Genomic DNA, 57,671 nt, shown 5'->3' on the forward strand with positions numbered 1-57,671 from the left:
TTGGAATAGGCTTACCAGGCTTTGCACGCGTGGTGCCGGCGCGGGTGCGCTCGGCCTTGCCCTCATGGCCGGCCTGCAGGTTGCACCCGCCCATGCCGAGGGCTATTGGTCGGAAGTGCAGAAGCGCGGAACCCTGCGCTGCGCCTCCGCCATCTCGCCGCCCTACGTGATGAAAGACCTCAAGACCGGCGAGTATGGCGGCGCTTATCTCGACTTGTGCAAGCAGTTCGCCGAAGTCTTGAAGGTGAAGATCGAGTTCGTCGATACCACCTGGGACAACATCGTCGCCGGCCTGCAGGCGGGCAAATGGGACATGTCCCCGGCGCTGAACCGCACCCCCGCCCGCGCCCTGGTCATCAACTACAGTGGCATCGCCGGCTATGACGAGATGAACTTCGCCTATCTGTTGGCCAACGAGAAGACCAAGAACCCGGCGGCCGACCTCTCCACCTTCGATGTTGCCGGCATGCGCATCGGCGTGATGTCCGGTTCCGCGCAGGACCACAAGGTGACGGAACGCTTCAAGAAGGCGCAGATCGTCCGTCTACCCGACGCTAACGGCCTCAACCTCGCGCTTCTCTCCGGCCGCGTCGACGTGGCGGGCGCCGATTCCACGACCAATCTGCTGCTGCAGACCGCCAATGCGGACAAGGTCGGCCTTCTCGAAGCGCATCCGGCGCTTATGAAGCAGGGCATCTCCTTCGGTCTGCCGCCGCAGTTGACCTATCATGACATCCAGGTGCTCAACATCTTCCTTGAAGAGAAGGTGTCGCTCGGTGCGGTGGACGCCTCGCTCAAGCACTGGAGCGAAGTCTATCTCGCCGGCGCCAAGTGAACGGCAGCACATAGTCGCCGCCGGTTGAGCTGAGGGCATTTGGAGCGGACGGCGCCACGGCAGTGCCGTCCGCCTCCCCAAAAGAGAAAGAGGGGTCGGCATGTCGTCCAGCTTCCTGAGCGTGCAGGGCCTGCGCAAGTCGTTCGGCGGGCATCTTGTCGTTCTCGATGACATCAACTTCCAGATGCAAGCCGGTGAGCGCGTCGTGATCATCGGGCCGAGCGGCAGCGGCAAGAGCACGCTGTTGCGTTGCGTGATGGGCCTGGAGAAGATCGACAGGGGACGCATCGAGCTTGAAGGCGTGCGCTACATCGAAGCCAGCCCCAACCCCAGGAAAGACAACTACGTCGATATCGCCGTCCGCAACAAGGTCGGGATGGTTTTCCAGCACTACACGCTGTTCCCGCACCTCACCGTGCTGGGCAATCTCATCCTCGCGCCAATGCGGGCCCGCGGCGAGAGCCGTTCGAGCGCGACGGAGCGCGCCATGCTGCTTCTCGGGCGGCTCGGCCTGGAGAGCAAGGCCGGCGCCTTCCCCGGCATGCTGTCCGGCGGCCAGAAGCAACGTGTCGCCATTGCCCGCGCCCTGCTGCTCGACCCCAAGATCATGCTCTTCGACGAGGTGACCTCCGCCCTCGACCCCGAACTCGTCACCGAGGTTGAAGGGCTGATGCTCGAACTCGCCGAGCAGAAGATGTCGATGATGATCGTCACCCACGACATGTGGTTCGCCAAGCGCATCGCCACGCGGGTGATCTTCTCCGCTGACGGGCGGATCGTGGAGGACGCGCCGCCCGCCAAGATATTCGCCTGCCCCTCCGAGCCGCGGACGGCCGACTTCCTGAAGAAGGTCCTTCACGTCGAGACCATATCCTGAGGAGGGAGTCGATGGGCCGTTACACCTGGGATTTCTCGGTCATCACGATGAACTGGGACCCGCTGATGGCGGGGCTCTCGGTCACGCTCAAGCTGACCGCCATCTGCGCCGTCATCGGCCTCGTCGGCGGGTTCGTGGTCTGCCAGATGGTCATGAGCCGCCTCGCCCCGCTGCGCTGGCTGGCCGTCGGCTTCATCGAGCTGTTCCGCTGCACGCCGGCACTCGTCCAGATCATCTGGATCTTCTATTGCGTGCCGTATTTCTTCGGCGTCTTCTACGATCCCTTCTCGATGGCCGTCTTGGCGCTTGGCCTCAACATCACGGCCTTCAACGCCGAGGCCTACCGCGCCGCCATCCAGTCCATTCCCGCCTCGCATTACGATGCTTGTACGGCGCTCGGTCTGTCTCCGCTGAAGAAGACGATCTACGTGATCCTGCCGCAGGCGGTGCTGATGGCGATTCCCGTGCTGCTCACCAACACGATCGGCCTGCTTCAGCAGACCTCGCTGGTCGCGATCGTCGCCATTGCTGACCTCATGTATGAGGGCAAGACGCTGGCAACCCAGACCTACCGTCCGATCGAGATCTACACCACGGTCGCCTTCATCTATTTCGCGCTTTCGGTTCCTCTTTCGCAGGTGGTGGGCTTGTGCGAGCGGCGCCTGCGCTCGCGCTTGGCCTGAGGGGACGGACGAGATGAACATCACCGCCGCCCTCGGCTTCCTCTGGGATTATCGTCTGGCACTGTCCATCGGGTTCGGGAACACGCTGTATTTCACCGCGCTCGGCCTCGCCTTCGGCCTCACGCTCGGCTTCCTCGTGAGCGTGGTGCGCCAGGCCGGCCATCCGGTGCTTCAGGTGATCGCCGCGACCTATGTCGAGATTTTCCGCGGCACGCCGGTGCTGATCCAGCTGTTCTGGTTCTTCTTCTGCCTGCCGGCCATCCTGGGGATGGAACTCGGCAATGTGTTCTCCACCGTCCTCACCCTGTCGCTCTACATGGGGGCGATCTCCAGCGAGAGCTTCCGCGCGGCGCTCAAATCCATCGGCGCCGAGCAGCGCGATGCCTGCGTCGCGCTGGGCCTGCCGACGCGGGTGAGCGTGCCTTATGTGATCCTGCCCCAGACGGTGCTGCGCGCCGTCCCGACGCTGCTCTCCAACTGCGTGACCCTGTTCAAGGAAAGCGCGCTGGTCTCCGCCGTCGGCATGGCGGACCTGATGTACCAGGGCCAGATGATCGCCGATTCCACCGCAAGGCCGATCGAGATTCTCACCGCCACGGCGTTGATCTATTTCATCATTGCCTTCTCGGTGACGCGGATCGTTTCCTTCTATGAGCGGGGCTATCTCGCCCGCATGCGGCTGTAGATGCTCCAGCCAGCAGTCCCCTGTGACGCGATAACTTTGGAGTAGTGATTGGCGCTCGGCCGCCGCGCTTAGGGTCTCAATTCAACGAATGATGTATGATTCTGAACCGCCCCGGGTTTGTCGGAGGCCCCAACTCCTGAGAGGATGGGGCTATGACGAGCAAGACGAAGAACAAGCTCTCGCCTGAGGTGCGTGCCCGCGCGGTGCGGATGGTGCTGGATCACGAGGCCAAGCATCCGTCGCGTTGGGCGGCGATCATGTCGATCGCCGGCAAGATCGGCTGCACGGCGCAGGCGCTGAACGCGTGAGTGAAGAAAGCTGAGGTCGACAGCGGCCGCAAGCCTGGGCTGACGACGGACATGGCGACCAAGCTCAAGGCTCTGGAACGCGAGAACCGGGAGCTTCGGCAGGCGAACGAGATACTGCGGTGTCGATCACCCAGGAGATGGGCGACGACCCGATGCACGTCATGATGCGGCAAATCATGGCGCTGTTCGACGAGTACCAGTCGAAGGAGAACGCCAAGCACGTCCTCCGAGCGCAGAAAGAGAATGCCCGGCAGGGCTTCTGGAACGTTGCCCGCCGCCGATCGGCTACCGCGTGGTCGAGGCCGAGCAGCGCGGCGCGAAGGCAAAGAAAAAGCTGGAGATCGATCCGCTCCACGCCGACACGGTGCGACTGATCTTCGATTTGGCCCTGAATGGTGATGGCCGTTCCGGTCCGATGGGCGTGAAGGCCATCGTCAGCCATCTCAACCGCAATCGGATCTACACCCGCGAGGGCGGCCGCTGGGGCATTGGTCAGCTTCACCGGGTGCTGACCCGCCGCACCTATGTCGGCGAGCACCCGTTCAACAGCCGGTCCAAGAGCAAGCAGAAGAAGCCCGAGAGCGAGGTGGTGGTCGCCGTGCCGCCGCTCATCGACACCAAGGTCTTCAATGCGGTGCAGGAGCAGCTTCAGGCGCGCAATCCGAAGATCGTGCCGCCGCGCGTGGTGAGCGGCCCGACGCTGCTCACCGGCATCTGCTATTGCGCCCCGCTCGGCGTGCCCAGTTTGGGACTGAAATGGCGGAGAGGGTGGGATTCGAACCCACGGTACGCTTGCACGCACAACGGTTTTCGAGACCGTCCCGATCGACCACTCCGGCACCTCTCCATCCGTGGGCGCGGGGTCAGTCGCGCCGAGGAGTGGGCTCCATAGCCGAGCCACGTGCTCCGCACAAGTACCCATCCCCTCCGACGGCCGATTCACCGCTTTCATCGCCAATATCGAGAAAACCGCTCCCGAGGAGCATGGACAAGGTTCGGTGCGCCGGCGGAATTCCGGCGGAAGCGCTGGCACTCCACCGGTGGGACTAACCGGGGGCGGGTAGGTATGATTGAGCCGTCACAGCAGGTGCCGACCCGCATGGACCTTGGCCATCCCGCGCCTAGGCGACCCAGATTTCCGGCCGCACGGCAATGCGGTCACGCGTGACGCCGGCACGAAGCGCGCCACGCCGCCAACCGAGCGAAAGCGCCGCGGCCGATCCGGTTGCCCTATCCGTTTGGTCCCCGAAGAAAACGTCGAAAGCACCAAGCTGGTTTATTCTGTGACCCCGGAAATGAGCGACCCGTGGAGCCTTGACCCTGCCCAGGGTGGAGAATGCGCCGAAGCGCTGCACCCGCCGTGCGCGGCTTCGCCGATAAGGGTTTATGGCGCGCTTATGGCGCCATCGGCCGCGCCGGGCGCAGTGCAGGGCTGCGCTTGCCAGTGCGGCGTCGCGCGCGTTATCTCCTCTTATCTTGAGGCATGACAGGCTCGTGGGCTGGCCTCTTTTTGTGCGCCTTATGGGATACTAGAGATGATGAGCGACAGTCGCACAGCCGGTGATGGGGTCTCGGGTGCCCGTACCCAGTCGGGCGGGATCAGCCGCCGCGGCTTCCTCGCCGGCTCGGCCCTCAGCCTCGGTGCGCTGGGTCTGGCGGGCTGCGCCAACCCGGACGGCATGAGCCTCGCCGAGGCGGCCAAGGTCTATGGCCCGGTGCCGGAGGAGAAATTCCCCATTCCGGCGGTGGATGTCAGCAAGGTCAACCCGAAATATTTCCGCCGTACCGTGCGCTACGAGACCGACGAGGCGCCGGGCACCATCATCGTCGACCCCAAGAATTACTATGTGTACCGCATCGAGGGAGAGGGCATGGCGACCCGCTATGGTGCCAATGTCGGCCGCGAGGGCTTCCTGTGGAGCGGCGACGCCTATGTCGGGCGCAAGAGCGAATGGGCGACTTGGACACCGCCCAAGGAAATGATCAAGCGCCAGCCGGAGGCGGCCAAATATGCCCGCGGCATGCCGGGTGGCCTCGACAATCCGCTGGGCGCGCGCACGCTGCATCTCTACCAGAACGGCGTCTACACGCTGTACACGATCTACGCGACGAGCGATCCGGAATCGATTGGCTCGGGCGTCACCAGCGGCTGCGTCGGGCTTCTGAGCCAGGACATGATCCAGCTCTATAACGAGACGCCGGTGAAGACCAAGGTAGTGGTGCTGCCCGCTTAGAGCAATTCCCGCAAAAGTGCATAGCGGTTTTGCGATAGGAATTGCGTCTAATCAGAGAGTTAGAGCGGCTCCGGTGAATGTGAATTCACCAGAGCTGCTCTAGACCCGCAAAACGCGCGTGCGCAGGGGCGCCAGCGACGGTTTGAAGACCATTGCCGCCACCCGTATCATCCCGCGCCGCCCGCCTGACATCTGTCGTTTCAAGGTGCGTTGGACCTGCGAAGGTTCCAGCCAATACGTGCCAAGGTTAGCCCCCTCTTTGGCCACCACTGTCTTTTTTCAGTGGAAGCGGGAACCGTCAGCAAACTGTCAGCGCTTCTGCCCGAAATTTGCCGTGAGAGCGGTATGGTGATGGCGTCCGCCAGGGGCGCCGTCACGGTCCGCCCGGCCAAGCGGGTGAACGAATGGACGGCAGCGCGGAGCGTCCGATGGCGGACGACGGAGCATCCTGGACGGGTGCGGGGAACGCCCCTCTCGCGTCGTCAGCCGTCCCGCGGACCGGGTCCCTCCGGCGCCTGCTGGACGAGGTGGCGCGCCTCATTCCTCTACACGGTGTGCAGCCTTTCATGGCGGCCGGCCTGGTGGGCATGGGAATCGATCTCCTTGCCTTCCTGGCCTTGCTCGGCCTCGGCCTGGGGGTGATGGGCGCGCAGCTTGTCAGTTTCGGCCTCTCCACATTCTGCCTGTTCGGGCTGAGCCTTCGCTGGGTACTGCCGCGCCTCGGCGTAACGCTCCTTCCGCCCAAGGCTGAGCTTTCCGGCCGGATCGCCCTGGTTGTCCTGCTGGCACTTGCGCTACGGGGCGGGATACTGGCGAGTGCCGGTGCACTTGTCGGCCTGCCCGCGCCCCTCGCCATCCTTCCCGCGATCGCCGCGACCGCGATGGTGAACGCACTCGGCGCGGGGTTCTTCATCTGGCCGGGGGCGCTGGCGCCACTCTCGCGGACGGCGCGCTGGCGGCTCGCCGCTGTCGGGGTGGTGGTCTACAGCGTCGCGCTGCGGTTGATGTATCTCGGCGTAACCGAACTCATCCCGCAGGAAGCCTATTACTGGAACTACGCCCAGCATCTCGATATCGGCTATCTCGATCATCCGCCGATGGTGGCGTGGCTGATCTGGCTCGGCACGGGGCTGTTCGGCAATAACGAGTTTGGCGTCCGCATTGCCGCCTGGCTGTGCTGGGGCGCGACCGCTTTCTTCAGTTACGGCCTTGCCGCGCGCCTGTTCGGACGATCGGCCGCTTTCGTCACCGTTCTCCTGGTCGCTGTGCTGCCGTTCTATTTCGGCACCGGCCTTGTGATGACGCCTGATGCGCCGCTCACCGCCTTCTGGGCCGGGACGCTGTATTTCCTGGAGCGGGCGCTGCGCGGTGGCCAGGCGAAGGCCTGGTGGGGCGCCGGCCTGTGCCTCGGCCTCGGCCTGCTGTCGAAGTATACGATCGGCCTCCTGGTGCCGGCGGCGTTTCTGTTCATGCTGATCGACGTGCGGGCGCGCGCGTGGTTCCGGCGGCCGGAGCCCTATCTCGCGGGCCTCATTGCCGTGCTGGTCTTCTCGCCCGTCATCATCTGGAACCTTGAAAACGACCTCGCTTCTTTCGCCTTCCAGAGCACGCGCCGGGTCGGCGGCAGTTTCCGCTTCTCGTTGCCCGAACTGCTGCTGGGCATTGCCGGTCTTTTGACGCCCATCGGGCTGATGGCCGCCATCGGCGTGCTGTGGCTGCGCGAGCGGGGAGTGCGGCGCGGAGCGGTCGCCGTTGAAGTTCAGGAGGTCGACCGGCGCCGCTGGCGTTTCGTCGGTGTGTTCACCCTAGTCCCGCTTTCGGTTTTCGTCATCTTCAGCCTGTTTCACATGTCGCGGCTGAACTGGACGGGGCCGCTCTGGCTGGCGGTCCTGCCGGCGGTGGCGGCCAGCCTCCTTGCAGCATCGAGCCACATCGGTGGGGGGCAGCGGTGGCTTCAGCGCGCCTTCGTGCCCACCATCGCCATCACGCTCGTGGTATGTGGTCTTGGGTTGGGGTACCTTGTCGCCGGTCTCCCGGGGCTGCAGCGGTTTTCACCGTTTCCCGCTGTGCCGGTCGCCTGGCATGATTTCGGCGCCCAGGCGTCAAGCCTCGCCGAGGAGGTGAGGGCCTCCACGGGGGAGGAGCCGGTACTGATCGGCCTCGACCTCTACAATGTTGCGAGCCAGCTTGCCTTCTACGCCGCGGGACCGAATGCCACGCACGGCATGTCCGTCGGGCGTGGCGTTCTCGGCCAACCTGCCCTCATGTACAGCTATTGGTACCGGCCGGAAACGGTTGGGGGCCGGCCGGCCGTGCTGTTTTCCTTCTCGCAGCGGCAGATCGAGAACCCCCTCCTGCCCCGATCTTTCGATCTTCTCGGCGAGGTGAAGCGGCGCGACGTGACGCGCGATGGCCGCGTGGAGGGCCATTTCTTCTACCGGGTCGGGCGCTTGAAGGCGCAGCCGGCCGTGGACAGCTCGATTTTCGCGCTTCCATTCACAGCCGACTGATCCAGTCGCGCGGATCTCCGCCGCGTCTTAGCGGCGAAGGCGGGCGGCGTGCCAGGCGATGTGGTCCGCCATGAAGGTCGAGATGAAGAAATAGGAATGGTCGTAGCCCTCGCGCAGATGGAGCGTGAGGGGAATGCCCGCCTGGCGGCAGGCATCCGCCAGAAGCTGCGGCCGCAGGCCGGTGTCCAGGAAAGGATCGGCGCCGCCCTGATCGACCAGGAACTCGGGGAAACGCTTCCCGTCCTCGATCAGCGCCACCGCGTCATAGGCCCGCCAGGCGCTCTCATCCGTGCCGAGATATTTCTCCAACGCAGGCCGCGACCAGTCCGCCGTGCTTGGCTGCACGATCGGCGCGAAGGCGGAGCAACTCTTGAAACGGTCGGGGTGCTTCAGCGCCAGAGTAAGGGCGCCGTGCCCGCCCATGGAATGGCCGAAGATGCCCTGCCGGCTCATATCCGCCGGAAACTGCGCCGCGACGAGAGCGGTGAGTTCGTCGACGAGGTAGGAATACATCCGGTAATGCGTGGCGTAGGGCGCCTGGGTGGCGTCGAGATAGAAGCCGGCGCCGGAGCCGAACTGCCAATTCTCAGGCTCGTCCGGCACCTCGCCGCCGCGCGGGCTGGTGTCCGGCGCGACGATGATGACGCCATGGGCGGCCGCGGCGGCGCGGTACTCGCCCTTTTCCATCACATTGGCATGGGTGCAGGTGAGGCCCGAAAGATACCACAGCACCTGAACGGGTCCCTGCGCCGCCTGCGGCGGCACGAAGACGGCGAAGGTCATCGGGGTGCCGGTGACGCGCGAGTCATGACGGTACACGCCCTGCACGCCGCCATGCGACTTTGCCTTGGAGACGGTTTCCATCGTCGCGCCCATCAGTAGATCACCACGGAGCGGATCGACTTGCCCTCATGCATCAGGTCGAAGGCGGTGTTGATCTCGTCGAGCGGCATGGTGTGGGTGATGAGATCGTCGATGTTGATCTTGCCCTCCATGTACCAGTCCACGATCTTCGGCACGTCGGTGCGCCCGCGCGCGCCGCCGAAGGCGGAGCCGCGCCAGTTCCGGCCGGTGACAAGCTGGAACGGGCGGGTGGCGATTTCCGCCCCGGCCGGCGCCACGCCGATGACGATGGAGGTGCCCCAGCCGCGATGGCAGGCTTCGAGCGCCTGGCGCATGACGTTCACATTGCCGGTGCAGTCGAAGGTGAAGTCGGCGCCGCCATCGGTGAGGTCCTGGATCGCCTGAACCACCTTGTCGCTGCCGACATCCAGCGGGTTGATGAAGTCGGTCATGCCGAACTTCTTTGCCATCTCGACCTTGGCAGGGTTGATGTCGACGCCGATGATCTTGTCGGCACCGACCATGCGGGCGCCCTGGATCACGTTGAGGCCGATGCCGCCGAGGCCGAACACCACGACATTGGCGCCGGGCCAGACCTTGCCGGTATAGACCACGGCGCCGATGCCGGTGGTGACGCCGCAGCCGATGTAGCAGATCTTGTCGAAGGGGGCGTCCTCGCGCACCTTGGCCAGCGCGATCTCCGGCAGCACGGTGAAGTTCGAGAAGGTCGAGCAGCCCATATAGTGGAAGATCTCGCCGCTCTGCGCGCCCACCCGCTCGCAGGAAAAGCGCGTGGTGCGGTCGGGCATCAGGCCCTGGCCCTGGGTGGCGCGGATCGAGGTACACAGGTTCGAGCGCTGCGACAGGCAGGTTTTGCACTGCCGGCATTCCGGCGTGTAGAGCGGGATGACGTGATCGCCCACCTTCAGCGAAGTGACGCCCGCGCCGACCTCGCGCACGATGCCCGCACCCTCATGGCCGAGGATCGCCGGGAACTTGCCCTCGGAATCCAGCCCGTCCAGCGTATAGGCATCGGTGTGGCAGACGCCGGTGGCCATGATCTCCACCAGCACCTCGCCGGGCTTGGGCCCGCCGATCTCGATGGTCTCGATGGTCAGCGGCTTCTTGGCTTCCCAGGCGACGGCGGCACGCGATTTCATGGACTTCTCCCTCTCGGATCTGGTCGGCTATTTCAGATAGGTGCGCAGGATCTTCATGATGGCGTCGAGCTCGTCGCTGGCGGGAGGTGCGCCTGCCGCGCCGATGGCATGGCCGATGCTCTCGCGCAGGTGGATATCGAGCACCTCGGCCATCAGCCCGCCGGCCGCCCCGCGCAGGGCGGCGATCTGTTGCAGCAGCACGCCGCACTCGGCTTCCGCCTCGATCGCCCGTTCCAGCGCCTCGGCCTGGCCCTTGATGCGGCGCAGCCGCGTCAGCGCGCGTTTCTTGTCGTCGGGGGAATGCGGCATCCAGGCTCCCCGCGCGTCATGGCCACGTTTGTTTCGCCGCTTCAATATACTGGCGGGAGTATACGCGCAAGGGAAGGCGGGCGCGGTCTTGTCGATGAACCGGCGCAAAAACGGTACGGCAGGCGGAGCCAAGGCGCCGCCTGCCGGTGAAATGGTTCGGAATCTGCGGTGGGTCCGCGTGCCTCTACTGGGCAGCGGCACTGGCGCTCCGGGCCGCGGCGTCGATCACGTCGGCGACGACCTTGGGCTGGGTCATGAACACGGCGTGGCTCGCGGGAACCTCGGTGACCTTGGCGCCGATGCGCTTGGCCATGTGCTGCAGCATGCGCTGGTCGAACGCCTTGTCGTCTGTGGCGATCACCGCCCAGCTCGGCTTGCTGCGCCAGGCCGCCTGGGTCAGCTTCGTGCCGAAGGAGGACATGGCGATCGGCACCTGCGAGTCGCGCATGAAAGCCGCGTCGGCGTCGGTGGTGTCGGCGGCGAAGCCGGCCTTGAACTGCGACGGCTTCACATAGCCGAAGCCATCCTCGCCGATGTCGAGCACGAATTCGGGCGGGGTGACGAAGCCTTCATATTGCAGCGCGGTGGTCTCGCCGGCATCGGGGGACAGGGCGGAGACATAGACGAGGCCTGCCACCTTCGGGTCGACGCCGGCCTCGGTGATGACGGTGCCGCCCCAGCTGTGGCCGACCAGAATGGCCGGGCCGTCCTGGCGGGCCAGCGCGCGGCGCGTGGCTGCGACATCGTCCGCCAGCGAGGTGAGCGGGTTCTGCACGATGGTGACGCGGTAGCCGCGCTGGGTCAGCTGATCATAGACGCCGCGCCAGCCGGAACCGTCGGCGAAGGCGCCGTGGACGAGCACGACATTGCGGACCGGCTGGGACGCCGGGACACCCTCGGCTGCGGCTGCGGCGGCGGCGACGGCAGTGGACAGGCTGGCGGCGGCGGCCATAGTGGCGAGCAGGCTGCGGGTCTTGATCGTCATGATCGGGCTCCTTGTGAGGTTGCGATAACGATTATCGCGATAAAGGTGTGATAGACGAGCCTGCTCGATCTGTCCAGCACAAATCTTATCGCGATATTCTTTTTTGCGGGGCCATGGCTATATTGAAGGGAAAGGAGCCTTGCCATGACCACCAACGCCAACCCGCCCGTGCCGCTCGACGACCAGCTCTGCTACGCCATTTATTCGGTCGGCATGGCCATCCAGCGCGTCTACAAGCCCCTGCTCGACCAGCTTGGGCTGACCTATCCGCAATATCTCGTGCTCAATGTGCTGTGGCGCGAGGACAAGCTCACCGTCGGCGGCATCGCTGAGAGGCTGGCGCTGGAGTCGAGCACGCTCACACCGCTCCTCAAGCGGCTTGAAGCCGCCGGCCTCGTGCGTCGCACCCGCAATCCCGACAATGAGCGTCAGGTCGTGGTCGCTCTTACCGATGAGGGCCGCGCGCTCAAGAGCAAGGCAGGGTGCCTCGGCGATGCGCTGCTGCTCGCTTCGGGCCAAAGCCCCGCGCATCTCGGCGCGATGAACCGCGACATGCGCGATCTGCGCGACGCGCTTTACGCCCATCTCGGCGACTGGACCGCGCCGAGCTGACCCTATAGGCGTTTGCGCGCCGTCTCCGCCGTCAAGGCGGCGCCGTTCAGCCGAGCGTGGCGAGCGCGCCGAGCCAGTCGCGTAGCTTAACGGGCACGGCGCCGCCGTCCCGCTCCGGCCACAGCGCCAAGCGTGGATGCACCACCGCTGCGACGAAGGGGGCCGCCGCGAAGGCAATCCCCTCATACTGGGCGAAGTTAGCGAATTGCGCCGTGACGCCGCCCGGCACCGGGGAGAGGTGGTTCACTTCCAACAGGGTGAAGGGCACGGTCAGCCCGGTGCGCAGCGCCTTGGAAAGAGCCTCCTTCAGACTCCACAGCAGCAAGAGCCGTTGTCCTTCATCGCCCGGCATGGCGGCGCGCATCGCCTCACGCTCGCGCGCTGTTGTCTGCTCCTGCAACGCGCTGAGATGCGCGGGGACGAAACGTTCGAGATCCACCCCCATGGGACAGGCCTCCGGATGAGCGATCGCGAAGGCGGCCCCGTCGGCATGTGCCAACGTCACCTGCACATTGGTGCGGCCGGGCATCGCCACCACCGGCTGCCCGAACAGGCCGGGGAGAATGCGGATGTCGCGACGACCAAGCTCGGGGGCGAGAAGGCCGAGCGCGTCCTTGGCCGCCCGGCGCCCGATGAGCAATGACTGGCGCCGCGCGGGGGCCAGGCGTTCCGTCAGCAGCGCGGCCTCTTCGGGCGCAAGGTCGCCGGGCGCCGCCGCTTCGAGTTCAGCGAGCGGCGCTGCCACCAGCGCCATCGCGCCATCAAAGTTACGACCGTCGCCTTCAAGAGCGAAGGCGGACGCGCGGCGAAAGCTGCCGGGGGTGGGAGGCGGCGACATCTCACGCGCGCGCATCGGCGGTGGCCGGCGCGGGCTCGTCGCTGTGGCTCAGCAGCAGATAGAAGGCCGGCACCACGAACAAGGTGAACAACGTGCCGATGGAGAGGCCGGAGGCGATGACCAGACCCATATTGTAGCGCGAATTGGCGCCGGCCCCGGTGGCGATGATCAGCGGCGTGACGCCCAGCACCATGGCGGCCGTCGTCATCAGGATCGGCCGCAGGCGGATGCTGGCGGCCTCGATCACCGCCTCGCGCTTGGCGAGGCCCTGCTGGCGCAGCGTATTGGCGACTTCGACCATCAGAATGCCGTGCTTGCTCACCAGCCCCATGAGCGTGACGAGGCCGACCTGGGTGTAGATGTTGATCGTCGCCCCGCCAATGCCGAGCCAGATGAACACCAGCGCACCGGCGAGCGACATCGGCACCGAGACCAGGATGACGAGCGGATCGCGGAAGCTGTTGAACAGCGACGCCAGCGCCAGGAAGATGATGACCAGCGCCAGCGCGAAGGTGGTGACGAAGCCGCCGGATTCCTGCTCCAGTTGGCGCGAGGCACCGGCAAAGCCATAGCTGTAGCCGGCGGGCAGCGCCCGCGCGGAAATGGCTTTCAGCTCGTCCAGCGCCTCGCCATCCGACACGCCCGGCATGGGGATGCCGGAAATGGTCGCGGAGTTCAGCTGCTGGAAATGGTTCAGCGACTGCGGCACGGTTTTCGTTTCGATCCAGGCGATAGTCGAGAGTGGGACCGAGGTGCCGTCCGACGCCTTGATATAGTAGTTCAGCAGCTGGTCGGTATTGAGCCGGTGCTGCTGCTTCACCTGAGGAATGACCTTGTACGACCGGCCACCGAGGTCGAAATAATTGGCGTAATTGCCGCCCAGCATGGTCGCCATGGCGGCGCCGACATCGCTCATATTGAGGCCGAGGGAGGAGACCTTGTCGCGGTCGAAATGGATGGCGGCGTGCGGCTGGTCGATCTTCATGTCGCTGTCGAGGAAGATGAACTTGCCGCTCTTCATCGCCTCGGTGAGGAAGTTCTGCGAGGCCTCGTAAAGCCGCTCATAGCTGTCATTGGACTTCAGCACGAACTGGATCGGCAGGCCGCTGCTGCCGGGCAGGGGCGGCAGCTGGAAGGCGGCGACGCGCACGCCGGCGATCTTGTTGAACTCCTGCTGGATCAGCGGCGCCAGCTGCAGCGCCGATACGCTGCGCTCGTCCCACGGCTTGAGCACCCAGCCACCGATCACCTGCCCGGGCATGTCGATCTGGAAGACAAGGTTGGTTTCCGGCCGCTTGTCGAGAATGTCGTAGATTTTCTGCACGTAGAATTCGCGCTGCTCCAGCGTCGCGTTCGGTGCCGCCGTCATCATGGTGAGGATGACGCCTTCATCTTCCGCCGGCGCCAGCTGGGAGGTGGAGTTGGAGTAGAGCCAATAGATGCTCGACAGCACCAGCGCGCCGAACAGCACGGTGAGCGGCAGCAGATGCAGCGAGGCCGAGAGCGCGGCGCGGTAGATCCGGGTGACCGCTTTCATCGCGCCGTCGATGGCGCGCACCATCCGTGCCTCCACCGTGCGGGCGGCGGGGTCATAGGGGGCGAGCAGATAAGCGCAGCTCATCGGCGACAGTGTGAGCGCGATGACCGCCGACACCATCACCGCCGCCACCAGGGTGAAGGCGAATTCGGTGAACAGCGAGCCGGTGAGCCCGCCCTGAAAACCGACCGGCACATAGACGGCGATCAGCACCGCCGTCATGGCGACGATCGGCCCCGCCAGTTCGCGGGCGGCGGCCATGGCCGCGTCCTTAGGCGAGAGGCCCTGCTCCATGTGGCGGTTCACGCCCTCCACCACGATGATGGCGTCGTCCACCACGAGGCCGATGGCGAGCACCAGCGCCAGCAGGGTCAGCAGGTTGATGGAGAAGCCGAAGGCCAGCATCAGCGCGAAGCTGCCGATCAGCGAGAGCGGAATGGCGACGATGGGGATGAACACCGAGCGCCAGGAGCCGAGGAACACGAACACCACCAGCGTCACGATCAGCGCCGCCTGGAACAGCGAGACCACTACTTCATGGATGGAGGTGTTGACGAAATCCGTCGCGTCATACAGCACCGTGCCGGTGAGGCCAGTCGGCAGGTCGGCGAAGATGCCCGGCAGGATCGAGCGCACCTCGCCGATGACGCTCAGGAGATTGGCCGAGGGCGCCACCTGGATGCCGATATAGACCGCGCCCTTGCCGTTGAAGCTGGTGCGCGAATCGTAATCGTCGCTGCCCAGCTCGACCTCGGCCACGTCCTTGAGCCGGATCACCGCACCGTCGACATTCTTGATGATGAGCTGTCGGAATTCCTCGGCCGAGTGAAGATTGGTCGCGGCGGAGAGCTTCACCTGGATCAGCCGGCCCTTGGTGGTGCCGATGCCGGCGATATAGTCATTAGTCTCCAGCGCGGTGGCGACATCGGTGGCGGTCAGGCCGAGCGCGGCCAGCTTGTCCGGATCGAGCCAGGCCCGCAGCGCGAAGTTCTTGCCGCCCAGGATTTCAGCCACCTGCACGCCGGCCACCGCCTGCAGCTTCGGCTGCACCACGCGGGCGACATAGTCGGTGACCTGATTTTCCGCGAGTACGGTGCTGGAGAAGGCGATGTACATCGCGTCGATGGTGGAGCCGGTCTTCAGCTCCAGCACCGGCTGCTGGGTGCCGTTCGGCAGCTGACTCAGCACCGAATTGACCTTGGTGCTGATTTCGGTGAGGGCGTCGCCGGTATTGTAGTTCAGGCGCAGATTGACGGTGATCGTGCTGACGCCGGTCTGGCTCGACGAGGTCATGTAGTCGATGCCGTTCGCCTGCGCGATCACGTTCTCCAGCGGCGAGGTGATGAAGCCCGCGATGATGTCGGCGTCGGCGCCGGCATAGGTGGTGGTGACGGTCACCACGCCGTTCTGCATCGCCGGATATTGCAGGATCGGCAGGCCGAACATGGCCCTGAGGCCGATCACCAGGATCAGCGCGCTCACCACCAGCGAGAGCACCGGGCGGCGGACGAAGTGATCGGTGAAGGCCATGATCCGCTCCCGTCAGTCCGATACGGTCGGATTGAGCTCGACCTTGGGCAGATGGCTGTTGTCGATCACCGCCGGCGTGCCGTTGCGCAGCTTGATCTGGCCTGCGACCACGACCGTCTCGCCCTCGGTGAGGCCGGAGACGACCGCGACGAAGTCGCCCCGTGCCTCGCCCAGCTTGACGAAGGTCTCGCGCGCCACCAGCCCCTTGCCGTCGGCCGTCTTCTCCAGCACGAACACGGTCGAGCCATAGGGATTGGCGACGATGGCCGTCTGCGGCAAAGTGACGAAGTCTTCGGCCGCACCGACATCGAGACTGATGCGGGCGAACATGCCGGGTACCAGCTTGCTGTCCGGATTGGCCAGCGTCGCCCGGACTTTCACGTTGCGGCTGCCGCTCTCGACCTTGGAATTGATCGCGCTCACCTTGCCGGCGAAGGACTGGCCGGGATAGGCGTCGACCATCACCTTCACCGGTTCGCCCACGTTCAACGTACCGAAGAATTTCTGAGGCACGAAGAAGTCGGCGAAGAGCGGATCGAGCGCTTGCAGCGTCACGACGGAGGTGCCGGCGCTGAGATATTCGCCGAGATCGACATTGCGGATGCCAAGCCGACCGGCGAAGGGCGCCTTGAGCGTGTAGTAGGAGACCAGCGCCTCCTGCTGCTTCACCAGCGCCTGCGAGTTCTTCAGATTGGCCTCGTCCGTATCCACCGTGGCCTGGCTCACCGCCTTGATCTTCAATTGCTCGATGTCGCGCTTGAGGATGATGGCGTTGAGCTCGGCGGTGGCCCTGAGCGAGGCGAGCTTGGCGATCTGGTCCTCGGCGACCAGCTGCAGCAGCGGCGTGCCTGCCTTCACCGTCTGCCCGGATTCGAAGGACAGCGATTCCACGATGCCGGACACCTGCAGCGAGAGGTCGGCGCCCTCGGAGGCCACCAGTTCGCCCACCAGCTCCATGGTGGGCTGCCAGCTCTGCTTCTGCGCCGTCTGCGCCGCCACCGTCTGGGCGGGGGCACCGCCATGCGGTGGCGCGGCACCGGGGGCAAGGCGGTCCTTCGTGACATAGAAGGCCGCGCCGGCAAGGGCTGCGACGGCCAGCCACATGATCACACGCGGTTTGCTCACCGGGATGTCTCCTTGGCAGTGCCGGGCTCGGGCGTCGGTGGCAGGTCGGGCAGGCCGGGCCGGGTGGCGGCGAGCGCGGGGCCGTCCGGCCCTTCGAAATAGCCGCCATTGCGCGGTGCGGCGTCGGCGGTCTCGTCGACGCGGTTCCACCAGCCGCCGCCCAGCGCCTGAAACAGCGCCACCGTGTCGTTGTAGCGCAGCGCCTGGGCCTGGATGCGGGCGATGACGGCGTTCTGATAGGCCTGCTGCGCCTCGATGACGATGGCATAGCCGATGGCGCCGACCTTGAACTGTTCCTGCGCCATCTTGAGGCTGTCGAGCGCCGACTGCTCCGCCAACGCCTGAGCGCGCAGGGTGCCGGCGTCGTACTGCACGGCGCGCAGCGCGTCCGCCACGTTCTGGAAGGCGGTCAGCACCGTGCTTTGATACAGCGCATAGTCCTGCTCGAAGGCGGCGACGCTCGCCTCCTTGGTGCGGTAGAGCTGGGCGCCGTCCATCAGCGTCTGGGCGATGCTGGCCGCAGCGGTCCAGGCCAGGCCATTCGGTGTGAAGAGCTGACCCACGTCCAGCGCCTGCGAACTCACCGAGGGGGTGAGGGTGATCTGCGGCAGCAGATTGGCCGTGTTGACCCCCACCGTCGCCGCGGCCTGATGCAGCGTCGCTTCCGCCTGGCGGATGTCGGGACGCTGGCGCACGAGGTCGGAGGGTAGGCTCACCGGCAGCTTGCGCGGCAGGCGCAGGCTGCGGAGACTGACGCTTTCACCGCGATCCTCGCTGGGTAGTCGGCCGAGATAGGCCATGAGCTGGTTGCGGCCCTGCGCCAGCTGCTTCTGCAGCGGCGGCAGGGTTGCTTGTGTCTGCGCCAGCGTGGTCTGCTGGGCGAGCACATCGGCCTGCGAGACGGCGCCCACCTCGAACTGGCGCTGGACGCGGCGCAGCTGGTCGGTCTCGGCCTCGACGATAGCCTGCGTCGAGGCGATCTGGTCGCGCAGCGAGGCATCCGTGATCGCCGAGGTGACGACGTTGGCGATGAGGGTGAGATAGGTCGCCTCCATCTCGAAGCGCTGATACTGCGCCTGCGCATCGGCGGATTCGACCTGCCGGCGAATGCCGCCGAACAGATCGAGCGTGTAGGAAACGTCGACCGTCGTCTCATAGAGATTGTAGAGCGTCGGTTTGCCGGTCGTGCCGCCCGAGGCGGCGGTGATCTGTTCACGCGTCGCCGTGACATTGCCGGTGACCTGCGGCAGAAACTGCCCGCGCACCTGCAGCGCCGTTTCCCGCGCGGCGCGCAGCGCATATTGCGCCGCCCGGACATCGGGATGGTTGCGCACCGCCTCTTCGACGAAAGCGTTGATCTGCGGCGAGTTGAACTCGCGCCACCACTGCCCCCCGACATCGAGCGCGGTGACGAAGCTTTGCGGCGCGCCGCCCACCACATCGGTCGCCATGGCCGGCTTGAGCTGCGGTTCCACCGTATAGCCGCTGACGGCCGGGGCCGGTGGTGGCTGGAAGTTCGGGCCTACCATACAGCCGCCGAGCAGCAGGACGCCGACAAGCGCGCTCAGCCGCCCGCGCGTCCCGGGCGCCGCCCGGTGCGCGGCGTCCTGCGCCGGTCGATGTCTCTCTGTGCCGCGAATCGCGCCTTCCCCCATGGCGTCATCCTACCTGCGCACAGGGGAGGGCATGTCGAGAAAAGAGGCGATTGCCTCGGCTGTTTGTACCGCCGCCGCGCCGGAGAGGATGGACACATGGTCGCCTGGAACCTCATGCACCCCGAGCACGCGACCGGTCAGCCGGGACCAGCCCATATCCGGCGCGGCAAGAACGGCCCGATCGGCCTCACTGAGATCACCGCCCGCGGGATGGCCGGCGCGGAGGAGGCACAGGGGCAGGTTGCGCGGCGCATTCTCGGGAGGCGCATAAGCCAGGAAGGCGTCATAGAGCGCGCGGCTGGCGCGATAGGCGCGGCGCAGCCAAGCGGCATCGGCTTCCGGCGCGATCAGCCCGGCCTGCCGCATCCGCGTGCAGGCGAGGGCGAAGCGGGCATCGTCGGTCTGCGCCAGCAATTCCTCCAGGCTGAGGGCGAGCGGCGCCTGATGGTGGCGGGCGCGGACCTGAGCCATCCGCAGCAGCCATTGTGCCTGCGCCCGTTCGGGATCCTCCGGCAGCACCGAGCGGCTGCCGAGCGGGGCCGGCGTGTCGATGATGATGAGCCGTTCGGGCGGCGTGCCGCGCGCGTGAAGCTGGCAGGCCATCTCATAGGCAACGATGCCGCCGAAGGAGTAACCACCGAGGAAGCGCGGGGCGGCCACACCCCTGCGCGCCAGCGCGTCGAGATTGGCGGCCGCCAGTGCCGCGACGCTGGTGGGCGGTTCCTGGCCTTTTTCCAGCCCGGGCGCCTGCAGAGCCCAGAAGGGAATAGCCGCCGGAAAGGCCCGGGCGAGATCGAGGAAGGCGCTGACATCGCCGGCGATGGGGTGCGCACAGATGAAAGGCGGGCCCTCCCCGCCGGTAAGCGGCACCACCGCATCCCACGCCGTCGCCCCGGCCTCCTTCCCGGAGAGCGCACGCGCCAGCGCGGCGGCGCTGCGATGTTCGATCAGCGCCGTGACCGGCACGGGGCGGGCGAGCCGTTCCGACAGCCGGGCCGCCGCCGTGGCCAGGCCCAGCGAGGTGAGGCCGGCCGCCAGCACGTCCTCGGCACGGGCGAGACGGGGGCCGAGCAGCGCGGCGAGCACGTCAAGCACCGCTGCCTCGACGGCGTCGGAGGGTGGTGCGGGTGGCGCCGCGTCCGGCGCCGGCACGTCGTCGATAGGCGGATTTTCTTCCGCAGGCGACAGGGGAGCGGCAGCGGGGAGCGGCACGGCGGCCACCGTCCCGTCGATGAGGCCGGGCAGGGCGGCGAAGACGGCGGCGAATTCCGCCATCATCCCCTCACCGCGTGCGGCGGCAGTGCCGTCGAGGTCCGGCAGCACGAGGGAGAGCCCGATCCGCTCGCCCGGCACCACCACACCGGTGAGGCTGTAGGCGGATTTCAGCGCATTGTGCACGCTCTCCACCCGTAGCCCGCCGGCGCCGGCCCAGGCGTCCGAGCCCGCCGGCATGTTCTCCACCACCAGCAACGTGTCGAACAGGGACGAGGCGCGATCGGCAATCCCGGCGGCCTCGGCAACCTCTCTCAGCGACAGCTGCGCCTGCGATTGCAAAGCGGCGCTCTGGCGCTGCATCTCCTGCGCCAGAGCCAGCAGCGGGCTGGAAGGCGAAAAGCGCAGCCGTACCGGCAGGTTGTTGATGAACAGGCCGACCATCTGCTCGACGCCCGGCACCTGCGGCGGTCGGCCGGAAACGGTGGTGCAGAAAACCGTGTCCGCCACGCCGCGCCGGGCGGCGGTCCAAAGCCCCCAGGCGAGATGCGCGAGGGCGGCGATGGTGAGGCCGCGCCGGCGCGAAAGATCGCTCAGCGCCTTGCTCGGCTCCAGCGGCAGCGGGCGGCGGATGGTGACGTAGCTTGCCGCGCCATTCCCGGCCGGGTGCAGCGCCGGCTGCGCGGGGGCCCCGGCGAGAAGCGGCACGAAGGCCGCGCGCAGGCCCTCGCGCTCCAGCGTCGCGGTCCAGGCGATGAAGTCGCGGAAGCGGGCCGGCGGCGGCAATGCCGGGGGCATGCCGCGCCGCAGCGCCTCATAGGCGGCGCGGGCCTCCCGCTCCAGCTGGGCGAGGCACCAGCCATCGGCCAGCATGTGATGGAAGGAGGCGATGAGATAGGCCTCGGCGGCGCTCACCCGGATCAGGATCAGCCGGGCGAGGGGGCCGGCCTCCAGGTCAAAGCCCGCCGCGCGGTCCTGCGCCAGACGCTGTTCCAGCCGCTCGGCGCTGAAGGACGGCCAGGTCTCCAGTTCCACCGGTGGCGGCGCGTTTCGGCGGACGAGTTGCAAGGGCCGCTCCAGCCCACGCCAGCGAAAAACGCTGCGCAGCACCGCGTGGCGCTCGAACACCAGTGTCCATGCCTTGCGCAGCGCCGCGCTGTCGAGTGCGCCCGTAAAGCGCATGCAGCTCTGCTCGAAATTCACCGCCGACCCCTGCCGGCTGAGTGAATGCAGCAGCATCGCCTCCTGCATGGGCGAGAGCGGGTAGATGTCCTCGAGATCGGGGCACGCGCTGGCCAGAGCGTCCAGCGTCGCCGCATCGACCCCGGCAAGCGGAAAGTCCCCGGGGGTAAGCAGGGGAGCCGACTGACTTTGCGCCCAGCCGGCAATGGCGCGCAGGCTCTCGCCGATGGCCGCCAGCCGCGCCTCCGTCGTCTCGGCGGGTGCGGCCTCCGACCAGCCGAGCGCGAGGCGCCCGCCGCTCACCCGCACCGTCAGCCCGGCGCGGACCGTATCCGGGACGTTCGGCGCCTGCGGGTGGAGACGGATCGCCGGGTCCGGCGCGGCGGCCGGCAGCAAGGCCACGCTGAGCGCCGGCGGGGCGAAGCGGAAGGCGGAGCGAATCGCGCTGAAGGCGAGGCCCAGCGGCTCGGCGCGTTGGCGCGCCGTCTTGGCCATGCGCAGCCGCGCGCCAAACGGCGCCCCCGAAGCGCAGGCCTGCAAGGGCAGCAGCAGGTCGAGATTGCCGACGAGCCCCGCCGCTTCCGGCGCGCCCGGCGGGAGCGCGCGGCGGCCATCCACCAGCTCGACGGCGGGCGCCCCATCCAGCGCCTCGCCGAGCGCGACCAGCAACGCGTCGACCAGCGACACGCCGAGCCGGCCGGGCAATTCCTCCAGCAGCAGGCGCGAGGTACTGGCGTCCAACAGCAGCTGCGCGGCGGCGAGGGTGGGGGCGCTGGCGGCGAACGCATCGGGCGGAGCTTCCGCTTCGGCGGCTTCGCACGCCATCGCCGCCGCGCGCACCTTGGGGCTGGCGGCATGGTCGGCGAGCCAGGCGAGCCAGTGCGAGAAGCCAAAGGGGGGCACCGGCGGGAGGGCGCTGTCCGGTCCGGCGGCCAGCGCGGCTTCAAGCTCGGTCGCCAGCAGCAACAATGCCCGGTCGTCCGCCACACCCTCATGCAGGGCGAGCACGACGGTGGCCCTTCCCGCCGCTGGCGCCTGCGCTGTCACCAGCGTGGCGGCAATGGTTACCCCCGCCGCCAGGTCGATGCCGCGCGCGAGCCGGGCGCTGTTATCGGTGATCCAGCGGTCGAGATCGTCGAGCGTGGTCGTGGGCACATCGACGAAGCGCACGGGCACGGCGGGGAGGAAATCGGAGATGGCGAGCGAGCGCCCGGTGGCGTCCTCCACCCGCACGAGGCGCAGCGCGTCGTGCCGTTCGGCGAGGCGCTCGATCGCATAGCCGAGATCGACCGTCGAGACGGTTGCCGGCACCGAGACGCTGACAAAACGGCAGGGATTGCGGGAATCGCAGGCGGCGGCAATCAGCTCCGCCCCATAGCGGGCGCCATGGCTGCGCGCCTGCACCGCCCGCTGACGCCGCAGGGCGATGGCGGCGAGGCCCTCAATGGTCGGCTGGTCGAACACATCCTTCAGCTCGAGGTCCAGGCCGGCCTCATAGGCGCGGGCGACGAGGCGGATGGTGAGGATGGAATCGCCGCCGACATGGAAAAAATTGTCGCGCACCCCGAAGCCGGTCGGGATCAGCAGATCGGCCCAGATGCGCGCGAGAATGCGTTCTTCCGGCGTGCGCGGCTCCACCGGCGCTTCGGCGGGTGTTTCCGCGATCTCGACCGCCGGCAGGGCGCGGGTATCGACCTTGCCATTGGCGTTGAGCGGCAGATGGTCGAGAAGGAGATAAGCCTGCGGCATCATCTGCCGGGGCAGGCGGGCTTCCAGATGCGCGCGCAGCTCGCCCGGTGTCAGCATAAGGCCCGGCTTGGGCGCGACATAGGCGATGAGATCGCGCTCGCCGCTCTCCCGGCGCGGCGCCAGCACGGCCGCGCCGCCGACGCCGGGGTGAAGCGCCAGCACCGCCTCGATCTCGCCCAGCTCGATGCGGAAGCCGCGCACCTTCACCTGCCGGTCGGCGCGGCCGAGGAAGACGATGCTGCCGTCCGCCCGCCAGCGGGCGAGGTCGCCGGTGCGGTACATGCGCGCCGCCGGGTTGGTGGCGAACGGGTCGGGCCGGAAGCGGGCGGCGGTGAGGTCCGCATCGCCGTGATAGCCGAGCGCGACGCCGTCGCCGCCGACCCAGAGTTCGCCCACCAGGCCCGGTGGCAGCGGGCGGCCGGCGGGATCGAGCACATAGGCGGTGCTGTTGGAGATCGGCCGGCCGATGGGGACGGTCAGTTCGTCCGCGCCAAGATCGCCAATGTCGAACAGCGTGCTGAAGGTGGTGTTCTCGGTCGGGCCATAGCCGTTGAACAGCGCCAGCCCCTTGGCGCGGCCCGCCGCCAGCACGGCGCGCGCCGCCACCGGATTGACCACGTCGCCGCCTGTTATCACGAGGCGGGGGCCGGCAAAGGCGGCGGGGTCCAGCGCAGCGATCTGCTGAAACAGCCCGGCGGTGATCCACAACAGCGAAATCCGCGCCTCGGAGAGGAACAGCCGCAGCGCACGCGGGTCCATTACCACCGTGCGGTCCACCGGGAGCAGCGTGCCGCCATTGAGCAGCGGCACCCAGATTTCCAGCGTCGAGGCGTCGAAGGCGGGGTTGGAATAGACGGCGGCGCGCAGGTCGGGGGCTGCGAGCCCCTGCGCGCGGGCGAGGCGGACAATGGCGCGGTGCGGCACGCTCACCGCCTTCGGCGTGCCGGTGGAGCCGGAGGTGAACATCACATAGGCCGGGCTCTGCGCGCTTGACGCGACCTCGGGATGCGGCGCTGCCGCCTCGGCACCCTCACGCAGCGCGGCCCAGCTCAGTGTGGCGCATCCTTCCGTCGCCAGCGACGGGTCGAGCGCCACGGCGTGGCGGGCGCCGACCTGCCGCGCGCGCACATCGCGCTGTTCGGCCGGGTAGGTCGGGTCGATCGGCGCATAGGCGGCGCCGAGCGTCAGCACCGCGAGCTGCGCCTCGATCAACGCGCCGGAGACCGGCAGCACCAGCAGCACCACTTCACCCGCCGCCACCCCCTGCGTCGCCAGCACGCCCGCCAGCCGGCGCGCCCGGTCGGCGAGCGCGCCATAGCTGAGACGCAGGCCGTCTTCTTCGATCGCGATCGCGTCCGGGTGGCGCGCCGCGTCACGCAAGAACAAGGCGATAGCGCTGTCCTCGCGTTCATAGGCAAGAGCGGTGGCGTTGAAGCGCGCCACCTGCGCCGCGCCTTCCGCGGGAGCGAGCAGGGGAACCTCGAGCACCGGCTGGTCAGGCTGTGCCGCCACCGCCTGCGCCAGCCGGCCGAACCAGCGGAGCACGGCCTCGATGGTGGCAGAGTCGAACAGCATGGCATCGTAGCGGCACCACAGGCGCAGCCCGTCCGGCGCGGCGGCATAGACCACCGACAGCTCCGCCTTGGCCTCCTGGTCGAGCTGCTCCGGCAGGATCGCGAAGCGGGTGCCGTCCAGCGCGGTGAGGGTGGGTGCCGGGGGCTCTGCCGCACCGAACAGCACCTGCAGGAAGGGCGCGGCCTCGCCTCGCCGCTCGACGCCGCTTGCCTCTATGATGCGCTCGAAGGGCAGGTCGCGCTGCGCCAGCGCCGCGCGCAGGCTGTCCTGCACCTCGCCCAGCAGCGCGGGAAAGCGTGCCTCATCCGCTACGCTGGCGCGGATCGGCAGCGTGTCGACCAGCAGCCCGATCATGTCGGCAAGGTCCGGCCGGTCGCGGCGCGCGGCGGGAATGGTGACGACGAGATCATCCAGCCCGCTCCAGCGCCGCAGCACAACGAACAGCAGGGTGAGGTAGAGGCTGAATTCGCTCGCCCCCTCCCGCCGCGCCAGTGCGGCGAGAGCAGTGGCGACATCGCCCGGCACATGCAGCTCCGCCTGAGCCGAGCGCAGGCTGCCGCCCTCGCTTGGCGCGCGGTCATAGGGCAAATCCAGCCGGACCCGCGCACCGGCGAGCCGGGCACGCCACGCCGCCATGGCGGCATCGAGCGCGGGGCCCGGGCCGCCGAACCTTTCCTGCTCCCAATCCGCGACATCGGGAAATTGCAGCGGCAGGGGCGGTCCCGCTTCCCGCCGGCCGGCCAGCGCCGCATCATAGGCCGCCACCAGATCGCGCCGCAGAATCGTGAGCGAGGCGCCGTCACTGATGATGTGGTGGAGCACCGCCACCAGCACGCCGCCATCATCCGCCGCTCTCACCAGGCTGAAGCGTGCCAGCGGCCCGGCCGAGAGGTCGAAAGGTTCGTCCACCATCGCCTGCGCCTGCGTGGCCAGGACGGCGTCGAAGGCGGGGCTGTCGAAAGCCTCTCCGGTGGCGATGACGGCGAGCGGCAGCGGCGCCTCATCCGCCACGGCCTGCACCGGCGCGCCATTCACCAGGGGAAAGGAGGCCCGCAGACTGTCGTGCCGTCGTGCCACCATCGCCAAGGCAGCACGCAGCGCATCCGGATCGATCCGCCCTTCGACGCGCACAAGCAGGGGCATGGCGAACAGCGTGCGGCCGGGCCGCAGCAATTCCGCCATTCTTATCTGGCGCTGGCCAAAGGAGAGGCCGGCAACATAGCCGCTGGCCATCAGCGCGGCCCCGGCGCCGGTCGCGCGCTCATGAAGGCAGCTCCACCCGGGCGCGGGCACGTGCCACGGGGGCCGGGGCGGGGTCCGCGGCCGGCGCCGCCCCGAGCCGCTGCGCCAGCGCGGCCAGTTCCGGGGCTTCGAACAGGTCCGCCAGCGTGGCTTGCAGCGCCAGTTCCCGGCGCAGGCGGGCGATCATCTGCATCGCCAGCAGCGAGCTGCCGCCAAGCGCGAAGAAATGGGCGTTTCGGCCGACCGTGGGCAGGCCGAGCACCTCCGCCCACAATGTGGCGAGGGCGGCCTCCAGCGGTCCCTGCGGGGGCTCCGCGCCGCCAGCCGTCGCGGCGAACGGGGCACGGGGAAGGGCGGCGGTGTCCACCTTGCCATTGGCGGTGCGCGGAAGCTGCTGATGCCGAAGGAAGGCCTGCGGGATCATATAGGCCGGCAGCCGCGCAGCCAGGAGCCGGCGCACTTCTGCCTCATCCGGGCCGGTGTCGGGCGCGAGATGGGCGACGAGTCGGGCGGGCCGGCCGTCCCCCTCTTCGACCACGAGCGCGGCTTCGCGGATGCCGGCCTGCGCGAGCAGCGCCGCTTCGACCTCGCCCGGCTCAATCCTATAGCCGGCTAACTTCACCTGCCGGTCCCGGCGGCCATGAAAGGACAACCGGCCATCGCTGGCGAGCGACACGCGGTCGCCGGTGCGGTAGGCGGGGGCAGCGGTGCCGGCCAGAGACGTGCGCAGGCTCACGCCCGGCTCTGCGCCGATGTAGAAGCGCGCCACCGACGGCCCCGAGATGACAAGCTCGCCAATGGTGCCGTAAGGGCAGGGTCGGTCCTCGCCATCCACCACATGAAGCACCGTGCCCGGGATGGGGTGACCGATGGCGACGCTGGCGCCGGTTGTTTCCGGCCGGCAGCGCTCGACGCACACCCACACCGTCGCCTCTGTAGGTCCGTACTCGTTACACAGCACTGCGTGGGGCACGCGGGCGGCATGGGCGGCCACCAGTGCCGGCGGGCAGGGCTCGGCCGCCACCTTGGCCATGCACAGGGTGGGCAGGCCCTCCGCCCCAGCGGTCTCCAGCAGAACGCCCCAGAAGGAAGGAGTGAGGCACACATGGGTGACGCCGGCGCCGCGGATGAGCGCGACCAGCCGGTCGGCGTCGCGCGCCGCGCCGGCGTCGGGCAGCACCAGCGTGCCGCCTTCGCACAGCGTGCAGAACAGGCCGGTGACGGAGCCGTCGAAGAACAGCGGGAAGGTCAGCAGGAAGCGGCCGATCGGCAGGTCGGCATATTCCGCCGTGCTGGCGGCGACATGGGTGCGCAGATTGTCATGGCCGACGCTCACGCCCTTCGGCCGGCCGGTGGAGCCGGAGGTGAAAATGACATAGGCCTCATCCTCTGCGGCCGGCCGCGTCACGGCGTCGAGATCGGCGGGTTCCGGGGGCGCGGCCCCCACCGTCAGCACGGGCAGACCGGGCGCCTCGCCGGCGCGGTCGTGGCGCGTGACCAGCGCTGCAACCTCGGCGCTGGCGAGGATCATCGCCCGGCGCTCGGCCGGCGCCTCGGGGTCGAGCGGTACATAGGCGGCGCCGGCGAAAAGAATGCCGAGAATGGCCGCGACCGCCTCCGGCCCCTGATCGAGCAGGACCGCGACCCGCGCGCCCGGCTTCACCCCGGCCGTTATCAGCCGGCCGGCAAGGTCGATCGCCTGGGCGCCGAGTTCGCCATAGGACAGCGGGCGGCCCTCGGCGATGAGCGCGGGCGCTTCGGGACGGGCGCGCATCTGCGCCAGGATCAGGTCGACCACCGTCCCCGACGGCCGGGGCAGGGGCTTGCCTGTCAGGGCGGTCGCGATCTCGGCGAGCAGCGCTTCCGGCATCACGTCGAAGGCGGCGGCCGGCGCGTCGAGATGGAAAGGCAGGCGCTCCAGCGCGTTGGCGAGCATGGCGAGCAACTGCCGGGCCTGCGGCAGCGGCACATGAAGCTCGTCGACCATCAGCCGCAGTTCGAAGGCTTCACCAATCTCGACCATCAGATTGAGTGGCAGGTCGGGCAGGGTGACGTCGCCGCTCGCCAGCAGTTCAAGCCCGGCGGCGCGGAAGGCGGGCGCCAGCGCCAGCGGATAGGTCTGTACCGCGATCAGGCTGCGCAGCGGCAGCGCGTCGCTCGGCAGGCCGAGCAGGTCCCGCATCGTGTCGAGCCCTAGCGGCCCGGCGTCGCGTCCGCGTGCCCGCGCCTGCTGCAGCTCAGCCAGCCAATGGCGCAGCGGTGTCGCGTCGCGGCGCAGCCGGCTGGGCAGCACCCCGACCTGCGGCCCCACCAGATGATGGGTTTGGTCGCCCAGCAGTTCGGGCGGGCGCACCGTCTCGATACAGCCCATCACCACATCGTCGGTCCCGTCCGCGCGGGCGAGCACCAGCGCCCAGGCGCCTTCGACCAGCGTGCTCAGGGTCAGACGCTCGCTGCGTGCCAGGGCGGCGAGGCGGTCGGCGACGGCGGGGGAGAGATTCCGCATGACCTCGCCGATGCGGGGCGCGGCGGCGGTCGAAACGCGCAGGGCCGCGCCCGGCTGATGCCCGGCAAGCATGGCGCCCCAATATGCCCGCCCGGCGGCGGCGTCGCGGCCCTGCCACCACTCGACATAGCGGCGGAAGGGAAGCGCCGGCGGCACCGTGCCGCCGCGATAGAGGGTGAGCACCTCGTCCAGAATCTCGCCGAGCGACCAGCCATCGACGGCGAGGTGATGGCGCGTCCACACCAGGAGGTGACGCGGTCCCGCACCCTCCTCCGCGAGCCTGACGAGGCGCACCCGCATGAGCGGCGGACGGCGGACATCGAAGGGCTGGGCGCGGTCCTCCTGCAACAGCGCATCGAGCGCGGCGCGCCACTCCGCGAGAGTGCTCCAGTCGAGCCGCTCGACGGCGAAGCTGGGCGCGGCGACCACCACCTGGGCGGGGTCGCCCTTCAGCTCCCAGTGAAAGCCCGAGCGCAGCACCGTGTGGCGCTGGATGACCGCGGCCCAGGCGGCCGCGAAGCCGTCTTCATCGAGCGGGCCGCCGAGGAGGGCCCACCACTGGCCCATGAAGAGGGGCTGATCGGGATAGCTCGCGCAGCGTATCAGCATGGCGCGCTGCAGATCGGTCAGGCCGTGAATATCTTCGATGGGACCGCGGGCCACGTCACTACCTTCTGCAGCAAAACGTCGTGCTGCACTTCGGCCGGCATGTAATCGCCGCGCCATTCTTCATGCCGGCGTGCGCTTTCCGTGCCGCCTAATGGCTGACGGGCAAGAGCCGGGCCGCCCACGCCCTGTCTGCACCCGAGGGCATGGGGGTTGACAACCTAAAGTAGAATTCGACCCTGTCGGCCGAAAGAAAGCCGGCGGCAGTCGTAGCTGCCGCCGGAAGTCTTCAGAGGCTCTCGATGTAGAAGCCTTCGCCCTTGATCTCGCCGTCGCAAAGCTTCTGGAGCTTCTCGACGATGCCGCCACCGTCCTTGGCGCGCGGATTGGAAGACATCTTGTCGAAAGCAGCTTCGCTTTCCCACACAGTGCAGATGCCATACATGGACGGGTCTTTCTTGGACTTCATAAGTCCAAAGCCGACCAGACCTTCAATGACATCGCCCGGCTTCTTGCCGTCGTTGGGGAGCATTTCTTTTTCGAGAAGCGCGCGTGCATCCTGCTCACTACCCGCCTTAACGTGACAACGAGAGATCGTCATAAACATACTTGCCACAGGACTTCTCCAGCCAGAGTTGCGGATGATGGCTTAGCGCGGGTCGCTCGTCTGGGCAACTGTCTATTTTTGACCCATTTTCAGTATTCTCTCGCAAGCGGTGCAATAAGGCTTTAGCAATTCATGCGCGTTTCACATGGCTACGTTAGCATGATCGGCTCCATAGACTTCGGGTTCGTCCATCTCTGCACGTCAACCCCCGCGTGCAGCGGAGAGGGTGTGATAGACGCCCGCGCCGGTCGGTGGGATGTGGCCGGGGCGGCGAAGGGCGAGTGTCTCAGGCCGTTGCTGATGGGTTGCTGCTGATGCCTTCCGTAAAGGAAAGGTTGCCTCCCTGCCTTCGGCGCATCCGCACGGGCACGCCGGGTGTGGCGGCGCGTGCCCTTGCCGGCCTCGCCGCCCGCCGCTTTTCAGGCAAGGGGCGTCAGCACCGGGAAGAGCTTGCCGCGGATCGGCGCGCCGACCGCGAGATCGACCTCGAAGCCTTCCGCCACCAGCCGGTCGACCACCGTGCGGCCATGCGGCGCCAGCACGGCGGTCTCGTCCACCCAACGCGTCACCATGCGCCGCGTATCGTGGTCCAGCGTGTTGCCGGGCGAGCCGTGCAGGGTGCGGGCGTGGAAGACGAGGCAATCGCCCGGCTCCATGTCCCAGCTCAGAATATCGTAGTCTTCGCGATGGGCCTGGATGTCCGGCACGCGCGAGAAAGTGTCGCGCGCGGCGATGTCGAATTCGCCGTGGTAGCGGGCGTAGAATTCCTCCACTGCTGGCAGCGCGGCCTCTTCGCTCTCGAAGAAGTTTGCCGGCATGAACAGCTTGTTCCAGCGATGCGAGCCGCGCACGAATTCCAGAGCCGCCGCACGCGGAATAGGATCGAGCGCCACCCAGATGGAGCAGAACGGGCCGAGCACCACATTGTCGTGATGCCAGGGCGTGCGCGCCTGCGTGCCGGGACTCTTGTAGAACCAGGTGTCCTGCAGCAGCCGCACGGAGGGGGTGCGCAGGCAGCGCGCGGCGATGGCGGCCGAGGGCGATTCGAGCGCGAAGGTTTCAAGCTCGGAGATGTGCCGGCGCGACCAGATGTCCGAGTAGAAGGCGCCTTTGTCATTGGGCGAGAAGCTCTGGAACAGCGCGCCGGGACTCTCGAGGTTGCGGCGGATGCCCTCGGCGGCCAGATCGACCCATTCCGGGCCGAAAGCGCCCCTGAGGCAGATGGCGCCGTCGCGGTCGAGGGTCTCGATCATCGCCTCGTCGATGGGAGAAGTGTCGTTCGGCATGGATCCTCCTGGATTCGGCTGCGGCACGCGGGTTGGTCCCGGACGCTGTCGCCCCGAACGGCGATGGCGCCGCGTGAGATGCGTTCGGCGGCGGGACGGTTCCTCGGCACCGCGGCTGCACGGTGTGGCACATCGGTGGGCGCTGTCCATTGGCGAATTTTGTCATGATCTCGCGGCGATCCGAGGCTCGCATCAATTTGCCCGAGGCGCTCCCGGCAGCGCCCCGCGACCTTCTGCGCTGGGTGCGCCGCCCGGCGGGTGCGCCGGTGCTCCTCTGCCTGCCGCATGCCGGCGGCAGCGTGCTGTCTTGCCTCGGGCTCGCCGCCGCCCTGTCGCCGGACATTGCCATCGCCACGGTCGCGCTGCCGGGCCATGACGCTCCGGTTCCCGGCCTGTCGGCGGAAGAGGCCCCTCCGTTCGCCGATGTCCGCCTGCTGGCCGGGGCGCTGGCGTCCGCGATCGCCGACGAACTCGGTGCCGCCTTGGCGCCGGAGGGGCCGGGGGTGACGCTGCTCGGCAACAGCTTCGGCGCGCTGCTCGCCTTCGAGACCGCGCGGGCGCTGGAGCGGGACGACCCGGCCCGGGCGGGCAGGCTGCATCTCGTCGTTTCCGGCTTCCGCTCGCCGAGCCGGCCGCCGAAGGAGGCGCCGCTGCATCGGCTGCCGCGCGGGCAATTGCTGGCGGAACTGCGCGAGTGCTTCGGCGCCGTCGGTCCGGACCTCGGCGACCTTCTCGGGCCGCGCGAAGAAGCGGCGCTGCGCGCCGATCTGGCCGCCTGCGAGACCTATAGGCTCATCGATGCCACGCCGCTGCGCTGCGCGCTTTCGGTCATCCGCCTCACCGCCGACCCCTCGGTTTCCGCTGAAGAGAGTGCGGCATGGCGCGAGGTAGGCGCCGGTCCGGTCGGATTTCACACGCTGTCGGCCGGCCATTTTCCCTGGAGCGGCGCGACGGCCGCCCTCGCCGCCCTGGTCGGCGATCTCATTGCGCGCTGGCAAGCCTCTGCCGGGCGTCACCCGTTCCCGCCTGTCCGCGAATCATAAAGAGCCGCCATGTCCAACCGGCATTTCGACTGGTTCAAGAAGCACGAGACCGAGGATGAGGTGCAGCACAAGCTGCAGCGCCTCTATGCGCTGGCCTGCGAGAGGCTGGCGATAAAGCCGGACAAGGGCTTCATCGCCGCTGCCATGGCCGCTAATCCGGACGAGGCGCGGCGCGATCCGGTGCGGCGCGTCGCGCATCATCTGTTCGCCTACAAGCTGGCGATGCCGAGCGGCGCCTGGGGGCTGCTTGGGCTTGGTCTCTTGCATTCCGTGCTGCTGGAAGTGGCGCGTGAGGACGGCAAGAAGCCCGCGCCCGTGCGCATCGCGCGCACCGACGCGCATGACCTTAACGGTCTGGCGGGTCGCCTTCTCCTGCCGGAGGTGGACCAGAAGGATGTGCGCCGGGCGGCGGCGTTCGTCGAATATCTCTTGAAGGCCAAGGGACCGCGCGGCTTCCTGAAATTCGGGCGCAAGATGGGCGCCAATGGCAATGTCGACGCGGCCTGCGAGGCGGTGGCCGGCGCCTCCACGGGGGCGCTCGAACTGAAGTGGCAGGACGAGATCCGCGCCGGCACCCCGGAGAGAGGGCCGACCCATCTGGTGATGTGGGTGGCGAAGGCGGCGGCGCGGCACAAGATGCTGCTGTTCTGGTTCCTCGTCGCCAATGCGGTGCAGATCCTCTACGCCGTCTATGTCCCGCTCTGGCTGCAGACGCTGTTCGACGAGGGCATCAAGCCCAGCAATGTCGAGGTGATCCGCACCTATATCGGCTATCTCACTTGGGGTTTCCTCGCCGCCTCCTTCTTCGGCGTCATTCTCGATTATTCCGTCGCCAAGCTCGGGCCGCGCATCCTCAATGACCTGCGCGCGCGCATGTTCGCCAAGATCAACCGTATGGACGCGCGCGAACTCGCCAGCTCCGACACCGACGCCATCATCGCGGATTTCTCCAATGACCTCACCGTGGTGGAGAAGGCGGTCATCTGGGCGGTGCCGGGGCTGTTCTCCAAGGGTCTGATGCTGATTGGCTCGGTGGCGGTAGCGTTCACGCTGGACACTCAGCTCGCCATCGCCACGCTGGTGTCGCTGATGATCGCCTTCTGGCTGCCGCGAGGCTTCAGCAAGCGCGCGGTGCGCTACAATTATGAGCGCGGGGCGGAGGATGCCAAGGTCGCCCATGTGGTCAAGGAAACGCTGCTGATGCAGCGGGTGATCCGCATTTTCGGCCTGCATGAGTTGCAGTCGAAGCTGTTCACCACCCAGCTCGCCCGCCTGTTCAAGGCAAGCTACCACCAGTATTTCTCCTCCGGTCTCGTCGGCCGCATGACCAGTTTCGGCGTCAGCGCCGCGCAGCTGCTTGTCATCGGCCTCGGCGCCCTGCAATCCGTGCATGGCGACGTGTCCTCGGGCACGATCGTTGCCTTCATCACCCTGCTCCTCACCATTGGCGGCGCCGCCGGCTTCATCGGCGCCCAGCTGCCGCTGCTCATCCAGGGCGTCGGCGGGCTTGAGCGGGTGCAGGCCCTGCTCGGTAAGCCGGACGCGGCCCCCGACCCGGAGCGGCCGGAGGATATTGGCGGCAAGGTGCACTCGCTGACCTTCGACGAGGTGAGCTTCAGCTATGACGGCACGGCCGCGACGCTCGACAAGGTGTCGCTTTCCATCGACTGCCCGCGGCGGGTGATGGTGGTGGGTCCGTCCGGCTCCGGCAAATCGACGCTGTTGCGGCTGATCGAGAACCAGTTCTCGCCCCGCAGCGGTCATGTCCGGGTAAACGGGGTGGATATCCGGATGCTGGGAGAAGCGCAGCTGCGCTCCCTGATCTCGCTGGTGCCGCAGGAGACCATCCTGTTCCAGGGCTCGGTGCGCGAGAACATCCGCATGGGCAAGCTGAGTGCCAGCGATGCCGAGGTGGAGGCGGCGGCCAAGGCGGCCGACATTCACCCCATCATCATGGCACTGCCCGACGGCTACGACACCGATGTCGGCGAGGCCGGCAACAAGCTCTCGGGCGGGCAGCGCCAGCGCATCGCCATCGCCCGCGCCATCCTTCATGATCCGCAGATCATGCTGCTGGACGAGGCCACCTCGGCGCTCGACCCGGGGAGCCGCGTCGCGGTGGAGGAGACGCTGCGCAAGGTCACGCAGGGGCGCACCGTGGTCGCCGTCACCCATGACCTCACCCAGTGCGAGCATGCCGATCTCGTCTATGTCGTCAAAGCCGGCCGGGTGGTGGAGAGCGGTACCCATGCCGCGCTGCTGGAAGCAGAGGGCGTCTATGCCGATCTGTGGGAGCGCAGCGTCATCGCCGGTGCGGAAGGCGTGGTGCCGCGCGAGCAGCTTCTGGAGCGGCTGCGCAAACGGCCGCTGCTGCAGGGACTGGCGCCGGGCTTCCTTGAAAACCTGCTCGCCCGCATGAGCGTCGAGACGGTGGGGCCGGACACCGTGCTGATCGAGGACGGCCAGCCCGCCAACCGGCTGATCTTCATCACTCAGGGCGAAGCCCAGCAGAGTGTGCGCCTGCCGGACGGCACCTTCATGTCCGTGGAGGTACTGGAAGCCGGCGACGCGCTGGGCGAGAATACGGTGCTGGAACATGCGGAGGAGTTCACCCGTGTGGTGACGCGCAAGCCCTGCCATTTGCTGACCATCGACTGGGCGACGCTGCGCGGGCTGCTCGCCTCGCATCCCGAGGTCGAGCAGAAGATCGTCTCCACCTTCGCCCCGCGCTACGAGGCGATGATGAAGCACTATGCCTGGCTGAAGCTGCAGGTGCCCTCTCAATGAGCCCCGTTCTCCCGACCGGCACCGTCGCCACCCGCCTCGCCGCGCTGGCGGAAAGCCCGGACGCGCGCTGGTCCATCACTTTCCTCGACAGTTCCGGCGCGGTGGCCGAGCGCTGCGGCGCGGCCGAGCTGGCCGCGCGGGCCGCCCGTGTCGCCGGCTTCCTCGAACAGGCGAGCACGCCCGGCGCGCCGGTGCTGCTGGTGTTTCAGCCCTGCGTCGACTTTCTCGTCGCGTTTCTCGCCTGCCAGTGGGCGGGCCGCCTCGCCGTGCCGATCAACCCCCCGCGTCGGCACAGGCTGATCCAGCGCCTGCAGGCGGTGGCGGTCGACAGCGGCGCCGCTCTCGCCCTGACCGGCGGCGGCGTCGCCGAACAATCGACCCTCTGGCAGGCCGACAGCGCGGAGCTGGCGGCGCTGCGCTGGCAGGATGTCGGCGATCTCGGCGCGCAGGACATTCCGCCCACGCCACTACGCACCGTCGATCCAGAGGCGACCTGCTTCATCCAGTACACGTCGGGTTCCACCGCCCTGCCCAAGGGTGTGGAGGTCAGCCACGCCAACCTCATGGCCGACATGGCGCGGATGGAAGCGGCCTGGGGCCTGTCGCCGGCGAGCACGATGGTGACCTGGCTGCCGGCCTTCCACGATCTCGGTCTGATTTTCGGCCTGTTGCAGACGCTGTACTCCGGCTGCCCGGTCGTGCAGATGGCGCCGAACAGCTTCCTGCAGCGCCCGCTGCTGTGGCTGGAGGCGATCAGCCGCTTTGGCGGCACCCACACGGCGGCGCCGAGCTTCGCCTATGATCTGTGCGCCCGACGCATTCCGGCCGAGGCGCGAGCGGACCTCGACCTCTCCTCCCTTGTCATGGCGATGAACGCCGCCGAGCCGATCGACCCGCAGGTGATGGAGGATTTCATCGCCGCCTTCGCCCCGCACGGTTTTCGCCGCGAGACCTTCGCCCCGGCCTATGGCCTGGCAGAATCGACCCTGGCCGTCACTGCCAGCCCCATGGGCGCGGCACCTCGGCTGTTCTCGCTCGACGCTGCGGCGCTGGAACAGGGCCGCATCGTCGAGGCCGGCGCATCGGTGCGCACGAACCTCATTCCCGGCTGCGGCACGCCGCTGGCGGATGTGCGCATCGCCATCGTCGATCCCGAGACAAAGCGCCGCCAGTCGGATGACCGCGTCGGCGAGATCTGGCTCGGCGGGCCGACCATCGCGCGCGGCTATTGGCGCCGGCCGGAGGAAAGCGCGGCCACCTTCGGCGTACGCATCGAGGGCGAGGACGACCCGACGGGCTATCTGCGCACCGGCGATCTCGGGGCGATGATCGGCGACGAGCTCTGCGTCACCGGCCGCATCAAGGATCTCATCATCCTCTCCGGCTCGAACCACTACCCGCAGGACATCGAGCGCGTGGCGCAGGCGGCGCATCCGGCACTGCGCGCGGGTGGCGGCGCGGCGTTCGGCCTCATCGGTGAGGCCGGCGGCGAACAGGTGGTGCTGGTGCAGGAGCTGGAGCGCACGCAGCGGCGCACCGATCCCGCGCCGCTGTTCAGCGCCATCAGCGCTTCGGTGTGGCAGATGCTGGAGCTTCAGCTCTCGCGTATCGTGCTGGTCGAACCCGGCGCGGTGTTGCGCACCTCCAGCGGCAAGATCCAGCGTGCTGCCAACCGTCAGGCTTGGCGCGCGGGCGAACTGCCGGTCATCGCGGAGTGGCGCAGCGCGCGGCAGGAGATGCTGGACGCGGCTATTGATTCAGCGCGGGCGGCGCACGCGCCGGCAACGCCCCTTGCCGTGCCGGCGCTGGAGCGCTGGATTCGCGAGTGGCTGGCGGGCCGGCTCGGCCTGCCGGTCTCCGCCGTCGCGGTGGATCGCGGGCTCGGCGAACTCGGCCTTACCTCGATCGACGCCGTCGATCTCGCCGGCGCTCTCGGTAGCCATCTCGGCCGTGCCCTGCCGCAGACGCTGGCCTTCGACCATCCGACCGTCAATGCGCTCGTGGCGCATCTGACGGGACAACCTCAGGTAATGCCGGCGCAAGCCTCGCCGTCGATACCGGCTCCGTCGCCCGGCGCGGGCGGCGATCTGGAAGAACTTCTGTCGATGATTGAGGGGGGCGGCCGTGGCGAGCAGTGAGGAGCGGCGCGCGGGCCTGCTCGCCCGGCTGAGCCGGCTGCACCCCGAACAGGTCACCGATCTGATGCTGGCGCTGGAAGGGCGCATCGACGCGCTGCGGGCCGAGACCGCCCGTGCCCGTGCGCCCGTGGCTGTCATCGGCCTCGCCGCTCGCTTCGCCGATGTCGACTCGGCGCAGGCTTATGGCCGCTTGTTGTTCGAGGGCCGCGATGCCGTGCGCCCCGTTCCCGCCGACCGCCCCGAACGCGACGGCCTGCCGCCCGGCGGCTATGTCGAGGGCGTGGAGACGTTCGACGCCGGCTTCTTCGGGCTGCGCCCGCTCGAAGCCGACGCCATGGACCCGCAGCATCGCCTGGCGTTGATGCTGGCCTGGCAGGCGCTGGAAGATGCCGGCTATGCCGATGCGGCGCGGCGTCCCCGCGCCACCGGCGTGTTTCTCGGCCTCGGCGCCAATGAGTATGAGACCCGGTTCCAGGCAACCGACTCGCTCTCCCCCGCCGCCATTCTCGGCAATGCCGGCTCCATCGCCGCCGGCCGCATCGCCCATTGGCTCGATGTCACCGGCCCGGCGCTGGTGCTCGACACCGCCTGTTCCTCCTCGTTGGTCGCCGTGCATGCCGCCTGCCGCGCGCTGCGCAGCGCCGAATGCAACCTCGCTTTGGCGGGCGGCGTGAACCTGACGCTCGACGCCGATGTGACCGCCGCCCTGGCCGCCGCCGGCATGCTCGGCCCCAGCCATGCCTGCAGCACTTTCGACGCCGCCGCCGATGGCTATGTGCGCGGCGAGGGCGGCGGGCTGGTGGTGCTGAAGCGCCTCGCCGATGCGCTACGCGACGGCGATGCCATCCGTGCGGTTATTCGTGGTTCGGCGCTCAATCATGACGGCCATTCCAGCGCCCTTACCGCGCCCAATGGCGCGGCGCAGCGGGCGGTGATCGCCAGTGCCCTCGCCGATGCCGGCTTGTCGGCAGCCGAGGTGCAGGCGGTGGAATGCCATGGCACCGGCACGCCGCTGGGCGATCCCATCGAGGTGCAGGCGCTTGCCGCCGCTTACGGCCTGCTGCGCACCGAGCCGCTGCTGCTGGGCTCGGTGAAGACCAATGTCGGCCATCTGGAAGCCGCTGCCGGCATTGCCGGGCTGATCAAGATGGTGCTGGCGCTGGAAGCCGGCCGGCTGCCGGCGACGCTGCACCAGACCCGGCCCAACCCGCGCATCGCCTGGGACGAGCTTCCCGTGCGCGTCGTCGCCGAGGCGATGGAATGGCCCGCTGGCGCGCCGCGCCGCGCGGCGGTCAGCAGCTTCGGCTTTTCCGGCACCAACGCCCATCTCATTCTGGAAGAAGCCCCGGCCACGCCGGAGGCGCCGGTCGAGACGTCGCTGCCGATCGTCTTCGCCTTTTCCGCGCCCGATGCCGAGGCCCTGCGTCGCGTGGCGGCCGGGCTCGCCGACCACCTCGCCGCCGATCCGCAGGTCCCGCTCGCCGGCATCGCTGCGGCGTTGACTCGGGGGCGCGGGCGCTTCGCCCATCGCGCCGCCTGTCTCGCCCGCAGCGCTGAGGAAGCGCTGGCGGGCCTGCGCGCCATTGCCGCCGGTGAGGCGCCGCAGGTCGGCGCGGTCGGGCAGGCTCTGCCGGACACCCCGAAAATCGCCTTCCTGTTTTCCGGGCAGGGCAGCCAGTGGCCGGGCATGGCGGCGGATCTGTATGCCGACGACCCGGCCTTTCGCGCGCGGATCGACGCGGCCGGGGCGCAGATGGGGCGCGACCTTGCCGCGCGCATGTTCGACAGGGAAGGCCCGCCGCTGACCGACACCGCCGAGGTACAGCCGGCGCTGTTCGCGCTGGAAATGGCGCTGGCCGAACGGCTCGCCGCCTGCGGCATCACGCCCGACCTCGTCGCCGGCCACAGCCTCGGCGAATGGTCGGCCGCCTGCCTCGCCGGCGTAGCGCCGTTCGAGGCGGCGCTCGATATCGTCGCCACCCGCGGTGCGCTGATGGGGGCGCTGCCGCCGGGCGGCGAGATGGCGGCGGTGTTCGCGCCGCTGGAACGGCTCGAATCCGTGCTGCACACTTTCGAGGGGCGCCTCGACATCGCGGCGCTGAACGCGCCGGAGGAAGTGGTGATGTCCGGTCCGGGCGAGGCGATCGCGCAAGTGCTCGCCGCGCTCGATGCGGAAGGCATCCGCAGCCAGCGCATCGTCACCAGCCACGCTTTCCATTCCCATCTGATGGACGCCGCCGTCGGACCGTTCGAGCAGCGGGTGCGCGAAGCGGTTCTCGGCGCCCCGCGCCTGCCGGTCGTCTCCAATATCACCGGCGACCTCTCCGCCGATCTCCGCGACCCCACCTATTGGGGCCGGCAGATCCGCCAGCCCGTGCGCTTCGGCGCGGGGCTCGACACACTGGCGCGCGAGGGCGTGAATGTCGTGGTGGAAATCGGCCCGGCCGCGACGCTGGTCGGCTTCGCCCAGCGCGCCGCGGGCTTCGAGGGACGCGACACTCGCTTCATCCCCACCATGCGCCGCAACCGGGCGGCGGGCGAAACGCTGGCGCTGGCGCTGTGCCGCCTGTTCGTCGCGGGCCTTGATGTGACATGGCCGGCGAGCGGCGCCGTCCCGGCGCGTCTGCCGCCCTATCCGTTCGCGCGCGACCGTCACTGGGTCGAGGCGCCGCCCCGGCGCCCCGCCGTGCCGCTGGCCCCGGCAAGGGAGGCGGTCTCTCGCGCGGTGGCGACCATGCCCGCCGCACCGGCCTTGAGCCGCGAGGACATCCGCGCCGCCCTCGCCACCAGCCTGCGGCGCAGCCTGCAGCTGAGCGAGGCGGCGCTGGGGGGTGATGCCGGCTTCTTCACCCTCGGGGTGGATTCGCTGGCGCTGGCCGAGGCGCTTTCCACGCTGGAGCGGCGGTGGAAGGTGGCGATCCCCCGGCGCGAATTGTTCACCACCCTCACCACGCCGCGGGCGCTGCTGGAGCGGGTGCTGCGCGAGGTGGAGGCGAAGACCCCCGACCCCGCCGTCGCAGCTGCCGCCACCGCCTCGCTTCCCGGCATTCCGACCATGGCCGCCCGCACGGCGGCGACGGAGGCTCGCGTGTCCAGTCCTGCTCTCCCGCCTGTCAGCCCCTCGCCCGCCGCGCCGACCGAGGCGCTAAGCCCGGAGGCGGCGGGCTTCATCGCCGATTTCGCCGCCCGCTACGGTGCGGCGCACGGCGCCTCCCGCCATCAGCGCGAAGCCTTCGGGCCGGTGCTCGCCGACAGCCGGGCGGTGGCGGGATTCCGGCCGGAGACCAAGTCGCTGCTCTACCCGATCATCGGCGTGAAGGGGCAGGGCAGCCATGTCGTCGATGCCGACGGAAATGATTATGTCGACCTCACCATGGGGTTCGGCGTGCAGCTGCTCGGCCACAACCCGCCGATGGTGGTGGAGGCGATCCAGCGCCAGATCGCCGAGCAGGGCCTGTTTCTCGGCCCGCAGGCGGAAAAGGCCGGCGAGGCCGCTGCGCTCATCGCGAAGCTCACCGGCAATGAGCGGTCGCTGTTCTGCAACACCGGCACGGAAGCGGTGATGACCGCGCTGCGTCTCGCTCGCCATGCCACCGGTCGCTCGCTGGTAGCGATGTTTGCCGGCTCCTATCATGGCCATTTCGACGGCACGCTGGCGCGTTCTGGCAGCGATGGCGCCAGCCTGCCGCTCGCCAGCGGCACCCCGCCCGGCATGCTGGCCGATGTGGTGGTGCTGGACTATGCCGACCCCGAAGGCAGCCAGATGGCGCTGGAAGCGCTGGGCGACCGGCTGGCGGCGGTCATTGTCGAGCCGGTGCAGAGCCGCCGTCCGGGCCTGCAGCCGCGCGATTTCCTGCACTGGCTGCGCGGCTTCACCGCCCGCGCCGGCGCGGCGCTGATCTTCGATGAGGTGCTGCTCGGTTTCCGCGTCGCCGTCGGCGGGGCACAGGCCTGGGCCGGGGTACGGGCCGATCTCGTCACCTATGGCAAGATCGTCGGCGGCGGCCTGCCCATCGGCGTCGTCTCCGGCCGCAGCGCCTTTCTCGACGGTATCGACGGCGGGGTCTGGCCGCTGGAGGGTGCCGGCGGCCCGAAGGCCGAGCGCACCTTCTTCGCCGGCACCTTCAACAAGAACCCGCTCGCCATGGCGGCGGCCACCGCCATGCTCGGCCATCTCGACGCGTCCGGCCCGGCGCTGCAGGAGCGGCTGAACGCCCGCGCGCAGGCGCTGTGCGCCACGCTGAATGCCGGGCTGGAGGAAGACGGCAGCCCGCTGCGGGTGGAGCACTTCTCTTCCGTGCTGCGCTTTTCCGGCGCCAGCGACCTGTTCTACAGCCAGCTGATCTCGCGCGGCGTTTATGTGTGGGAGGGACGCACCTGCTTCCTCTCCACCGCCCATAGCGAGGACGACCTCGCCCGTGTCGCACAGGCGGTGCGGGAGAGTGCCCGCGCGCTCGCCAGCGTCGGCCTGATGGGCGGCGCGGCGCTGCCGCCGCCTTCGGCGGGGCCCCGCCGCTTCGCCTCCGCGCCCGGCCAGCAGGCGCTGTGGACGCTGGCCGCCTTCAGCCCGGAAAGCGCGGCGGCCTATAACCAGTCGCTAGTGCTGCGCCTGTCCGGTTCGCTCGATGCGCCGGCGCTGAGCGCGGCGCTGGCCGATCTCGTCGCCCGCCATGACAGCCTGCGCATGCGCTTCGAGCAGGATGGCGCCACGGCGGTCGTCGAGCCGGACGCCCGGGTGGCGCTGGACCAGGCCGCGTTCACCGACGCGGCGGAGCTGGACCGCTTCGTGCGGGAGATGGCGGCGCAACCCTTCGACCTGGCGCGCGCCGGCATGTTGCGCCTGGCGCTGCTGAGCGGCGGCACGGAGACGGCGCTGGTTCTGGTCCAGCCGCATATCGTCACCGATGGCTGGTCGCTGCAGGTGCTGGCCAACGAGCTCGGCGCGCTCTACACCGCCCGCCTCGCCGGCAGCGAGCCGGCACTGCCGGCACTGCCGGCCCCGGCCGCCTATGAGCGCTTCGCCGACTTCGCCCGCGACGCCGCGGCCGATGCGGAAGCGGCGGCGCATTGGCAAAGCGTGTTCGCCCCGCCGCCGGTGCCGCTGGCGCTTCCCACCGATCGGCCGCGCCCGCCGCTGCAGACCTATGACGGCGGCACCGTGCGGGCGCTGCTGTCTCCCACCTTCGCCGCTGAACTTGCCGCGCGGGCGCGGGCGCTCGATTGCTCGCTGTTCACGCTGTGCCTCGCCGCCTATGGCCAATTGCTGGCGGAGCTTTCCGGCCAGGACGATCTCGTCGTGGCGATCTTCGCTGCCGGGCAACCGCTGGTGGGCGAACCGGGCCTGACCGGCTATTGCATCTCCACCGTGCCGGTGCGGCTCGCCGGTCTCCAGGGCAATGCGCTCGCCGCGACCCGTGTCGCCATGGCGCAGGCCATGGCCTATCCCGCCTATCCGCTCTCCGCCATCGTCAAGGCCAGCGGCGTGCGCCGCGACCCCTCCCGCCCGCCGCTGGCGAGCGTGTCGTTCAACCTCGACCGCGTTGAGCCGCTTGCCGCCTTTGGCGACCTGGCGCCGACACCGCGCGCCAACGCTCATGGGCGCGTGCGCTGGGACCTCAACTGGAACCTCGAATCCAGCGAGGAGGGCCTCGCGATCGAGGCCAATTTCAACACCGATCTGTTCGACGGCGCCCGTGTCGAAGCCTGGGTCGCCCGCTACCGTGCCCTGCTGGAGGCGATCGGCACGGCCGCGGCCGAGCCGGAGGCGCCGGTGTTGCCGGCGCCCGACGAACCCGCGCCTTTACCCACCAGCCTCGCCGATCATGTCGCACATTGGGCCGCCACGACACCGGAGGCAACCGCGGTGATCGACCGCGACGGCACGCTCAGCTGGGCGGATCTCGCACGGGCGAGCGGCGACCTCGCCGCCCGTCTGGCGGCGCAGGGCGTGGGGCGCGGCGACCGCGTCGCCTTTTGCCTCGCGCGCGGCGCCGGCCCGCTGGTGGCGATGGCGGCGGCGAGCCATCTCGGCGCGGCCTTCGTTCCGCTCGATCCCGACTATCCCGCCACCTATCGCGCCAGTCTGCTGGCGGCGTGTGGCGCGCGCGTGGTGGTGGCCGACGCCGCGACCGCCGGCGAACCTGTCACTGTGCCGGTGCTGGGCTGGAACCGCGACCCGCAGCCGGGTGAGATCCCGCCCCGCGCGGAAGCCGCGGCCGACGATCTCGCCTATGTCCTGTTCACGTCAGGCTCCACCGGCCTGCCGAAGGGCGTGCGGGTGTCCTGTGGCGGGCTGGATGCCTATGCGCGGGCGCTGCTGCGCCGGCTGGACCTTCCCGGCCCGCAGGTCTTCGCCATCGCCACCTCCTTCGCCGCCGATCTCGGCTATACCAGCGTGGTCGGCGCCGTGGCCTCGGGCGGCACGCTCAATGTGGTGGACGCGACCACCGCCCGCGACCCCGCCGCTTTCATCGGCTGGATGACCCGCCACCCCGCGGATGTGCTGAAGATCGTTCCCACCCATCTCGCCGCGCTCATGGCGCATCCGGAAGCGGCGGCGCTGTTGCCCCGCCGGGCGCTGGTGTGCGGGGGCGATGTGCTGACCTTCGGCCTCGTCGAAAAACTGAGGGCGCTGCGGCCGGAGCTGCGCCTGTTCAACCATTACGGCCCGACCGAGACCACTATCGGCTGCACCATGGTGGAGGTGACGCCGGCGCTCGCCGTTGGGGCGCAGGCGCAGGGCCGTGTCCCCGTGGGCTATCCCCTCGACGGGGCGCATGTCGACATTGTCGACGCGGAGGGCGCAGGGCTGCCCGCCGGCGAGACCGGGGAAATCCGGGTGAGCGGGGCAGGAGTGGCGCTCGGCTATGTCGGCGACGCCGAGGCAGCGCCGGTGCCGGGCGGCGAGGCTGCCAGCGGCTTCATCCAGCTCGGCGACGGCGCGCGCGCCTATCTCACCGGCGATCTCGGCATCCGCGACGCCGATGGCCTCATTCACTTCCTCGGCCGCAAGGACGATATGGTGAAGGTGCGCGGCCACCGGGTCGATCCCAACGGCGTCGCGGCGCAGCTGCGTGCCTGCGCCGGCGTGCGCGACGCGGCGGTTCTGGCGCTGCGCGAGGACGACGGCACGGTGCGCCTCGTCGGCGCGGCGGTGGCGCCTGGGCAGGACGTGGCACGCCTCGACGCCCAGCTCAAGGATAGGCTGCCCGAGGCGCAGCGCCTCTCGCGCCTCATTCTCGTCGAGGCGCTGCCGCTCACCGCCAATGGCAAGCTGGACCGGGCGGCGCTGCGCGCGCTGTTCGCCGCGCCCATGGCCAGCGACGCCGTCCTCGTCGCCGAGGCTTCCGGCACGGGTGATCCGCTCTCCACGGTCCTTGCGCTGTGGCGCGAACTTTTTGCCGCGCTCGGCACGGCGGCCAGCCTTGGCCCGGACGATGATTTCTTCGCGCTCGGCGGCGATTCCATCATGGCGATCCAGCTCGCCGGCAAGGCGCGGGCGGCGGGTTGGCTGCTCTCCCCGGCGCAGATCTTCACCGCGCCGACCCCGCGGGCGCTGGCGGCGCTGATGAAGCCGGCGGCCGTCGACGCGGTAGAGGAACGCGGGCCGGTGGCCGAACCGGTGCCGCTGACCCCGATCCAGAACTGGTTCATGGGGCTCGCCATGCCCGACCGGCGGCACTGGGCGCTCACCGCCGTGTTCGATCTGCCACCGGGCACCGCGCCCGCGGCGGTGGAGGCGGCGCTGGCGGCGGCCGTTGCACGTCACGACGGGCTGCGGGTTCGCCTGCAGCAAGGTCCGCCGCCGCTTCAGCAGGTGGCCGAGGTGCCGCGCCTGCCGGCGCTGCTGCGCGACAAGGTGGCCGTCGGTCAGGATGTCTCCCCGCGCGAAGACCGCATGGCCGACCGCCTTGTGGCGACGATCGACCCGCTGGCCGGGCGCGCCCTCGCCGCCGGCATCATCGAGGCGGGCGCGGTGCTGCGCCTTGTCGTGGCGGTGCATCATCTCGTCTTCGACATGGTGTCCTGGGCGATCCTCGCCGATGATCTCGCCAAGGCGTTGTCCGATCCGCCGCAGCCGGTGCTGGCGCCGCCTACCGCCTGGACGTGGTGGTGCCGCCATCAGGCCGGCGCCGGTGCCGCCTTCGAGGCCGACAGGCCCTATTGGCAATCGGTGGCGCTCGCGCCCACCACCGTGCCGCTCGACCATTCCGCCGCGCCGGATGTGGAGGGCGGCGCGCGCACCCGCGACCTGCGGCTGGAGGCAGCGTTGTCGCAGCCGCTGCTCGCCGATCTCGCCGAGCGTTTCGGCCACCAGCCGCAGGAGAGCGCGCTCGCTCTCATCGCCCGCCCGCTTATCGCCTGGACCGGCGGTGCGCTGCAGCTGGAACTGGAAGGCCATGGTCGCGACACCGGCGATGACGCCATCGACCTGTCGCGGACCATAGGCTGGTTCACCACCCGCTATCCCGTGGCGCTGCCGGGGGAGACGGGCGACCTGCCGGCATGGCTGCTGGCGGTGAAGGAACGCGCGCGCGCCGCCGCTGGCCGGGCCATGGGCTATGGGCTGCTGCGCGCCGCCACCCCGCCGCTCACCGGGGCGCGGCCGCAAGTGTCGTTCAATTTCCTCGGCGATATCAGCCGTTTCGGCCATGCCGGTCTGGCGCTTGTGCGGCTCGGCGCGGGGCGGGAGCGGGCGACGCAGGCGGCCCGGCCGCACCGGCTCGCCTTCAATTGCTGGCAGGAGGGCGGCGCGCTCGTGCTGCGCTGCGAGTTCGGCGCCGGCCATGACGCCGCGACCATCGAGCGCCTGCTCTATGCCGTGCGCGCCGAGGCCGAAGCCTGCCGCGTGGTCGCGGCCCAGTCGGCCCGGCGCTATTCGCCGAGCGACTTCGCCGGGCTCGCCCTCAGCCAGGACGACCTCGACACGCTGATCGCCTTCACCTGAGCGGCGGCTGGTTCAGGGCTGTGGCGCGGGAAAGAGCTGCCGCCACAGCCCCTCCAGCCCCAGCGGGCCGCCGCCGAACACCACCAGCGCGAAGGCCATGGCCGCCCAGGGCAGGTGAAAATTCGCCCAGCCCTCGGGAATGGTGAGCTGGATGATGGCGGTCATGATCAGCAGGCCGAGCGCGGCAAAGCGGGTGCCGAGGCCGAGCAGCAGTAGCAGCGGCAGCACGATCTCGCCCGTCCCGGCCGCCGCCGCCATCAGTGTCGGGAAGGGGTAGGGGTAGGCGGCGCCAAAAAGGTGCAGCCGGAACTCCTCCTCGAACAGGAAATGCGCCCCGGCCGAGAGGGTGAGGAAGCCGTCCCATTTGGTGAGGCCCGACAGGAAGAACGGCACCGCCAGCGCGACGCGCAGCGCGAGCAGCGGCAGAGCCGGCGGGATCGCGGCCAGCAGCGCCTCCGCGCGGGCAATCAGAGCCGGGAGCGAAAGAGGCCGAACCTGCCGCCGTCCGCGCGCAGCGTCCCTTATGTCGAAGGTCATGGCACGTCTCCCTGTTGCATGTCGGTGAAGGCGCCGAGGGTGAGAAGGCCGACGAGCGCGGTGCCGAAATCGAAGCCGGGGTCGGCGGCAAGCGCCGCCTCCGCTGCCGCGCCCAGCGTGTGGCCGGCGAGCAGCCGCGCGGCGAAGGGCCCGTCGCCGGGTGGCAGGACATGTACGCTCACCGCCATGTCCGGGCGCACCACCAGCACCGCCTCCGCGTCCCAGCTTTCGACGGAGGTGACTGTGGCGCCTTGATGCGCCGCCCAGATCGCGCCGACGGGATGGGCGGAGCGCAGCAATGTCGCGGAAGGATGCGGGCGGAGGGTGACGCCCGCCAGCTCGTTCGGCGCCAGGCCGACGAGCCGCTGCAGCGTCAGCGGTGCCGCGTCGGCGGCGTGATAGGCCCGCGTCCACGCCGCCTCCAGCCGGGCGAGGTCGGCGAGATAGGGCAGGGTCGCGGCGGGCGCAAAGCCGGCTATAAAATCAGGGAAATCGTCGCCATAGTGCATGAGCAGCGGCGAGGCGGGCTTGCACTCACTGACATAGGCGCGGGCCATGCCGGCGAAGAATTCCGCCCCCACCAGCCGCTCGGTGACGGTGAAGCGCTGCGCCAACGCCCGCGTCAGCCCGACATGGACATTGTTGCGATAGACCGCGAAACGGGCGGCGTCCGCCGTGCCGCGCGCGCCGGTGAGGCCGGTCGGCATGGGCATGCCGGGATGGAGAAGGGCCTGTGCGAAACCGTGTTGGCGGGCGACGCTATCCATAGCTCACCCCGCCCGCCGCAGCGGGGCGCGTCGCGCCGCCTCGGCGGTGATCCGTGCCTCCACCCGCACCGCCTCGGCGTACAGGGTGGCGAAGTCCGGCACGTCATTGTCCCATTCGATCAGCGTCGGTACCGGGCCGGTGCGGGAGAGCGCATGGTCGTAGAGCGCCATCACGTCGGGGCGGACCGGTGAGCCATGCGCGTCGATCAGCAGCCGGTCGCCGGCGCCATCCGTCGTTTCGTCATAGCCGGCGAGGTGGATTTCGCCGACGTGCTCGGCCGGAAAGCGGTCGATGTAGAGATGCGGGTCCAGCCCGTGATTGACGCAGGAGACCATGATATTGTTGACGTCGAGCAGCAGGCCGCAGCCGGTGCGGGCCGCCACCGCCTCCAGAAAATCGATCTCGTCGATCGTGCTTTCCGCGAAGACGAGATAGGTGGAGGGATTCTCCAGCAGCAGCTGCCGCCCGATCGCCTGCTGTGTCTCCTCGACATGCGCGCTCACCCGCGCCAGCGTCTCCGGCGTGTAGGGCAGGGGCAGGAGGTCGTTGAGAAAGCCGCTGTCGTGCGTCGACCAGGCGAGATGCTCGGAAAAGCTCTGCGGCCGGTAGCGGTCGATCAGCGCCCGCAGTCGGCGCAAATGCGCCGTGTCGAGCGGTCCCGCCCCGCCGATGGACAGGCCGACACCGTGCAGCGACAGCGGGTAGAGGCCGGCCACCTTGTCGAGATAGGCGTGTGGCGGCCCGCCCGCGCCCATATAGTTCTCGGCATGGACCTCGAAGAAGCCGATATCGGGCCGGGTTTCCAGCACATCACGGTAATGCTCGGGCTTCAGGCCGAGCCCGGCGCGGGCCGGCAGGCGGTCGGGAGGGAGAGACATGGAACATCTCGCGTCAGACAAAGGGCTCGGGCAGGCCGCCGGAGGAGGAGGCCCGCCTAGCGGACCTCCCTGAGCCGGCTCAGCTCTTGATCGGGGTCAGCGAGCCCATATGGCTGCCACCCTTCATGGTCACGCAGGTGCCCTTGGGCACCGCCTTCCAGGCATTGCCCTGATAGTCCATGGTCGAGGTGCCGGCGCAGCTGGTGCCAGGGCCGGCGGCGCAGTCATTCTGCCCCTTCAGGGCGATGCCGTAGCACTTCTCGTTGCCGGCCATCTTTTCCGGCGCCAGCGGCGCGGCAAAGGCGGCGCCGGCAAGAGCCGCGGTGAGCGAGCCGGCGAGGGCGAGAGCAAGGGTCGAGCGGTTCATGGGTAATCTCCTGTGGCATGGGGCGCGGCCTAGTTCGGCCGTGCGATTGTCCATTCGGCCGCCACAGGGAAGGTGTTACGTTGCTGCCCGACACGAAGCCGTGATCGGTGCGCCAGGGCGCTTGGCCATTCTTCGCGCCCTCCCGTAACAAGTCGCCTCGGGCGTGCGAACAGGAGAAGCCGACATTGAGCGGCCGGAACGAGCGCGAACTTGCCGATCTGCTCCGGGCGGCCATCGCCGGTGATGCGCGCAGCTATGCGCTGTTTCTCGACCGTGTCGCCGGTCTTGTCCGTGCCTATGCGCGCAGCAAGATCAGCCATGGCGGGGTGGACCCGGAGGATGTGGTGCAGGAGGTGCTGCTGGCGATTCACCTAAAGCGGCATACATGGCTGCCGGAGGCGCCCGTGCTGCCCTGGGTCTATGCCATTGCCCGCTTCAAGCTGATCGACGCCTTCCGGCGGCGCGGCCGGCGGGTGGAGGTCGAATTGGACGACATTGCCGAGACGGTTCCCCAGCCGGAGGTGGAGACGGTGAGCGCGCGTGACATCGGCCGGGCGCTGGAAGGGCTCGCCCCGGGCCAGCGCTCGGTGGTGGCGGCGATTTCGGTCGAGGGCCGCTCGGTCGAGGAGACGGCGCGCACGCTCGACATGACGGAAAGCGCGGTGCGGGTGGCGCTGCACCGGGGCCTCGCCGCCATCGCGCGGCGCTTTGGACGTGAGTGACGATGTGAGTGATATGGACACGCAAGATCTCATCCGCGCCATGGCGGCCGATACGGGCCGTCGCGCCCTGCCGCTGCGCACCGCCTGGCGTGTGGCGCTGGTCTTGGCCGTCGTCGCGGCGGGGGTGGTGTTCGCGCTCGCTCTGGGCCCGCGGCCTGATGCTCTGGCGGCGCTGGAAACGCTGCGCTTCCTGTTCAAATTCGTGGTGACGCTGGCGCTGGCCGGCAGCGCCTTCCTGCTGCTGCGCCGGCTGGTGCGGCCGGGGGCGGAGGCACGCGCCCCGCTCGGCTGGCTGCTGGCCGGGCCGGTGCTGCTGCTCGCCGGTGTGGGCCTGGAACTGCTCGCCGTCCCCGCCGCCGACTGGTGGGCACGGCTGGTCGGCGTCAATGCGAGGATCTGCCTCACCTTCATTCCGCTGATCGGCGCCGCGCCGCTCGTGCTCTTCCTCGCCGTGCTGCGCCATGGCGCCCCCACGCGGCCGGCGCTCGCGGGCGCGGTGGCGGGGCTGTTGGCCGGCGGGCTGGCGGCGGCGTTCTATGCCGCGCATTGCCCCGACGATTCCCCGCTCTTCGTCGCCACCTGGTACAGCCTCGCCATTGCCGGGCTGGCGGTGGCGGGGGCGATCTTCGCCCCGCGCGTGGCGCGCTGGTAGGCGGGCGCCGCTATCCCGCGATCTCCGGCTCCACCAGCCGGGCGAGGTTCTCCAGCGATTGCTGCCAGCCGATAGTGCAGGCCTCGGGCGGTATGGCGTCAGGTATGCCCGCCTGCATGATCTCCAGCTCGGTGCCGAGCGACACCGCCCGCAGGCTCACGTTCACCACGATCTCGCCGGGCAAAGCGGGGTCGTCGAAGCGGTCAGTGTAGCGCAGGCTGCTCCCTGGGATCAGCTCCTGATAGGCGCCGCCGAAGGAATGGCTCTCGCCGGTGGTGAAGTTGCGGAAGGACATGCGGAACGACCCGCCCACTCGGGCATCGAGATGGTGCACGGTGCAGGTAAAGCCGTGTGGCGGAATCCATTTCGCCAGCGCATCCGCCTCGATGAAGGCGCGATAGACCTTCTCCGGGCGGGTTGCGAGGACGCGGTGCAGGCGTATCGTGCTGGGCATGGCGCGTGGGTCTCCTGTTGTGCCGGTGCTGCCTCCAAGGACGCGCGACCCGGCCCCCTGCCGACAGGGCCGCGAAAAAAGTTCCTGCCCCCTGTCGGTTCCGCGCCTCGCTTTTCGTCCTTGCGGGATCGAGGCGACCAGAGGGAGAACCGCAATGAACGTGCAGGCCTATCTGATGTTCAACGGCCGGACCGAGGAAGCGCTGGCGTTCTATACGCAGGCGATCGGGGCAGAGGTGACGGCGCTGATGCGCTTTGGCGAGGCCCCTGAGCCGCCCCCGCCCGGTATGATCCCGGAGGGCTGGGACGACAAGGTGATGCACTCCAGCTTCCGCGTCGGCGACGCCGAGCTGATGGCGTCCGATGGCTGCCAGTCCGGCGAGGCGGGCTTCGCCGGCATCTCGCTCGCGCTCACCGTGGCCTCGCCGCAGGAAGCGGAGCAGCGCTTCGCCGCGCTCGCCGAGGGCGGCACGGTGACGATGCCGCTCGGCCCCACCTTCTTCGCACCGGCTTTCGGCACGCTCACCGACCGTTTCGGCGTGGCGTGGCTGGTCGTGGTGGCGACGCATTGAGGGAGGGCGCGATGGCACAGCAGGTTCTCGTTCTCATCGGCACCCGCAAGGGCGCCTTCCTGGCGGAGAGTGACGGGGCGCGCCGTTCCTGGCAATTGCGCGGCCCGTTTTGTGAGACATGGCCGACCAACCATGTGGTCGCCGATCCGTTGAGCGGCACGCTCTATGCCGGCGGCGGCAATGAATGGTTCGGGCCGGCGGTGTGGAAATCGACCGATTTTGGCGCCAGCTGGACCCATTCGAGCCAGGGCCTCGCTTATGAGGCCGGGCAGGACCCGGTGAAATCCGTCTGGAGCCTCGCGGTGGCCGGCGACGGCACGCTCTATGCCGGCGTCGAGCCAGCGGGCCTGTTCCGCAGCACCGATGGCGGGGTCAGTTGGACCCATCTCGACGGGCTGCAGAAGCACCCGACCCGGCCGGAATGGCACCCCGGCGGCGCCGGGCTGATCCTGCATTCGCTGGTGCTGGATCCGGCCGACCCCAAGAAAATCTGGGTCGGCATCTCGGCCGCCGGCGTGTTCGCCAGCGAGGATGGCGGGCTCACCTGGGAGACCCGCAACCGCGGCACCCGCGCCGATTTCATGCCGGAGGGCCAGAACTACCCGGAATTCGGCCAGTGCGTGCATTGCCTCGTCATGGCACCGGGCGGGCGTGGGCGGCTCTACCAGCAGAACCATTGCGGCATGTACCGTTCGGATGATGGCGGCCGCAGCTGGGAGAGCATCGAGAAGGGCCTGCCCTCCTCCTTCGGCTTCCCGGCGGCGGTGCATCCGCGCGACCCGGACGGGCTCTATCTCATCCCGCTGAACGGCGATATCAAGGGCCGCTTCATGCCGGAGGGCAACGCTGCCGTCTGGCGCACGGGAGACGCGGGCGCCAGCTGGAGGGCGCAGCGTTCCGGCCTGCCGCAGGGCGGGGCCTATTTCAACGTGCTGCGTCAGGCGATGGCCACCGACACGCTGGAACCCGCCGGCGTCTATTTCGGCAGCAATGCCGGCGGGCTCTATGCCAGCGCCGATGAGGGCGAAAGCTGGGACTGTATCGCGCCGCATCTGCCGACCATCACGTCCGTCGAAACGCTGGTGTGGGAGCGGTGAGGGCGTTGATGCGGCCAGACGGGATGGCGGCGCCGGCGCCCGTTCAGGTGCGCCTGCCGCCGCATCTTGTGGTGCTGTTTCCCGGCGCTGACCGGCAGGTGGCGCTTTCCGCCGCCAGCGTCGCGGAGTTGGTGGACGGGCTCGACGCGCTGTGGCCCGGCATGCGCGAACGGATCTGCGACGAGACGCCGGCGATAAGGCGCCATATCAACGTCTTCGTCGACGGAAGACGCGCGCGGCTTTCCACCCCGCTCGCCCCCGGCGCCGATGTCTTCATCATCACCGCGATCAGCGGCGGCTGACGCCTACCCGAGAGGACGCCCATGTTCTACGCTCTGCTCTGTTACCATCAGGAAGATGTCGTCTGCGCCTGGACCAAGGAAGAGGACGACGCGGTCATGCGGAAGCTTGCCGTGGTGCAGGAGCGGCTTGCCAGAGACGGCAAGCTCGGGCCGGTGGCGCGGCTACTGCCGACCACGGCGGCCACTACCCTGCGCAAGGACCAGGACCCGCCCTTGGTGCTCGACGGGCCCTTCGCCGAGACCAAGGAGCAATTGCTCGGCTTCTACATCCTCGACTGCGCCGATCTCGAAGAGGCGCTGGGCATCGCCCGCGAACTCGGCGCGGCCAATCCCGGCGGCTCCTACGAGATTCGCCCGGTCGGCCTGTTCATGGATGGCGGCGCCCGGCCATGAACGAGGAGGCGCCCGCCTTCGGCCCCGTGCTCACGGCGGCGCGCCCACAGGCGGTCGCGGCGCTGCTGCGCTATTTCCGCGACCTCGACCTCGCCGAAGAAGCGTTTCAGGAGGCGTGCCTGCGGGCGCTGAAGAGCTGGCCGCAGAACGGCCCGCCGCGCGATCCGGCCGCCTGGCTCATCTTCGTCGGCCGCAATGTCGCGCTCGACAGCGTGCGGCGCCGGGCGAGGCAGGTTGAACTACCGCCGGAAGATGCCTTTTCCGATACGGAGGACGCCGAGGCGGAAGTGGCGGCACGGATCGATGGCGCGCATTACCGCGACGATGTACTGCGCCTGCTGTTCATCTGCTGCCATCCCGAACTCCCGGCGACGCAGCAGGTCGCGCTCGCGTTGCGCATCGTCTCCGGCCTCTCCGTCGGCCAGATCGCCCGCGCCTTTCTCGTCAGCGAGACGGCGATGGAACAGCGCCTCACACGCGCCAAGGCGCGCGTCGCCCGCGCGCAAGCGGGGGAGGGCGGCGTGCCCTTCGAGCCGCCCGGCGCGGTGGAGCGGGCGGAGCGGCTCGGCGCCGTCGCCGCCATGCTCTATCTCGTCTTCAACGAGGGCTATTCCACGGCGGGCGACGCGGCAGCGGCGCGTGCGCCGCTGTGCGAGGAGGCGATTCGCCTCGCTCGGCTGCTGCTGCGGCTGTTTCCGGCCGAGCCGGAAATCATGGGGCTAACTGCGCTGATGCTGCTGCAGCATGCCCGCGCCCCGGCCCGCTTCGCCACCGATGGCACGGTGATCCTGCTGGAGCATCAGGACCGCACCCTGTGGAATCGCGCCTTCATCGCTGAAGGGCTGGCTTTGCTCGACAAGGCGATGCGCCACCGCCGGCCCGGCGCCTATCAGGTGCAATCGGCCATCGCCGCTCTGCATGCGCGCGCCTCCACCCCTGAAGAGACCGATTGGGCGCAGATCGATCTGCTCTACGGCACGCTGGAAATCCTGACCCCCTCGCCCGTGGTGACGCTGAACCGGGCGGTGGCCATTTCCAAGCTGCGTGGGCCGGAAGTCGCGCTGGCCATGGTGGAGCCCTTGGGCGAGCGGCTTTCCGGCTATTTCCATTATCACGGCCTGCGCGGCGCGCTGCTGATGCAGCTCGGCCGCACCGGCGAGGCACGCGAGGGCTTCATGACCGCGATCAGCCTCGCCACCACGCCGGCCGAGGCCGCGCATATACGCAGCCATCTCGACGGGCTGAAATGAAGCGTCGCTAGGCTTTCGGCTTCCGCCGCCGTGCCGGGCGGGCGGGGCCGAGCTCGATCCAGGCCGGGGCATGGTCGCTTGCCTTGTCCCAGCCGCGCACCGCGCGATCGACCCCGGCGGCGACGAGGCGGGGCGCCAGCGTCGGGCTGAGCAGAAGATGGTCGAGCCGCAGCCCGGCATCGCGCTCGAAGGCGCGGCGGAAATAGTCCCAGAAGGTGTAAAGGCGCTCATCGGGATGCAGCGCCCGCAGCGCGTCGGTCCAACCCTGTGCGGTGAGAGTGTGGAAGGCCTCGCGCACCTCCGGCCGGAACAGTGCGTCATCCACCCAGCGCTCCGGCTTGTACACGTCGAGTTCGGTCGGCATGACGTTGTAGTCGCCGGCGAGCACGACAGGCACGTCGAGCGCCCGCAGCTCCGCCGCGTGTGCCAGCAGCCGCGCAAACCAGCGCCGCTTGTAGTCGAATTTCGGGCCCGGCGCGGGATTGCCGTTCGGCAGATAGAGGCAGCCGATGAGCAGGCCGTCGACCGCCGCCTCGATATAGCGCGCCTGCGTGTCCTCCGCCTCGCCGGGGAGGCCGCGCCGGGTCTCGATCGGCTCGCGGCCGCGGGCGAGGATGGCGACGCCGTTCCAGCTCTTCTGGCCGTGCCAGATGGCGCCATAACCCGCCTGCTCGATGGCGTGGACGGGAAAGCGAATGTCGGCGGCCTTGAGTTCCTGCAGGCACACCACATCCGGGCGCGCCTCCTCCAGCCAGCGCAGCAGCACGGGGAGGCGCCCATTGACGCCGTTCACGTTGAAGGTGGCGATCTTCATCGGCGCCGCCCTCGCCGGGCGGGGATCAGCGCCACTGCTCCAGCACCTCCTCGGTGCGGGCCACCTCGACCTGCTGGCTGAAGCGGTTGGTGTAGAGCTCCATCAGCGCGTCATGCGTGGCGTCGGATGAACTGCACAGCGCATCCGTGACCAGAACCACGCGAAAGCCACGGTCGATTGCGCCGAGCGCGGTGGCGAGAACGCAGACATCGGTCTCGCCGCCGCTGATGACCAGCGCCTCGACCCCGGCCGGCGCCAGCAGCGCGTCGAGCCGGCCCTCGGTCCAAGGCGAATAGACGGACTTGTCGATCATCCGCGCCGGCGGCACGAAGCGCTCCAGCGTCGGCACCAGCCGTACCGCGTCCGGCCCCAGGGCCTCGCCGGTGATGGCCTCCCAGCGCTGATAATAGCGCGCCCAGCTGCCGATGGCGTCGCTCGCCCGCTGCGGCGGCACGAAGCGGGTGAACACCGTCCGTTCGGGACGGTGCGCACACAGAGCCTCCACCGCCGGCAGCACTTTTTCCAGCCACGCCACGGCCCAGGGGGAGCCCGGCGCGAACAGGCGCTGCATGTCCACGCACAGATGCACGCAGTTCGCCCCGAGCGGGCCGTGAACGAGGCCGAGCGCTGCCATGGCCCGGCCGTTCAGAGCTTGACCGCCGCTTCCCGCGCCCATAGGCGCAGCGCGCGGCAACTCTCGACGAAGGCGTCCACCGAGGATGCATCCTCCAGCGCGATCAGCCCCTCATCGGCGTCCGGGGCGACGCCGGCCTTGGCCAGCAGCGGCATGGCACCGGGTGTGAAGCCGATGAACTTGCAATGGGCGAAGGCATCGGCGACGAAATCGCGCGCCGCCGCCTCGCCGGCGAGCCGTTCGGCGCCTTCCTCCGACAGCAGCAGCGCCACCGCGTCGAACAGCACCGACGGCCCGCCGTCGATCATGTGATGAGCGGGCAGCATGGTGCCGTCGGCGGTCTCGACGCCGCCTACCTTGGGCGCCACCAGTTCCATCATCGCCCCTTCGGCGGCCAGCGTCGCCTGAAGCGCTTTCAGCAGCGTACCGTCGCAGCCATTGCTCACCAGCACGCCCACCTTGCGACCTTTGAAGCTCTTCGGGCCGTTCTCGATGATGCTAAGCGCGGGCGATGGGGGAAGGTCGTCGCGCGGGGTCACCGCTACATTGGCGGGCTTGGGCAGCGTGTCGATGCCGAGCTTGTCGGCGACCGTCGCGCCCAGCGCCTCGTCGATGTTCAGCAGATGCGCCACCATGCGTTCGCGGATGACCACCTCTTCCACCTTGCTGAGCTCGAAGGTCAGCGCCATGGCGATGTGCTTCTGCTCCGGCCCGGTCTGGCTGTTGAAGAACTGGCGGGCCTGGCTGTAGTGGTCGGCGAAGCTCTCGGGCCGCAACCGCACCTTCGGCGCGTCGATGGCCTCCGCGAAGCTGTGGAAGCCGCGCGCCGGGTCCGGCCGAGGCCCCTCGCCGCGCGAATTGGGCTGGTAATTGGTGCGGCCCACCGGGTTGCGCATCGCCATGTGCCCGTCCTGCTGGAAATGCGCGAAGGGGCATTTCGGCGCGTTGATCGGGATATGGGTGAAGTTCGTGCTCCCGAGCCGCTTCAGCTGGGTGTCGAGATAGGAGAAATTACGGCCCTGCAGCAGCGGGTCGTTGGAGAAATCGATTCCGGGTGGGACGTTCTGGGTCATGAACGCGACCTGCTCAGTCTCCGCGAAGAAATTGTCCGGCATGCGGTCCAGCACCAGCCGGCCGACGGGCACCGGCTTGATGATTTCTTCCGGAATCAGCTTGGTCGGGTCGAGCACGTCGAAATCGAAACTGTCGGCGAAATCCTGGTTGAACAGCTGCACGCACAATTCCCATTCCGGGAAATCGCCGGACTGGATCGCCTGCCACAGGTCGCGGCGATGAAAGTCGGGGTCCGCCCCGTTGATCTTCACCGCCTCGTTCCACACCACGGATTGCAGCCCGAGCTTGGGCTTCCAGATGAATTTGACGAAGGTGGATTCGTCCTTGGCGTTCAGCAGGCGGAAGGTGTGGACGCCGAAACCTTCCATGAAGCGGAAGGAGCGCGGGATGGCCCGGTCCGACATGACCCACATGATCATGTGCATGGATTCCGGGGTCAGCGAGATGAAGTCCCAGAAATTGTCATGCGCCGACTGCGCCTGCGGAAAGGCGCGGTCCGGCTCCGGCTTCACCGCGTGGATGACATCGGGAAACTTGATGGCGTCCTGGATGAAGAACACCGGGATGTTGTTGCCGACGAGGTCCCAGTTGCCCTCCTTGGTGTAGATCTTCACCGCGAAGCCGCGCACGTCGCGAGCGAGGTCAAAGGAGCCCTTGGAACCGGCCACGGTAGAAAAGCGCACAAAGGCCGGTGTCTTCTCACCGGGGCGCTGGAACAGGTCGGCGCGGGTATATTTCGCCAGCGATTCATAGGTCTCGAAATAGCCGTGAGCGCCATAGCCGCGAGCATGCACCACGCGCTCGGGAATGCGCTCATGGTCGAAATGGAACATCTTCTCGCGGAAGTGGAAGTCTTCCATCAGCGCCGGGCCGCGCGCGCCGACCTTCAGCGTGTTCTGGTCGTCCGCCACCGGCCCGCCCTGCGCGGTGGTCAGCACCGGCCTGTCACCTTCCGCGAACTGGTGCAGCTCGCCGCCCGCGCCGCGCGTCAGCGTCTGGTCGTGAATCCGCGCGGCCGAACCGGCGGCCCCTTTGGTCTTGCGTGCCATGCGTCTGCGCTCCCTCGGCGTGTGGCCAGTGACCCGGCATCGCCTCACTAACCGCAGGGGCAGCCATTCGTTGCCGGCGCGCATGCATTCGCGGCGTGGATTCGTATCCGTCAGCGATCATGCTTCGCCGGCTACCGGCCACGGGTATTGGGGGAGGTTCAGGGGAAGCAGCGGCTGAGAAAGGGCGAGCCGCGCAGGCCGAAGCGCCAGGGTTCGGCGACGGCCTTGGAGATGCCGATGCGCGGCCCGGTCACGATGTCCGGCACCCCCTCGCGCTCACGCCAGTCGAACGGCGGAAGATCGAGCGGCGCCCCGTCGAGGGCGCCTGTTATGGCGAGCGCCTGGGTGAGCCGGCCGGGACCCGCGCAGAGGACGGCCGGGCCACCGCGCCGCGCGACCATGCGCTCCAGCCCGACAAGCGGCGCCAGTGCCCTTATGAGCACGGCGCCGTGGTCTTCGGCCACGATGTTGAAGCACCAGTGCAGGCCATAGGAGCGGTAGAC

39 protein-coding genes, 1 tRNA gene and 2 pseudogenes (1 of these 42 only partly in view) are annotated in these 57,671 nt (G+C 68.9%); 20 read left to right on the forward strand and 22 right to left on the reverse strand.

Annotated features, from left to right (window positions below):
* The first annotated feature begins 64 nt into the window (after positions 1-64).
* The 6 genes and pseudogenes from ACO07Z_RS13010 to ACO07Z_RS13035 all read left to right on the forward strand — a co-directional run.
* On the forward strand, positions 65-835 hold the full coding sequence (locus tag ACO07Z_RS13010) for a substrate-binding periplasmic protein (RefSeq protein WP_421699094.1): 771 nt from the start codon (positions 65-67) through the stop codon (positions 833-835).
* A gap of 100 nt (positions 836-935) precedes the next feature.
* Positions 936-1,712 (forward strand): amino acid ABC transporter ATP-binding protein, encoded by a 777-nt coding sequence (locus ACO07Z_RS13015; protein ID WP_421699095.1) that lies wholly within the window; start codon positions 936-938, stop codon positions 1,710-1,712.
* Between the two features lie 11 nt (positions 1,713-1,723).
* On the forward strand, positions 1,724-2,395 hold the full coding sequence (locus ACO07Z_RS13020; RefSeq protein ID WP_421699096.1) for an amino acid ABC transporter permease: 672 nt from the start codon (positions 1,724-1,726) through the stop codon (positions 2,393-2,395).
* A 13-nt stretch (positions 2,396-2,408) separates the two neighbouring features.
* Positions 2,409-3,080 (forward strand): amino acid ABC transporter permease, encoded by a 672-nt coding sequence (locus tag ACO07Z_RS13025; protein WP_421699097.1) that lies wholly within the window; start codon positions 2,409-2,411, stop codon positions 3,078-3,080.
* A 152-nt stretch (positions 3,081-3,232) separates the two neighbouring features.
* Positions 3,233-3,508, forward strand: a pseudogene (locus ACO07Z_RS13030) (transposase); the annotation flags it as partial.
* Positions 3,508-4,124 (forward strand): annotated as a pseudogene (locus ACO07Z_RS13035) (recombinase family protein); the annotation flags it as partial. The pseudogenes ACO07Z_RS13030 and ACO07Z_RS13035, both read left to right, overlap by 1 nt.
* Before the next feature lie 21 nt (positions 4,125-4,145).
* Here the strand turns inward: ACO07Z_RS13035 and ACO07Z_RS13040 are convergent.
* Positions 4,146-4,235, reverse strand: a tRNA-Ser gene (locus ACO07Z_RS13040).
* 688 nt (positions 4,236-4,923) lie between these two features.
* On the opposite strand from ACO07Z_RS13040, the gene ACO07Z_RS13045 reads away from it, so the two are divergent.
* On the forward strand, positions 4,924-5,622 hold the full coding sequence (locus ACO07Z_RS13045; RefSeq protein WP_421699098.1) for a L,D-transpeptidase family protein: 699 nt from the start codon (positions 4,924-4,926) through the stop codon (positions 5,620-5,622).
* Between the two features lie 566 nt (positions 5,623-6,188).
* On the forward strand, positions 6,189-8,132 hold the full coding sequence (locus tag ACO07Z_RS13050) for a glycosyltransferase family 39 protein (RefSeq protein WP_421699099.1): 1,944 nt from the start codon (positions 6,189-6,191) through the stop codon (positions 8,130-8,132).
* 27 nt (positions 8,133-8,159) lie between these two features.
* Here the strand turns inward: ACO07Z_RS13050 and fghA are convergent, their stop codons facing one another.
* From fghA to ACO07Z_RS13070, 4 genes are all read right to left on the reverse strand, one after another.
* Positions 8,160-8,996 carry an S-formylglutathione hydrolase gene (gene fghA / locus ACO07Z_RS13055; RefSeq protein WP_421700810.1) on the reverse strand — a complete coding sequence of 279 codons (837 nt, stop codon included), beginning with the start codon at positions 8,994-8,996 and terminating at the stop codon, positions 8,160-8,162.
* Between the two features lie 11 nt (positions 8,997-9,007).
* A complete protein-coding gene (locus ACO07Z_RS13060; protein WP_244450047.1) occupies positions 9,008-10,135 on the reverse strand; it encodes an S-(hydroxymethyl)glutathione dehydrogenase/class III alcohol dehydrogenase in 1,128 nt (375 codons plus the stop codon).
* A gap of 27 nt (positions 10,136-10,162) precedes the next feature.
* Positions 10,163-10,444 carry a metal/formaldehyde-sensitive transcriptional repressor gene (locus ACO07Z_RS13065; protein WP_421699100.1) on the reverse strand — a complete coding sequence of 94 codons (282 nt, stop codon included), beginning with the start codon at positions 10,442-10,444 and terminating at the stop codon, positions 10,163-10,165.
* Between the two features lie 184 nt (positions 10,445-10,628).
* The gene (locus tag ACO07Z_RS13070; protein WP_421699101.1) at positions 10,629-11,429 is read right to left on the reverse strand and encodes an alpha/beta fold hydrolase; all 801 of its coding nucleotides are present in this window, start codon (positions 11,427-11,429) and stop codon (positions 10,629-10,631) included.
* A gap of 144 nt (positions 11,430-11,573) precedes the next feature.
* Here ACO07Z_RS13070 and ACO07Z_RS13075 point away from each other — a divergent pair, with 144 nt between their 5' ends.
* On the forward strand, positions 11,574-12,041 hold the full coding sequence (locus tag ACO07Z_RS13075) for a MarR family winged helix-turn-helix transcriptional regulator (RefSeq protein ID WP_421699102.1): 468 nt from the start codon (positions 11,574-11,576) through the stop codon (positions 12,039-12,041).
* A 46-nt stretch (positions 12,042-12,087) separates the two neighbouring features.
* Here the strand turns inward: ACO07Z_RS13075 and ACO07Z_RS13080 are convergent, their stop codons facing one another.
* The 8 genes from ACO07Z_RS13080 to ACO07Z_RS13115 all read right to left on the reverse strand — a co-directional run bounded on the left by ACO07Z_RS13080 (position 12,088) and on the right by ACO07Z_RS13115 (position 30,691).
* Positions 12,088-12,879: a 4'-phosphopantetheinyl transferase superfamily protein gene (locus ACO07Z_RS13080; protein WP_421699103.1), complete on the reverse strand. Its 792-nt coding sequence runs from the start codon at positions 12,877-12,879 to the stop codon at positions 12,088-12,090.
* A gap of 1 nt (position 12,880) precedes the next feature.
* The gene (locus tag ACO07Z_RS13085; RefSeq protein ID WP_421699104.1) at positions 12,881-15,946 is read right to left on the reverse strand and encodes an efflux RND transporter permease subunit; all 3,066 of its coding nucleotides are present in this window, start codon (positions 15,944-15,946) and stop codon (positions 12,881-12,883) included.
* A gap of 12 nt (positions 15,947-15,958) precedes the next feature.
* The gene (locus ACO07Z_RS13090; RefSeq protein ID WP_421699105.1) at positions 15,959-17,071 is read right to left on the reverse strand and encodes an efflux RND transporter periplasmic adaptor subunit; all 1,113 of its coding nucleotides are present in this window, start codon (positions 17,069-17,071) and stop codon (positions 15,959-15,961) included.
* Positions 17,068-18,726, reverse strand: coding sequence for an efflux transporter outer membrane subunit (locus ACO07Z_RS13095; protein WP_421699106.1), 1,659 nt, complete (start codon positions 18,724-18,726; stop codon positions 17,068-17,070). Before ACO07Z_RS13095 ends, ACO07Z_RS13090 begins: the two co-directional genes overlap by 4 nt.
* A gap of 9 nt (positions 18,727-18,735) precedes the next feature.
* A complete protein-coding gene (locus ACO07Z_RS13100) occupies positions 18,736-25,677 on the reverse strand; it encodes an amino acid adenylation domain-containing protein (protein WP_421699107.1) in 6,942 nt (2,313 codons plus the stop codon).
* 28 nt (positions 25,678-25,705) lie between these two features.
* The gene (locus ACO07Z_RS13105; protein WP_421699108.1) at positions 25,706-28,855 is read right to left on the reverse strand and encodes an amino acid adenylation domain-containing protein; all 3,150 of its coding nucleotides are present in this window, start codon (positions 28,853-28,855) and stop codon (positions 25,706-25,708) included.
* A gap of 232 nt (positions 28,856-29,087) precedes the next feature.
* On the reverse strand, positions 29,088-29,405 hold the full coding sequence (locus tag ACO07Z_RS13110) for an antibiotic biosynthesis monooxygenase family protein (RefSeq protein WP_378283469.1): 318 nt from the start codon (positions 29,403-29,405) through the stop codon (positions 29,088-29,090).
* Positions 29,406-29,824: 419 nt separating this feature from the next.
* A complete protein-coding gene (locus ACO07Z_RS13115) occupies positions 29,825-30,691 on the reverse strand; it encodes a phytanoyl-CoA dioxygenase family protein (protein ID WP_307022884.1) in 867 nt (288 codons plus the stop codon).
* Between the two features lie 164 nt (positions 30,692-30,855).
* Between ACO07Z_RS13115 and ACO07Z_RS13120 the strand changes: the two genes are divergently transcribed.
* Genes ACO07Z_RS13120 through ACO07Z_RS13135 form a run of 4 tightly spaced genes read left to right on the forward strand, consistent with a single transcriptional unit; the run spans position 30,856 to position 45,606 of the window.
* On the forward strand, positions 30,856-31,734 hold the full coding sequence (locus ACO07Z_RS13120; protein ID WP_421699109.1) for a thioesterase II family protein: 879 nt from the start codon (positions 30,856-30,858) through the stop codon (positions 31,732-31,734).
* A gap of 9 nt (positions 31,735-31,743) precedes the next feature.
* Positions 31,744-34,521 (forward strand): ATP-binding cassette domain-containing protein, encoded by a 2,778-nt coding sequence (locus ACO07Z_RS13125; RefSeq protein ID WP_421699110.1) that lies wholly within the window; start codon positions 31,744-31,746, stop codon positions 34,519-34,521.
* Positions 34,518-36,659, forward strand: a complete 2,142-nt coding sequence (locus ACO07Z_RS13130; protein ID WP_421699111.1) for an AMP-binding protein — start codon at positions 34,518-34,520, stop codon at positions 36,657-36,659. Before ACO07Z_RS13125 ends, ACO07Z_RS13130 begins: the two co-directional genes overlap by 4 nt.
* Positions 36,646-45,606, forward strand: coding sequence for an aminotransferase class III-fold pyridoxal phosphate-dependent enzyme (locus tag ACO07Z_RS13135; RefSeq protein ID WP_421699112.1), 8,961 nt, complete (start codon positions 36,646-36,648; stop codon positions 45,604-45,606). Before ACO07Z_RS13130 ends, ACO07Z_RS13135 begins: the two co-directional genes overlap by 14 nt.
* A 12-nt stretch (positions 45,607-45,618) precedes the next feature.
* On the opposite strand, the gene ACO07Z_RS13140 is transcribed toward ACO07Z_RS13135, so the two are convergent.
* The 4 genes from ACO07Z_RS13140 to ACO07Z_RS13155 form a co-directional block, all read right to left on the reverse strand.
* Entirely contained in the window at positions 45,619-46,143 is a 525-nt protein-coding gene (locus tag ACO07Z_RS13140; protein WP_421699113.1) for a DoxX family protein, read from the reverse strand.
* Positions 46,140-46,910 carry a DNA-binding domain-containing protein gene (locus ACO07Z_RS13145; protein WP_421699114.1) on the reverse strand — a complete coding sequence of 257 codons (771 nt, stop codon included), beginning with the start codon at positions 46,908-46,910 and terminating at the stop codon, positions 46,140-46,142. Before ACO07Z_RS13145 ends, ACO07Z_RS13140 begins: the two co-directional genes overlap by 4 nt.
* 3 nt (positions 46,911-46,913) lie before the next feature.
* Positions 46,914-47,789 (reverse strand): DUF692 domain-containing protein, encoded by an 876-nt coding sequence (locus ACO07Z_RS13150; RefSeq protein ID WP_421699115.1) that lies wholly within the window; start codon positions 47,787-47,789, stop codon positions 46,914-46,916.
* A 79-nt stretch (positions 47,790-47,868) separates the two neighbouring features.
* Positions 47,869-48,156, reverse strand: coding sequence for a DUF2282 domain-containing protein (locus ACO07Z_RS13155; protein ID WP_244450065.1), 288 nt, complete (start codon positions 48,154-48,156; stop codon positions 47,869-47,871).
* A 185-nt stretch (positions 48,157-48,341) separates the two neighbouring features.
* Between ACO07Z_RS13155 and ACO07Z_RS13160 the strand changes: the two genes are divergently transcribed.
* Together ACO07Z_RS13160 and ACO07Z_RS13165 are read left to right on the forward strand one after the other, a co-directional pair.
* A complete protein-coding gene (locus ACO07Z_RS13160) occupies positions 48,342-48,878 on the forward strand; it encodes a sigma-70 family RNA polymerase sigma factor (protein WP_307022870.1) in 537 nt (178 codons plus the stop codon).
* Between the two features lie 13 nt (positions 48,879-48,891).
* Complete coding sequence (locus ACO07Z_RS13165; RefSeq protein ID WP_421699116.1) at positions 48,892-49,530, forward strand: NrsF family protein; 639 nt, start codon at positions 48,892-48,894, stop codon at positions 49,528-49,530.
* A 10-nt stretch (positions 49,531-49,540) separates the two neighbouring features.
* Here the strand turns inward: ACO07Z_RS13165 and ACO07Z_RS13170 are convergent, their stop codons facing one another.
* On the reverse strand, positions 49,541-49,984 hold the full coding sequence (locus ACO07Z_RS13170) for an SRPBCC family protein (RefSeq protein WP_421699117.1): 444 nt from the start codon (positions 49,982-49,984) through the stop codon (positions 49,541-49,543).
* A gap of 154 nt (positions 49,985-50,138) precedes the next feature.
* Between ACO07Z_RS13170 and ACO07Z_RS13175 the strand changes: the two genes are divergently transcribed.
* From ACO07Z_RS13175 to ACO07Z_RS13195, 5 genes are read left to right on the forward strand one after another with little or no spacing between them, the layout of a single operon-like run.
* A complete protein-coding gene (locus tag ACO07Z_RS13175) occupies positions 50,139-50,555 on the forward strand; it encodes a VOC family protein (protein WP_421699118.1) in 417 nt (138 codons plus the stop codon).
* 11 nt (positions 50,556-50,566) lie between these two features.
* On the forward strand, positions 50,567-51,652 hold the full coding sequence (locus ACO07Z_RS13180) for a WD40/YVTN/BNR-like repeat-containing protein (protein WP_421699119.1): 1,086 nt from the start codon (positions 50,567-50,569) through the stop codon (positions 51,650-51,652).
* An 8-nt stretch (positions 51,653-51,660) separates the two neighbouring features.
* Positions 51,661-51,954 carry a MoaD/ThiS family protein gene (locus tag ACO07Z_RS13185; RefSeq protein ID WP_421699120.1) on the forward strand — a complete coding sequence of 98 codons (294 nt, stop codon included), beginning with the start codon at positions 51,661-51,663 and terminating at the stop codon, positions 51,952-51,954.
* Between the two features lie 21 nt (positions 51,955-51,975).
* Positions 51,976-52,347, forward strand: coding sequence for a YciI family protein (locus tag ACO07Z_RS13190; protein ID WP_421699121.1), 372 nt, complete (start codon positions 51,976-51,978; stop codon positions 52,345-52,347).
* The gene (locus ACO07Z_RS13195) at positions 52,344-53,597 is read left to right on the forward strand and encodes an RNA polymerase sigma factor (protein ID WP_421699122.1); all 1,254 of its coding nucleotides are present in this window, start codon (positions 52,344-52,346) and stop codon (positions 53,595-53,597) included. The genes ACO07Z_RS13190 and ACO07Z_RS13195 overlap by 4 nt, the downstream gene beginning before the upstream one ends.
* A gap of 7 nt (positions 53,598-53,604) precedes the next feature.
* Here ACO07Z_RS13195 and xth read toward each other — a convergent pair whose 3' ends face one another.
* From xth to ACO07Z_RS13215, 4 genes are all read right to left on the reverse strand, one after another.
* Positions 53,605-54,411 (reverse strand): exodeoxyribonuclease III, encoded by an 807-nt coding sequence (gene xth, locus ACO07Z_RS13200; RefSeq protein ID WP_421699123.1) that lies wholly within the window; start codon positions 54,409-54,411, stop codon positions 53,605-53,607.
* Positions 54,412-54,436: 25 nt separating this feature from the next.
* The gene (locus ACO07Z_RS13205) at positions 54,437-55,045 is read right to left on the reverse strand and encodes a cysteine hydrolase family protein (RefSeq protein ID WP_421699124.1); all 609 of its coding nucleotides are present in this window, start codon (positions 55,043-55,045) and stop codon (positions 54,437-54,439) included.
* Between the two features lie 11 nt (positions 55,046-55,056).
* The gene (locus ACO07Z_RS13210; RefSeq protein WP_421699125.1) at positions 55,057-57,168 is read right to left on the reverse strand and encodes a catalase; all 2,112 of its coding nucleotides are present in this window, start codon (positions 57,166-57,168) and stop codon (positions 55,057-55,059) included.
* 158 nt (positions 57,169-57,326) lie between these two features.
* A protein-coding gene (locus tag ACO07Z_RS13215; protein ID WP_421699126.1) for a DNA-3-methyladenine glycosylase crosses the window boundary here: on the reverse strand, positions 57,327-57,671 show its 3' portion. It continues 189 nt past the right edge of the window; the window shows 345 of its 534 coding nt (coding positions 190-534); the start codon falls outside the window, past its right edge; the stop codon is at positions 57,327-57,329.

It is taken from the genome of Ancylobacter sp. (genome assembly GCF_965229075.1).
GTDB lineage: Bacteria > Pseudomonadota > Alphaproteobacteria > Rhizobiales > Xanthobacteraceae > Ancylobacter.

Bases quoted from the DNA above. Each gene is read 5' to 3' on its own strand.
- ACO07Z_RS13010 (WP_421699094.1), top strand. From the start codon at position 65: ATGGCCGGCCTGCAGGTTGCACCCGCCCATGCCGAGGGCTATTGGTCG.
- ACO07Z_RS13015 (WP_421699095.1), top strand. From the start codon at position 936: ATGTCGTCCAGCTTCCTGAGCGTGCAGGGCCTGCGCAAGTCGTTCGGC.
- ACO07Z_RS13020 (WP_421699096.1), top strand. From the start codon at position 1,724: ATGGGCCGTTACACCTGGGATTTCTCGGTCATCACGATGAACTGGGAC.
- ACO07Z_RS13025 (WP_421699097.1), top strand. From the start codon at position 2,409: ATGAACATCACCGCCGCCCTCGGCTTCCTCTGGGATTATCGTCTGGCA.
- ACO07Z_RS13045 (WP_421699098.1), top strand. From the start codon at position 4,924: ATGATGAGCGACAGTCGCACAGCCGGTGATGGGGTCTCGGGTGCCCGT.
- ACO07Z_RS13050 (WP_421699099.1), top strand. From the start codon at position 6,189: ATGGCGGCCGGCCTGGTGGGCATGGGAATCGATCTCCTTGCCTTCCTG.
- fghA (WP_421700810.1), bottom strand. From the start codon at position 8,996: ATGGAAACCGTCTCCAAGGCAAAGTCGCATGGCGGCGTGCAGGGCGTG.
- ACO07Z_RS13060 (WP_244450047.1), bottom strand. From the start codon at position 10,135: ATGAAATCGCGTGCCGCCGTCGCCTGGGAAGCCAAGAAGCCGCTGACC.
- ACO07Z_RS13065 (WP_421699100.1), bottom strand. From the start codon at position 10,444: ATGCCGCATTCCCCCGACGACAAGAAACGCGCGCTGACGCGGCTGCGC.
- ACO07Z_RS13070 (WP_421699101.1), bottom strand. From the start codon at position 11,429: ATGACGATCAAGACCCGCAGCCTGCTCGCCACTATGGCCGCCGCCGCC.
- ACO07Z_RS13075 (WP_421699102.1), top strand. From the start codon at position 11,574: ATGACCACCAACGCCAACCCGCCCGTGCCGCTCGACGACCAGCTCTGC.
- ACO07Z_RS13080 (WP_421699103.1), bottom strand. From the start codon at position 12,879: ATGTCGCCGCCTCCCACCCCCGGCAGCTTTCGCCGCGCGTCCGCCTTC.
- ACO07Z_RS13085 (WP_421699104.1), bottom strand. From the start codon at position 15,946: ATGGCCTTCACCGATCACTTCGTCCGCCGCCCGGTGCTCTCGCTGGTG.
- ACO07Z_RS13095 (WP_421699106.1), bottom strand. From the start codon at position 18,726: ATGGGGGAAGGCGCGATTCGCGGCACAGAGAGACATCGACCGGCGCAG.
- ACO07Z_RS13100 (WP_421699107.1), bottom strand. From the start codon at position 25,677: ATGGCCAGCGGCTATGTTGCCGGCCTCTCCTTTGGCCAGCGCCAGATA.
- ACO07Z_RS13110 (WP_378283469.1), bottom strand. From the start codon at position 29,405: ATGTTTATGACGATCTCTCGTTGTCACGTTAAGGCGGGTAGTGAGCAG.
- ACO07Z_RS13115 (WP_307022884.1), bottom strand. From the start codon at position 30,691: ATGCCGAACGACACTTCTCCCATCGACGAGGCGATGATCGAGACCCTC.
- ACO07Z_RS13120 (WP_421699109.1), top strand. From the start codon at position 30,856: ATGATCTCGCGGCGATCCGAGGCTCGCATCAATTTGCCCGAGGCGCTC.
- ACO07Z_RS13125 (WP_421699110.1), top strand. From the start codon at position 31,744: ATGTCCAACCGGCATTTCGACTGGTTCAAGAAGCACGAGACCGAGGAT.
- ACO07Z_RS13130 (WP_421699111.1), top strand. From the start codon at position 34,518: ATGAGCCCCGTTCTCCCGACCGGCACCGTCGCCACCCGCCTCGCCGCG.
- ACO07Z_RS13140 (WP_421699113.1), bottom strand. From the start codon at position 46,143: ATGACCTTCGACATAAGGGACGCTGCGCGCGGACGGCGGCAGGTTCGG.
- ACO07Z_RS13145 (WP_421699114.1), bottom strand. From the start codon at position 46,910: ATGGATAGCGTCGCCCGCCAACACGGTTTCGCACAGGCCCTTCTCCAT.
- ACO07Z_RS13150 (WP_421699115.1), bottom strand. From the start codon at position 47,789: ATGTCTCTCCCTCCCGACCGCCTGCCGGCCCGCGCCGGGCTCGGCCTG.
- ACO07Z_RS13155 (WP_244450065.1), bottom strand. From the start codon at position 48,156: ATGAACCGCTCGACCCTTGCTCTCGCCCTCGCCGGCTCGCTCACCGCG.
- ACO07Z_RS13165 (WP_421699116.1), top strand. From the start codon at position 48,892: ATGGACACGCAAGATCTCATCCGCGCCATGGCGGCCGATACGGGCCGT.
- ACO07Z_RS13170 (WP_421699117.1), bottom strand. From the start codon at position 49,984: ATGCCCAGCACGATACGCCTGCACCGCGTCCTCGCAACCCGCCCGGAG.
- ACO07Z_RS13175 (WP_421699118.1), top strand. From the start codon at position 50,139: ATGAACGTGCAGGCCTATCTGATGTTCAACGGCCGGACCGAGGAAGCG.
- ACO07Z_RS13180 (WP_421699119.1), top strand. From the start codon at position 50,567: ATGGCACAGCAGGTTCTCGTTCTCATCGGCACCCGCAAGGGCGCCTTC.
- ACO07Z_RS13185 (WP_421699120.1), top strand. From the start codon at position 51,661: ATGCGGCCAGACGGGATGGCGGCGCCGGCGCCCGTTCAGGTGCGCCTG.
- ACO07Z_RS13190 (WP_421699121.1), top strand. From the start codon at position 51,976: ATGTTCTACGCTCTGCTCTGTTACCATCAGGAAGATGTCGTCTGCGCC.
- ACO07Z_RS13195 (WP_421699122.1), top strand. From the start codon at position 52,344: ATGAACGAGGAGGCGCCCGCCTTCGGCCCCGTGCTCACGGCGGCGCGC.
- xth (WP_421699123.1), bottom strand. From the start codon at position 54,411: ATGAAGATCGCCACCTTCAACGTGAACGGCGTCAATGGGCGCCTCCCC.
- ACO07Z_RS13205 (WP_421699124.1), bottom strand. From the start codon at position 55,045: ATGGCAGCGCTCGGCCTCGTTCACGGCCCGCTCGGGGCGAACTGCGTG.
- ACO07Z_RS13210 (WP_421699125.1), bottom strand. From the start codon at position 57,168: ATGGCACGCAAGACCAAAGGGGCCGCCGGTTCGGCCGCGCGGATTCAC.